This window comes from Flavobacterium hercynium, assembly GCF_002217285.1.
Lineage (GTDB): Bacteria > Bacteroidota > Bacteroidia > Flavobacteriales > Flavobacteriaceae > Flavobacterium > Flavobacterium hercynium.
This window is the reverse complement of sequence record NZ_MUGW01000042.1, coordinates 57,672-115,342: the sequence shown is the minus strand read 5'-3', so window position 1 is coordinate 115,342 and position 57,671 is coordinate 57,672. Positions and strand designations below refer to the sequence as shown.

Annotated in this window: 49 protein-coding genes (2 of these 49 cut by a window edge); 30 read left to right on the top strand and 19 right to left on the bottom strand. The window is 34.3% G+C overall.

Going from position 1 to position 57,671, the window contains the following annotated elements; all coding sequences use genetic code 11:
• Nucleotides 1-1,575, top strand: partial view of a PBP1 and LysM peptidoglycan-binding domain-containing protein gene (locus B0A66_RS18315; RefSeq protein WP_089051302.1) — the 3' portion only. Its footprint begins 618 nt before the window's first position; 1,575 of the gene's 2,193 nt are visible here — the last part of the coding sequence; its start codon lies off the left edge, out of view; it ends in the stop codon at nt 1,573-1,575.
• Nucleotides 1,575-1,976 carry an OsmC family protein gene (locus tag B0A66_RS18310; protein WP_089051301.1) on the top strand — a complete coding sequence of 134 codons (402 nt, stop codon included), beginning with the start codon at nt 1,575-1,577 and terminating at the stop codon, nt 1,974-1,976. The genes B0A66_RS18315 and B0A66_RS18310 overlap by 1 nt, the downstream gene beginning before the upstream one ends.
• A gap of 53 nt (nt 1,977-2,029) precedes the next feature.
• On the opposite strand, the gene B0A66_RS18305 is transcribed toward B0A66_RS18310, so the two are convergent.
• From B0A66_RS18305 to B0A66_RS18290, 4 genes are all read right to left on the bottom strand, one after another.
• Nucleotides 2,030-3,889, bottom strand: a complete 1,860-nt coding sequence (locus tag B0A66_RS18305; protein ID WP_089051300.1) for a beta-galactosidase — start codon at nt 3,887-3,889, stop codon at nt 2,030-2,032.
• Between the two features lie 89 nt (nt 3,890-3,978).
• Complete coding sequence (locus B0A66_RS18300) at nt 3,979-5,334, bottom strand: Gfo/Idh/MocA family protein (protein WP_394335255.1); 1,356 nt, start codon at nt 5,332-5,334, stop codon at nt 3,979-3,981.
• A gap of 85 nt (nt 5,335-5,419) precedes the next feature.
• On the bottom strand, nt 5,420-7,120 hold the full coding sequence (locus tag B0A66_RS18295) for a RagB/SusD family nutrient uptake outer membrane protein (protein WP_089051298.1): 1,701 nt from the start codon (nt 7,118-7,120) through the stop codon (nt 5,420-5,422).
• A 10-nt stretch (nt 7,121-7,130) separates the two neighbouring features.
• Entirely contained in the window at nt 7,131-10,208 is a 3,078-nt protein-coding gene (locus tag B0A66_RS18290) for a SusC/RagA family TonB-linked outer membrane protein (protein ID WP_089051297.1), read from the bottom strand.
• A 511-nt stretch (nt 10,209-10,719) separates the two neighbouring features.
• On the opposite strand from B0A66_RS18290, the gene B0A66_RS18285 reads away from it, so the two are divergent.
• Entirely contained in the window at nt 10,720-11,358 is a 639-nt protein-coding gene (locus tag B0A66_RS18285) for a sugar-binding protein (RefSeq protein ID WP_089051296.1), read from the top strand.
• A gap of 31 nt (nt 11,359-11,389) precedes the next feature.
• Here B0A66_RS18285 and B0A66_RS18280 read toward each other — a convergent pair whose 3' ends face one another.
• On the bottom strand, nt 11,390-12,430 hold the full coding sequence (locus tag B0A66_RS18280) for a LacI family DNA-binding transcriptional regulator (protein ID WP_089051295.1): 1,041 nt from the start codon (nt 12,428-12,430) through the stop codon (nt 11,390-11,392).
• 230 nt (nt 12,431-12,660) lie between these two features.
• Between B0A66_RS18280 and B0A66_RS18275 the strand changes: the two genes are divergently transcribed.
• The 15 genes from B0A66_RS18275 to B0A66_RS18205 all read left to right on the top strand — a co-directional run bounded on the left by B0A66_RS18275 (nt 12,661) and on the right by B0A66_RS18205 (nt 30,645).
• Entirely contained in the window at nt 12,661-13,752 is a 1,092-nt protein-coding gene (locus B0A66_RS18275) for a mevalonate kinase family protein (RefSeq protein ID WP_089051314.1), read from the top strand.
• A gap of 7 nt (nt 13,753-13,759) precedes the next feature.
• On the top strand, nt 13,760-14,635 hold the full coding sequence (locus B0A66_RS18270; protein ID WP_089051294.1) for a sugar phosphate nucleotidyltransferase: 876 nt from the start codon (nt 13,760-13,762) through the stop codon (nt 14,633-14,635).
• A gap of 177 nt (nt 14,636-14,812) precedes the next feature.
• Nucleotides 14,813-16,192, top strand: a complete 1,380-nt coding sequence (locus tag B0A66_RS18265) for a sugar MFS transporter (RefSeq protein WP_165766649.1) — start codon at nt 14,813-14,815, stop codon at nt 16,190-16,192.
• Between the two features lie 29 nt (nt 16,193-16,221).
• Complete coding sequence (gene nagB / locus B0A66_RS18260; RefSeq protein WP_089051313.1) at nt 16,222-18,150, top strand: glucosamine-6-phosphate deaminase; 1,929 nt, start codon at nt 16,222-16,224, stop codon at nt 18,148-18,150.
• Nucleotides 18,151-18,351: 201 nt separating this feature from the next.
• Entirely contained in the window at nt 18,352-18,582 is a 231-nt protein-coding gene (locus B0A66_RS18255; protein ID WP_089051312.1) for a DUF3820 family protein, read from the top strand.
• 105 nt (nt 18,583-18,687) lie between these two features.
• The gene (locus B0A66_RS18250; RefSeq protein ID WP_089051292.1) at nt 18,688-19,080 is read left to right on the top strand and encodes an NfeD family protein; all 393 of its coding nucleotides are present in this window, start codon (nt 18,688-18,690) and stop codon (nt 19,078-19,080) included.
• Nucleotides 19,081-19,142: 62 nt separating this feature from the next.
• Nucleotides 19,143-19,487 (top strand): DUF2752 domain-containing protein, encoded by a 345-nt coding sequence (locus B0A66_RS23270; RefSeq protein ID WP_089051291.1) that lies wholly within the window; start codon nt 19,143-19,145, stop codon nt 19,485-19,487.
• A 183-nt stretch (nt 19,488-19,670) separates the two neighbouring features.
• Complete coding sequence (locus B0A66_RS18240) at nt 19,671-21,290, top strand: CTP synthase (protein WP_089051290.1); 1,620 nt, start codon at nt 19,671-19,673, stop codon at nt 21,288-21,290.
• A gap of 74 nt (nt 21,291-21,364) precedes the next feature.
• Nucleotides 21,365-23,269 (top strand): membrane protein insertase YidC, encoded by a 1,905-nt coding sequence (yidC, locus tag B0A66_RS18235; protein ID WP_089051289.1) that lies wholly within the window; start codon nt 21,365-21,367, stop codon nt 23,267-23,269.
• Between the two features lie 97 nt (nt 23,270-23,366).
• Nucleotides 23,367-24,086 (top strand): toxin-antitoxin system YwqK family antitoxin, encoded by a 720-nt coding sequence (locus B0A66_RS18230; RefSeq protein WP_089051311.1) that lies wholly within the window; start codon nt 23,367-23,369, stop codon nt 24,084-24,086.
• 140 nt (nt 24,087-24,226) lie between these two features.
• A complete protein-coding gene (gene mnmA, locus B0A66_RS18225) occupies nt 24,227-25,414 on the top strand; it encodes a tRNA 2-thiouridine(34) synthase MnmA (RefSeq protein WP_089051288.1) in 1,188 nt (395 codons plus the stop codon).
• Nucleotides 25,415-25,458: 44 nt separating this feature from the next.
• Nucleotides 25,459-27,066, top strand: coding sequence for a S8 family serine peptidase (locus B0A66_RS18220; RefSeq protein WP_089051287.1), 1,608 nt, complete (start codon nt 25,459-25,461; stop codon nt 27,064-27,066).
• 13 nt (nt 27,067-27,079) lie between these two features.
• On the top strand, nt 27,080-28,024 hold the full coding sequence (locus B0A66_RS18215) for an NAD(P)H-dependent flavin oxidoreductase (protein WP_089051286.1): 945 nt from the start codon (nt 27,080-27,082) through the stop codon (nt 28,022-28,024).
• Nucleotides 28,025-28,041: 17 nt separating this feature from the next.
• On the top strand, nt 28,042-28,455 hold the full coding sequence (locus B0A66_RS18210; RefSeq protein WP_089051285.1) for a hypothetical protein: 414 nt from the start codon (nt 28,042-28,044) through the stop codon (nt 28,453-28,455).
• Nucleotides 28,456-28,482: 27 nt separating this feature from the next.
• Entirely contained in the window at nt 28,483-30,645 is a 2,163-nt protein-coding gene (locus B0A66_RS18205) for a T9SS type B sorting domain-containing protein (protein WP_089051284.1), read from the top strand.
• A 66-nt stretch (nt 30,646-30,711) separates the two neighbouring features.
• Here B0A66_RS18205 and B0A66_RS18200 read toward each other — a convergent pair whose 3' ends face one another.
• Nucleotides 30,712-31,146 (bottom strand): DUF4268 domain-containing protein, encoded by a 435-nt coding sequence (locus B0A66_RS18200; protein WP_089051283.1) that lies wholly within the window; start codon nt 31,144-31,146, stop codon nt 30,712-30,714.
• A gap of 93 nt (nt 31,147-31,239) precedes the next feature.
• On the opposite strand from B0A66_RS18200, the gene B0A66_RS18195 reads away from it, so the two are divergent.
• Both B0A66_RS18195 and B0A66_RS18190 read left to right on the top strand, forming a co-directional pair.
• A complete protein-coding gene (locus B0A66_RS18195) occupies nt 31,240-31,890 on the top strand; it encodes an NUDIX hydrolase (protein WP_089051282.1) in 651 nt (216 codons plus the stop codon).
• 125 nt (nt 31,891-32,015) lie between these two features.
• Nucleotides 32,016-32,834: a lysophospholipid acyltransferase family protein gene (locus B0A66_RS18190; protein ID WP_089051281.1), complete on the top strand. Its 819-nt coding sequence runs from the start codon at nt 32,016-32,018 to the stop codon at nt 32,832-32,834.
• Nucleotides 32,835-32,930: 96 nt separating this feature from the next.
• On the opposite strand, the gene B0A66_RS18185 is transcribed toward B0A66_RS18190, so the two are convergent.
• The 3 genes from B0A66_RS18185 to B0A66_RS18175 form a co-directional block, all read right to left on the bottom strand.
• Complete coding sequence (locus B0A66_RS18185; RefSeq protein WP_089051280.1) at nt 32,931-33,563, bottom strand: hypothetical protein; 633 nt, start codon at nt 33,561-33,563, stop codon at nt 32,931-32,933.
• 8 nt (nt 33,564-33,571) lie between these two features.
• On the bottom strand, nt 33,572-34,066 hold the full coding sequence (locus B0A66_RS18180; RefSeq protein ID WP_026982022.1) for an RNA polymerase sigma factor: 495 nt from the start codon (nt 34,064-34,066) through the stop codon (nt 33,572-33,574).
• A gap of 131 nt (nt 34,067-34,197) precedes the next feature.
• Nucleotides 34,198-35,259 (bottom strand): DUF3810 domain-containing protein, encoded by a 1,062-nt coding sequence (locus B0A66_RS18175; protein WP_089051279.1) that lies wholly within the window; start codon nt 35,257-35,259, stop codon nt 34,198-34,200.
• 157 nt (nt 35,260-35,416) lie between these two features.
• On the opposite strand from B0A66_RS18175, the gene B0A66_RS18170 reads away from it, so the two are divergent.
• Complete coding sequence (locus tag B0A66_RS18170; protein ID WP_089051278.1) at nt 35,417-36,877, top strand: aminoacyl-histidine dipeptidase; 1,461 nt, start codon at nt 35,417-35,419, stop codon at nt 36,875-36,877.
• Nucleotides 36,878-37,264: 387 nt separating this feature from the next.
• Here the strand turns inward: B0A66_RS18170 and B0A66_RS18160 are convergent, their stop codons facing one another.
• From B0A66_RS18160 to B0A66_RS18145, 4 genes are all read right to left on the bottom strand, one after another.
• Nucleotides 37,265-37,597, bottom strand: coding sequence for a DHCW motif cupin fold protein (locus B0A66_RS18160; RefSeq protein WP_089051276.1), 333 nt, complete (start codon nt 37,595-37,597; stop codon nt 37,265-37,267).
• 99 nt (nt 37,598-37,696) lie between these two features.
• Nucleotides 37,697-38,470, bottom strand: coding sequence for a carboxypeptidase-like regulatory domain-containing protein (locus B0A66_RS18155; protein WP_089051275.1), 774 nt, complete (start codon nt 38,468-38,470; stop codon nt 37,697-37,699).
• 88 nt (nt 38,471-38,558) lie between these two features.
• Nucleotides 38,559-40,472: a DEAD/DEAH box helicase gene (locus B0A66_RS18150; protein WP_089051274.1), complete on the bottom strand. Its 1,914-nt coding sequence runs from the start codon at nt 40,470-40,472 to the stop codon at nt 38,559-38,561.
• A 204-nt stretch (nt 40,473-40,676) separates the two neighbouring features.
• A complete protein-coding gene (locus B0A66_RS18145) occupies nt 40,677-41,255 on the bottom strand; it encodes a non-canonical purine NTP diphosphatase (protein WP_089051273.1) in 579 nt (192 codons plus the stop codon).
• Nucleotides 41,256-41,340: 85 nt separating this feature from the next.
• On the opposite strand from B0A66_RS18145, the gene B0A66_RS18140 reads away from it, so the two are divergent.
• Entirely contained in the window at nt 41,341-43,119 is a 1,779-nt protein-coding gene (locus B0A66_RS18140) for an ABC transporter ATP-binding protein (protein WP_089051272.1), read from the top strand.
• On the opposite strand, the gene B0A66_RS18135 is transcribed toward B0A66_RS18140, so the two are convergent.
• Nucleotides 43,100-43,423, bottom strand: coding sequence for a ribosomal maturation YjgA family protein (locus B0A66_RS18135; RefSeq protein ID WP_262490224.1), 324 nt, complete (start codon nt 43,421-43,423; stop codon nt 43,100-43,102). The genes B0A66_RS18140 and B0A66_RS18135 overlap by 20 nt on opposite strands.
• A 176-nt stretch (nt 43,424-43,599) precedes the next feature.
• Here B0A66_RS18135 and B0A66_RS18130 point away from each other — a divergent pair, with 176 nt between their 5' ends.
• The gene (locus B0A66_RS18130) at nt 43,600-44,787 is read left to right on the top strand and encodes a glycoside hydrolase family 88 protein (RefSeq protein ID WP_089051270.1); all 1,188 of its coding nucleotides are present in this window, start codon (nt 43,600-43,602) and stop codon (nt 44,785-44,787) included.
• An 11-nt stretch (nt 44,788-44,798) separates the two neighbouring features.
• Nucleotides 44,799-45,203, top strand: coding sequence for a hypothetical protein (locus tag B0A66_RS18125; protein ID WP_089051269.1), 405 nt, complete (start codon nt 44,799-44,801; stop codon nt 45,201-45,203).
• 176 nt (nt 45,204-45,379) lie between these two features.
• Here the strand turns inward: B0A66_RS18125 and B0A66_RS18120 are convergent, their stop codons facing one another.
• Together B0A66_RS18120 and B0A66_RS18115 are read right to left on the bottom strand one after the other, a co-directional pair.
• The gene (locus tag B0A66_RS18120; protein WP_089051268.1) at nt 45,380-46,891 is read right to left on the bottom strand and encodes an FMN-binding glutamate synthase family protein; all 1,512 of its coding nucleotides are present in this window, start codon (nt 46,889-46,891) and stop codon (nt 45,380-45,382) included.
• Between the two features lie 36 nt (nt 46,892-46,927).
• On the bottom strand, nt 46,928-47,707 hold the full coding sequence (locus tag B0A66_RS18115; protein WP_089051267.1) for an NYN domain-containing protein: 780 nt from the start codon (nt 47,705-47,707) through the stop codon (nt 46,928-46,930).
• 200 nt (nt 47,708-47,907) lie between these two features.
• Between B0A66_RS18115 and B0A66_RS18110 the strand changes: the two genes are divergently transcribed.
• The 5 genes from B0A66_RS18110 to B0A66_RS18090 all read left to right on the top strand — a co-directional run bounded on the left by B0A66_RS18110 (nt 47,908) and on the right by B0A66_RS18090 (nt 53,484).
• Nucleotides 47,908-48,366, top strand: coding sequence for an RrF2 family transcriptional regulator (locus B0A66_RS18110; protein ID WP_089051266.1), 459 nt, complete (start codon nt 47,908-47,910; stop codon nt 48,364-48,366).
• A gap of 10 nt (nt 48,367-48,376) precedes the next feature.
• Nucleotides 48,377-48,904: an azurin gene (gene azu, locus B0A66_RS18105; protein ID WP_089051265.1), complete on the top strand. Its 528-nt coding sequence runs from the start codon at nt 48,377-48,379 to the stop codon at nt 48,902-48,904.
• Between the two features lie 88 nt (nt 48,905-48,992).
• On the top strand, nt 48,993-51,227 hold the full coding sequence (locus B0A66_RS18100) for a nitric-oxide reductase large subunit (RefSeq protein WP_089051264.1): 2,235 nt from the start codon (nt 48,993-48,995) through the stop codon (nt 51,225-51,227).
• Nucleotides 51,228-51,248: 21 nt separating this feature from the next.
• On the top strand, nt 51,249-51,980 hold the full coding sequence (gene ric / locus B0A66_RS18095) for an iron-sulfur cluster repair di-iron protein (protein ID WP_089051310.1): 732 nt from the start codon (nt 51,249-51,251) through the stop codon (nt 51,978-51,980).
• Between the two features lie 400 nt (nt 51,981-52,380).
• Complete coding sequence (locus tag B0A66_RS18090; RefSeq protein ID WP_317044371.1) at nt 52,381-53,484, top strand: hypothetical protein; 1,104 nt, start codon at nt 52,381-52,383, stop codon at nt 53,482-53,484.
• Between the two features lie 33 nt (nt 53,485-53,517).
• Here B0A66_RS18090 and B0A66_RS18085 read toward each other — a convergent pair whose 3' ends face one another.
• The 3 genes from B0A66_RS18085 to nirK are packed head-to-tail and all read right to left on the bottom strand — an operon-like array spanning nt 53,518 to nt 56,383.
• Nucleotides 53,518-54,117 carry an SCO family protein gene (locus B0A66_RS18085; protein ID WP_089051309.1) on the bottom strand — a complete coding sequence of 200 codons (600 nt, stop codon included), beginning with the start codon at nt 54,115-54,117 and terminating at the stop codon, nt 53,518-53,520.
• A gap of 11 nt (nt 54,118-54,128) precedes the next feature.
• A complete protein-coding gene (locus B0A66_RS18080) occupies nt 54,129-54,914 on the bottom strand; it encodes a formylglycine-generating enzyme family protein (protein WP_089051262.1) in 786 nt (261 codons plus the stop codon).
• A 14-nt stretch (nt 54,915-54,928) separates the two neighbouring features.
• Nucleotides 54,929-56,383 (bottom strand): copper-containing nitrite reductase, encoded by a 1,455-nt coding sequence (gene nirK / locus B0A66_RS18075; protein WP_165766648.1) that lies wholly within the window; start codon nt 56,381-56,383, stop codon nt 54,929-54,931.
• Between the two features lie 286 nt (nt 56,384-56,669).
• Between nirK and B0A66_RS18070 the strand changes: the two genes are divergently transcribed.
• A protein-coding gene (locus B0A66_RS18070) for an aminotransferase class I/II-fold pyridoxal phosphate-dependent enzyme (protein ID WP_089051260.1) crosses the window boundary here: on the top strand, nt 56,670-57,671 show its 5' portion. It continues 258 nt past the right edge of the window; the window shows 1,002 of its 1,260 coding nt (coding positions 1-1,002); the start codon lies at nt 56,670-56,672; its stop codon lies off the right edge, out of view.

The window sequence follows — 57,671 nt, the reverse complement described above, 5'->3', positions numbered from 1 at the left end:
AAAACAACTATTGAAGATTTAGAGAAACGTAATCCGGATATTGTAAGCAGTTTACCAATTGGTTACCGATTAACAATACAAGGTACAGCTCCAAAAACAGAAAATGCCAGTTTGGTTGTGGGTACTGCTCCGGCAAATACTAAACCTGTTGAAGCTAAAAAAACAGATGAGTCTTCTAAAAAAGGAACGACTTATATGGACTATCAGGTTAAACCAAAAGAAACACTTTATAGTTTGTCAAAAACATTTCAATTGACACAAAGTGAATTGATGGCTTTAAATCCGTCTCTTTCTGAAGGCGTAAAAGAAGGAATGGTATTAAAAGTTCCATCTGGATTTGTTGCGCCCGTTCCAATTATTGGACAACAAACGCAAGTAGCTGAAAAACAAATAGAAAAAACTACAGAAAAACCAGCTGAAACAGGTGGAGGATCTATTAGAGTTTTGGAAAAAGTAAAATCAGAAACCAATTCTGCAAGTTCAGAAGTAGTTGAACTAACAAAGAAAAGCGGACAAAACGAACGTAAAAGAATCGCATTACTTTTGCCTTTTAACTTAGCTAAAATTCAAAGTGATACGGTTGGTGCTGAAAGCAGAATCAAGAATGATAAGTTTTTAAACATGACACTGGATTTTTATTCAGGAGCTTTAATGGCAATTGATTCGGCGAAAGCCTTAAAATTACCAATTGATGTTTCTATTTTTGATTCTCAGGAAACTAAAAATACATCGAGTGTATCCAACTTAATTGCTCAAAATAAATTACAGAACGTAAATGCTGTAGTAGGGCCATTTTACCAAAGTAATGCTGAAGCAACGGCAAATTCATTGCGGTTATATAATATTCCTGTGATTTCACCATTATCAAAAGATAAAGCAAATCCAATTGATAATTTATACCAGTCAATACCAACCAACGATGTTGTTCGTAATGCTGTTTTTGATTATATGCGTTCTAAAAACGGAAATATTATTGCGGTAGTAGATAAGAAAAAAGAGTCTGTAATAAGTTATATCAAACAAAACCAAAAAGGAGTTACGTTTGCAGCCTTGACAGATGCAGGTGTAGATGTAGCCAACTTAAAAGGTTTGATAATACCAGGCAGAATAAATTATGTGGTAATGGAAACGGCTAATACTGCAATGATAAAAAGTACAATAAAAGCTTTAATGGATGCGAAAAAAACGTGTCAGGTACAATTGGTTATTTTAGAGCCAAACAGTACATTAGACACAGACGAAATTAGTTTTGATAATTTAGTGAAATTGAATTTAATGTATCCTTCTGTAGCTCGTGAAAGTGAAGAACAAAATGTTTTGATTTTTGAAAAAGAATACAGATTGAAAAATAAAGTGAATCCAAATACGTATGCAACTCGAGGATTTGATGTTACGTTTGATACTATGATGCGATTGGTACAAGGTAAAACGTATCAGGAAACAGCAGATTTAATGACAACAGAACAAGTTGACAATAAATTTCAATATTACAGAAAAGAAGATGGAGGACATGCAAACAAAGGTGTTTACATTTTATATTACGATTCAGACTTAACTTTAAAAGTAGCAAATTAATGACATCGAAAGTAACCTATTTAGGCGATTTAAGAACAAAATCAATTCATGTGCAATCAGGAAGTGAAATCATTTCGGATGCACCGGTAGATAATAACGGAAAAGGAGAAGCTTTTTCTCCAACTGATACCGTTGCTAATGCTTTAGCAAGCTGTATGATGACGATCATGGGAATAAAAGCCCGTGATATGGAAGTTAATATTAACGACTCAACTGCTGAGGTAACAAAAATAATGAATGCTGAGCCAAGAAGAATTGGCGCTATTGAAATTGTTTTTGAAATGAAAAGCAATGCAGATGAAAAAAGCAGAACAATTCTGGAACGTGCAGCAATGACATGTCCTGTATTTTTAAGTTTAAATCAGGATATAGAGAAGAAAATTTCTTTTAACTGGAAATAATTTTCAGTTAATATATTATAAACAAAGCCATCTGATATCAGATGGCTTTGTTGTTATTGTCCTTTTTCAGGTTTTAAATCTTCTAAAATGGGGGTAAGTATACTTTTTAAATTTGTTTGGAGACGTTCATTTTTTTGTTCAAAAATTACAACAGTATTTTTGCCTTTTTTGAGCCAACATCCCGGTAAGTAAAGTGTTTGTTGAGGACCAACGCTCCAGTATCTTCCAATGTTTATTCCGTTTACAAAAACAATTCCTTTACCCCAATCTCGCATATCCAGAAAGGTGTCTCCAATTTGAGAAAGGTTAAAAGTTCCTTGATAAAAGGCAGGGCGATTTACTTTTCCTGAATTTTTATAGGGTCTCAAATCAGGTTCTGTGGTCATTGGTAATTTATACATTTCCCAATCACCTGTAATCGTTTCTCCATTAATAATAACAGGACTTATGATGCCTTTGTTGTTAGCATTAATTTGAGAACCATAATTAATACGTCCCATGTTTTCTACCAGGATGTCTAAGGTTGCATTAAAAGGAACTTCAATTTCACAATCGTATTTTTTGTAATATCGGTTTAATTCTGCAACTTTTTTACCGTCAACAAAAACAATAGCATAATCGCGTAATCCGTTCAATTCTAATTTCCCATTTATAGGCTGAGTAAATTTTTTACTGTATAAAACATAGCCATCTCCTTGATTCAATTGTTCAAAGGTTTGCGGTTTGTCTTCGATAATGGGAGTTATATTAGATTTTAAATCTTCTAAATCAACCGTTTTTGTTAAATCTATATTTGGTATTGCTATTACAGGTATTTGTTTAGGAACCGCAGGAGTTTTGGCTGTTTTTAATAGTTCTCTTAATGCGTTGTATTTTGGAGTTGCCCAGCCTGCTTCACTAATGGGAGCATCATAATCATAGGATGTCATATCAGGCTGAATATCATGTTCTTTGTTATAATTTGCACCCGATGTAAAACCAAAATTAGTTCCGCCATGAACCATGTAATAATTAAAAGAAATCTGGTTGTCTAAATATTTTTTAGTTTGCCGAACGGTTTGTTCCGGCTTTTGTAGAGGAAAAGGTTCGGCCCAATGATCTAGCCAGCCAGGGTAGAATTCGGCAACCATAAAAGGTCCCTGATCATTATTAAATTGTTTGACCACTGTTTTTAATTTTTCAATATCACTTTCTCCGTTTGCGGTTGGTAGGGCTCCCGGTAAGGCCCCGCCTTCAAATAACCAACTTCCGTCTGAGGTAAAAAAGGGAACTTCAAAACCTACATCTTTCAATTGCTGAAAAACAGCAGCGCTGTACTTTTTATGTTCTTCCAGCGAAATATCTTTGCGTTGTGCGACGTAAGATCCAAATTCATTTTCACCCTGAACCATTATAATTGGGCCTCCTTTGGTAATTTGAAAATTGCCGGTCTCCTTGTATAATGCTGTAAAGTATGCTTTTGTTGCTGCCAAATATTCTTTATTATTACCTCGAATCGTCATATTTGGGACATTTTGCAGAAACCACGGATAACCGCCAAATTCCCATTCAGCACATACATACGGTCCCGGACGGAGAATAACGAATAAACCTTCTTCTTGTGCCGTTTTAATATATTCAGCTACGTTTTTATTTCCGGTTTTAAAATCCCATACTCCCGGAGCTATTTCATGGTAGTTCCAGAAAACATAAGTTGCAACAGCATTTAATCCCATCGCTTTCATCATTTTTAAGCGATGACGCCAGTAAGGCTGTGGAATGCGGGAATAATGCATTTCGCCTGAATGAATTTGAATTGGTTTCCTATTCAATAAAAAAGAACCATTACTTATTGCAAAAGTTTGTTTTTCTTGTGCCTCGGCGGATGATAGCATAAGAAAACTAAAAAGCAGGGCATAGTAAACTTTTTTCATTTTAGTTTTATTAAAGATTTATAAAAAAGTAAGAGAGCACAAATTCATTAATGCTCTCTTATTTCAACTAACTATAAACAATAAATAAATTATTCTGAAAATTCCAGTTTTTGTAATTTGTTCCATCCTCCACGTGTGAAATCAGGAATTTCTACCGGACTGGAATTGTTGTCAAGCGAAAGTTCTGTTAAAGGACCTAAACATGACCATTCTGCTAAATCATACACATCCATATCTAATGGAAGTCCTTTTTGAAGACAGTAAATCAAACGATAATCCATAATAAAATCCATTCCGCCGTGACCGCCTACTTTTTTAGCCTGCTCTTCGATGTTTTTTACCATCGGGTGTTTGTATTTTGTCATTAATGCTTTTTTTACATCTTCTGGTACAAAAGAGTGTGCTGTTAATTTTTCATGGTTAGGTTTTACGTCATCACTTAATTCTTTTCCGTCCAGAGCATAACCTTCTAATGGGTACTTATTAGCATAGCCTTTTGTACCGCTCAATTGATACATTCTGCTGTACGGACGAGGAGAAGTTACATCGTGCTGAATGTGTATTGTTTTTCCGTTTTGAGTTCGGATCATCGTCATAGTATGATCTCCGTTTCTGAAATCTTTAATTTCCTGACCTGATTTTTCTTTTACATAAGCTGGATTTCCAACCGCTTTAGTATCCATAGAAACAAGGAAGTTCATTTTGTCTCCGCGGTGTATGTTTAATGCCTGACAAGCTGGTCCCATTCCGTGTGTTGCATATAGGTCTCCACGATGTTTTATGTTATAATCCATTCTCCAGTTGTTCCAGTATTCGCCCCAAAAAGGCTGTAAACCATGAATATAAGAACCTTCTGCATGTAGAATTTCTCCAAAAACACCTTGTTGTGCCATGTTAAGTGTAGTAAGTTCAAAGAAATCGTATACACAGTTTTCCAACATCATACAATGCTGACGTGTTTTTTCAGAAGTGTCAATAAGTTCCCAAATTTCTTTCATAGTTAATCCTCCGGGAACTTCTATTGCGGCATGTTTTCCTTCTTTCATTGCCTGAATTCCAATGATAGCATGATGTTTCCAATCTGTCGCGATATAAACCAAATCAACATTAGGTAAAGAAGTAACCTTTCGCCATATATTTTCATCTCCAAAGAATTCCTGAGCTTTAGGGAATCCTTGTTTTACCAGTGTTTCATTGGCTGATTTTGTATTTTTTTCAAGCATATCGCAAAGTGCCACAACTTCTACTCCCGGAATATGCGTCATGCGTTCTACCGCTCCGGAACCACGCATTCCTAAACCAATAAAAGCCACACGAACTGTTGGGATTGGTTTTGTTGCCAGGCGCAGTACATCTTGCTGCCCCTTTGCTCGGGCAGGGGCTTTGGTTTTAATGATTTGCGCTGATATTGTTGTCCATCCAGATAAAAGGAAAAGAAAGAACATGAATTTTAAAAGACAAGTTTTCATAATGAGATTAATTTTAGATTGATTGGATAATCTAATAGTCGATTATCCTAAATTGTTTTTATTATGGATTTTGAGTTAAAGTTCCAGCGTATGCATTTATTTCTGATTGAGGAATGTATTGTACTACTCTTAAACTTGTTGCCGGATAATCGATAAGAGGCATGTGAGGTCCTGGATAACGGCGTGTCATAGTCTGTCCGTTTCTATAGACATCAGAACCGCGATGTGCCTCAAAAGCCAATTCCAGCTGACGTTCTTCGTCAATGAGCTGCATAGCATTAGTACTGTTTAATGAAGTATATCCACCGCCAACAATTGCTCTTTCTCTAATTACATTTAAATTGATAAGTGCATTTTGATAATCTTGTTTTTTAGCATAAGCTTCGGCATTATTCAAATACATTTCTGCAAGACGAGAGATGATAGGCGAGTGCAGGTGTGAACTATTATCCTGCAAAGAACATTTCGTAACGTAAAACATAGGATAAACACGATTTAACAGCATCATATAATCTTTTTCTCCTGTATATGTTTTTCCTTCATAATCAATTGAATAACTGTTTTCTGCAGCATTAACAACAGTTAAATTGTATTCAACACTAGCGATTGTAATGTAATAAGAACCATTTGGTCTGCTCATCAAAGGTTGCTGAACATAATTGAAACCAGTTTGTTCCCCCGTCTTACTATCGACAGCATCTGTAATAAAACGGAAAGCTTCTATTTTGTTATTAGCATTATCCAATGCGTATTGCGGATCAATAAAAGCCCATCTGGCATCTTTCTTAAAACCGGATTTACGCAATAAATCAAGATATTTAGCACTTGCATACATTTCTCCCCATCCTTGTCCTTGAATATTGGCATACATTCCGCCAATACCGCCATAATGAGCATCACCGGAATATTCTGAAGCGACGCGTTTTACTGCAAAAACAGTTTCGGTCTGACCACTTGCATCAGGAGCAAAAGTATTATATCTCATAAAATCAGCTCTGCTTAATAAATTGTAACGACCGCTGGTAATTACTTTGTTAGAATATTCAATTGATAAATTGGCGTATTCCTGATTTGGCATTTCATAGGTACCACTCATATACAAATAGACTCTTGAAAGCATTGCCTGTGCCGCTTCTTTAGTAGCATAAGCAGCTGTTCTGTTTTCGTTCATCAAGGCTTCTCCTTTTTTAAGGTCGCTTATTGCTTGTTCGTAAGTCTGTTTTACGGTCGCTCTGTCGGGAAGGCTAATGTTGCCAATATCTTCCGGTAATCCGTTTACGATAGGAACGCCTAAATTTGAATCAGGAGATTGCGCGTAAGGTCTGCCGTACGTTTTGCATAAATAAAAATAGATCATTCCTCTCAAATAATAAGCTTCTCCTAATTGCTGATCTAATTTAGCACTTTCTCCCTCAGGAACCATTTTCATTAAATCGCTTGATTGTGAAATGATTTTATAACTGTTATTCCAAAAAGTTGACAATCTATCGTTTACAGGGCTATGCTGATAAGAAATAAAAGAATAAAAGGAATCTGTCGATGTACCTCTAATCATAATATTGTCTCCCGGATATTCGCCAACTCGGTGCATTACATCTGACCAGTTTTTCAGTTGAGCATAACATCCGTTTAAGAGTACTTCAATTGCAGCCTCCTTATCCTTTTGAATTTTATCCTCGGTAAAAGAATCAAAAGGCTCTCGCTCCAGCTCACAGGAGGATAAAAAACTCAGGGTAATAAATAGTATGAATATTTTTTTCATGATTTTGTTTTTAAAGAGTAAAATTTAAACCTAATGCAAATCTGCGTGTTTGAGGATATACAGAAGTAGCAACTCCTGTTATTGTTCTGACACCGCTTTGATCGGACGGTGGTATCTCCGGATCAACACCTGAGAAATCTGTCAGCGTAAACAAATTTTCACCTGTTACAAAGATTCTAAGATTTGAAATGTTCAAATGTTCAATAGATAAGTTGTAACCTAGTGATATACTTCTGAATTTTAAATAAGAACCATCTTCTAAGAAACGGGTTGAAGCTTTATTAGAATTACTCGAGTTGTTGTAAATCGCTTGTGGGTGTGTAGCAATATCCCCGGGTTTTTCCCATCGGCTCCAGCCGCTTTGCAGGTTCATTTGGTTACGATCTGTATAAGCTCCGTCTGAATCGAATTCGGCACGGGCGTAATTATAAATTTTACCTCCCACAGAATAACTAAATGTAGCAGCAAAATCAAAGTTTTTGTAATTTAAAGTAGTCGTTAATCCTCCAAAATAAGAAGGTGTGTAAGCACCTGCAGCAACTTGATTTTTGGATGCGTCTCCATAACTTGATGTTTTAACACGTTCTCCGGTTGCAGCATCCGTTGTGTACCATTGTGGTTTACCATCATCAGGATTAACACCAGCCCATTCTGTAAGATACCAGGTATCTACATCTAATCCGGGTTTTAAAAGTTTAGAAGCCGAACCTGTCACACCACTGCCATCACTAACAATAATTTCTTGTTTTGCTCCGTAAAGGCTGGTTACTTTATTGGTGTTTAGCCCAATATTAGCATCAACATTCCATTTCCAGTTTTCAGTTTTAACGACATCTACATTTACAGAAGCTTCGAAACCTTTGTTGTTTACCGAACCCACATTTCGCCAGATATTCGTTACTCCAATTACTCCCGGTAAAGGCACTTGATACAATAATCCGGAAGTCTCTTTGTTGTAGTAATCTAAGGTTACATTAACTCGATTAAAAAAGCTCACATCAAGACCAACGCCTGTGGTAAAAGTTTTTTCCCAGCTTAAATCAGGATTTCCAATTTGCGAAATAAGAGCACCAGGGTTTTCATTATATCCGGAGTCGACAGAATATAAAGGTAAGTGTGGATATAAACTTGTTGGTCGGTTTCCTACCGAACCATAACTCGCTCTTAATTTTAAATTATTGATGTAATCTGCTTTAAAGAAGCTCTCTTTGTGAATATTCCATGCTCCGCTAATAGAAAAGAAGTTACCATATCGTGCATTTTCTCCAAAATTTGAAGCTCCGTCGCGACGTAATGAAAATTGTGCCATGTATCGGTCATCGTAACTATAGTTTAGATTAGAAAGCAAAGACTGAACAGCCCATTGCGATCTGTTGCCTCCAACTTTTTCAGGAACAGTAGCGGCATCGCCAACAATAAATCCCGGAGGTAAACCCGTTGCGATTCCCAGATTATTTCTGCCATTATATTCATTCCATTCGTAACCTGCGATCGCACTTATATTATGGGCATCAAAAGATTCGCTAAATTTAAAAAGTTGATTGGTATAGAATCGGTTCGATAAAGAATTCTCATCCTGAATTCTTCCTTTTACAGCCAATCCTTCAGATGATCTCGGATCTTTGTAGATCATCGAATTGTCATTTGAAAAGGTGTAATTATTCGTAGAGGTAAAGGATAGCCAGTGATTGAATTTTATATCAAAGTCGAAATTGCTTCGAACATTGTATTTCTCAGCTTCTGCGTAATTCCATTGTAAATCATACAAATAGTTAGAGCCGGTTGTATTTACCCAAGTCGGATTAGGTTGGTTTCCTACCAAAGTACCATCTTCACGATAAGGATTGTCCCAAGGCATATTAGCATACATCGCACTGATATCATGTTGTTTGTCTTTTGTTTCAATTCGTGTAATGTTTACCTGAGGACGTATTGTAAGCCATTCATTCACTTTATAACTGAATTTCAACAATAAATTGTAACGTGTGAAATCATATCCTTTTATTGCACCTGTTTCATCGTAAACACCTAGCGAAACATAACTTTTAAATACTTCACTACCTCCATTTACAGATAAATTAAAATCTCTTGCAATACCAGTTCTTGTCGCATTTTTCCACCAGTCGTAATTTTTGTTTCTTAATTCGGGATTCCACCACCATGCATTACTAAAATCTTGTTTGTTAGGAAAAGAATCATATAAATCATATAACTCTGTACCATTCATAATATCAAAATTGCCCGTATTTACAGTTGTAGCCGCAGTTTTAATAGAGGCATTGATGGTTGCTTTACCTGTTTTTCCGCTTTTCGTGGTTACAATGATTACACCATTTGCACCCTGAGAACCATAAACAGCAGTAGATGCAGCATCTTTAAGAACGGTCAACGTTTCAATATCAGCAGCATTCATATTGCCGGAGCTATTCCCTACAATTACACCATCGATAACCCAAAGAGGATCAGTACTTCCATTTACAGTAGTTTTTCCCCTAATCACAATTTTACCGGCATCTCCCGGTTTTCCGTTTCCGGAGCTTACATAAACACCCGTTGCTTTTCCGGATAATAAATTTTCTACTGATGGCGTAGTAACATCAATAAGCTTCTTATTGTCTATCGTTTGCAGGGCTCCCGTAAGACTTTCTTTTTTAACCTTGCTGTAACCTACTACGACAACTTCATCCATTTGTTCGCCAGCTTCTTTCATAGTAACTTTTAGCATGCTGTTTCCTGCCGGAACTTCCTGATCTTCCATTCCCATATAGGAAAAAACCAAAACAGTAGTAGCGTTTGGAACTTCTATGGCAAAATTCCCGTCCATATCAGTCTGAACTCCTTTTGAAGTACCTTTAATAATGATGTTCACACCAGGAATCGGATTTCCGCTTTCGTCAACAACAGTTCCTTTTGCCATGTTTTGAAAGAGTAGCAGATTGGTTTTACTTAATGAAACTACTTTTAAAGGCTCGGCAGCTGTCATTTGAAAACTTAATGACAATACTGAAAATAATGTTGCTTTTAAACTTATTTCAAATAAGGAAAGCAACCTTAAATTTCTAATTTTTTCTTTGAATACTTTTATCATATTCTTTTTGGTTTTGGTTAATAAATGAGCTTTTGATAGTTTTTGATTTTTTTAATTTTTCCCTCTTTTATTGCAGTTAAAAAGATTTGGATCAGTTAAAAAAGAATGAAAAAATCACTCTTAATTTTATACTGTCTGACGAAACTATAGATTATATTTTTATTAAACAAGAAAAATGGACAAAAATGTGCTCGAACACATAAAATTTATGTTCTCGAGCACATAAAATTATACAAAACACTTTTTTTGCTATAAATATTTGTTGTTATTACTAAATGTTGTCTGAATAAAATGAAATTAAATTTTGATGTTTTGACGGTAAAATCCTTTTTTAATGAAGTATGTGTTTTATTTTACAATATAAATGATAATTTGTTATTATATGTAATGTATTTTAAATAAAGTAAAAAACCGTTTTTTTAACCAATTTTGACTATGATTAGAGGTAAATTAGGCTTAATTTTATGGTTTTTTAGCCAGTAAAATTGTATAGCAAATTAAAGCCATAATTATGAAGGAGTATCAGGTAGTTTTAATTGATAAAAATATTAAAAGTGATAATAAAATAATAGCTAATTCTGTTTGGGAAAAAGCAAATTGTCTAACCGATTTTTGTTCTCCGTGGAATGATAATTTGTTTTCTAAAATTGAATTCAGAGCACTTTGGGATCTTGATAATTTATATTTTAATTTCAGAATTAAAAAATCAGATGTTTATATTGATAAAACAGATGATAGTTTCGACAGTATCTGCAATTCAGATAGAGTAGAGTTGTTTTTCAGAAGTAATGAATTGCTAAGTCCGTATTATTGTTTAGAAATAGATACCGAGGGTAGAATAATGGATTTTGAAGCGTATCCGGATTGGAATTTTGATTTTAACTGGAAGTGGTCTAAAGAAGATATTGAAGTAAGTACTTCAACATATGATGATGTTTTAGAAGTAGAAGGGCGTATTAGTATTGAATCTCTAAATGAGCTACAGCTAATTAAAAACGACACTATTGAAACAGGTGTATACAGAGCTAAATTTTCTAAAGCAGACAATGATCAGTATGTTCCAACCTGGATTTCATGGGTCAATCCAAATACAGAGAAACCAAATTTTCATATAGCATCTTCTTTTGGAAAGTTTATACTCATGAGATAATCAGAGCATAGAGAACAAAATCATGATTTAATTAAGCAATGTAAAAAGAAGCGTTTTCTGCATTGATGATATCTATAGGAAGCAAGATTGTTTCCGGAATGTCTTTTCGGAATAAAAAATGTTCCACTAAAGTACTGATTCCCAGATAAACTTGTCTTTTTTGATTTTGATGAATTAAAAAATGAACCAATCCTTCATTTAAAAAATTCACATTGTTTTCTACTAAATCATAACCAATAAGCGCAATCTTTCTGTCTTTTAAAGGAGATAGAAGAGATGCAATTTGATAGGCTTTAGATGTGGTAATAAAGATGCCTTTCAAATTTGGATTTTGTTCTAGAAATACTGCAAATTTAGTCTCGACATTGTGCTGTTTTAGCTTTAAAGTAGTTAAAGAAAAAGCGTTATTATTTTTTTCGTCAAAATAGTTTCTGAATCCTTTTTCTTTTTCCTGCATGTGAACAGCATTTTTTACACTTTCATCAATATGAATAATGGCAATTTGTCCATCAGTCAAAATCAGATTCATTAAACTTGCAGCTACACGGCCACTTTTATGTAAATCCTGACCAACAAAACCTTTAGTGATTTCACTTTCGATTTGATTGTTGAAAGTATTCACGACAATATTTGCTTCATTATATTCTTTTACTATTTCTAAAGTCTCTTTATGAAACAATGGTGCCAGTAAAACAGCATCTGGCTGGTCTTCTAAAATGATTGTATTGGACTCTAAAAAAGACTTGGTACTTTCAGGATTAAAGAAATGGGTCTGAATATTAATGTTGTACGCTTTAAACTCATTTACAGCATCGCGAATTCCATTTACGCAAGGTAACCAATATGGGTCAGTTTCCGGATCAGGCAGTAAAACAGCAATACGATAGATTTTAGTATTTTTTAAATTTCGGGCAATTAAGTTAGGTTCATAATTAATGACATTTAAAACCTCATTTATTTTTTCTAAAGCTGTAGGAGAGACTTTACCCCGATTGTGCAAAACCCTGTCTACAGTTCCCTTAGAAACTCCAGCCATTTTTGCAATATCCTTAATTGTGTACTTTTTATCCATTACTAGCAAATATAGAAACTTTACTTTAATAATTTAAAATTCGTACTTTAATCTTATAGTGTGCTCGAGAACACAATATTTATGTGTTCGAGCACATTTTTATTTTTTTTCTTGTTTTATAAAAATATTATCGATAGTTTCGTAATCAATAACCCCAATTTTGAAAGAGATTATTAATCAATTTGTATTGCAATTTATTGTTTTACAATATTTTATATTTTAAAAGTTACGTGAAAAAAATTATTTCATTAGCTCCGGGAAGAACATGTCTTTTTGGAGACCATCAGGATTATTTAGGATTGCCGGTTATTGCCTGTGCAATTGATAGAAATATAACTTTAACTGCAGTAGAAAATGACTCTAAAACGTTTGTGTTGAACATGATCGATATAAACGAAGTTCGTGTAATTGATATTAGTGCTACTTTCGAAACTTTAGAGCCACGAGATTATTTTGCTTCTTCGTTGCGTGTACTTCGCAGATATGGCTGTATACCAACAGAAGGTTATACCATAACAATTACAGGTAATATTCCAATAAATTCAGGAACGTCCAGTTCGTCTGCATTGCTAATGGCCTGGATTCGTTTTCTAATAGAAGCTTTTGGAATCAATCATGAAGTAACACCAGAATTTATCTCGAAATTAGGCTATGAATCTGAAGTGCTTGAACATGGAGAACCGGGCGGAATGATGGATCATTTTAGTATTGGTGTGGGTAATATTGTCCATATTAATACTAAGAAACCTTTTTCATTTACTATTGTTGGATCAGAATTAAAAGGTTTAATAACAGGTGTTTCCGGTGTTCCAAAAGAAACAATTGGATTGCTCGGGAACTTAAAAGGCAATGCTTTAATGGCTATTGATATTGTCAAGCAAAATTATCCGGATTTTGATCTAAATACATCAGAAGTAGAAGATATAGCACGTTATAAAAATTGTCTTCCGGACAGATTGATTCCGTTCTTTGAAGCAGCGCTTAAAAATTATCAGTATACAAAAGACGCTTTACAAGAATTTGAAAAACCAATTTTAAACCTTAAAAAAATTGGTGAATTAATGAATCAGCACCATCAGGTTTTGCGAGATCTTTTAAAAATTACAGTTCCCCGAATCGATGATATGATAAATGCTGCTCTTAAGGCAGGCGCTTACGGAGCTAAAATTGTAGGTTCCGGCGGAGGAGGAAGTATTGTTGTAATAGCGGATCCTGTAAATGAAGATTTAGTAATAGAAGCTATCTTAAAAGCAGGAGCTCAGGAGGCTTATGCAGTACGTGTAGATCCGGGAGTAAGAATTATCAAAAACATCAAAATTTAAAAAATATATGCACAACAATTTAGTTATTCTTGCGGGAGGAGCTTCTTCTCGTATGAAAAAAGAAGCTATTTCAAATAATCTGTCTGCGGAAGAAATTGCTCAGGCAAACCAAAGAAGTAAAGGTTTAATAGGAGTTGGATCAAGTGGAAGACCTCTATTGGATTATCTTTTGTTAAATGCAAAAAAAGCAGGATATAAAAACATCTACATTATTATAGGAGAGCAGGGAGAATTGTTTAAAGAGTTTTACGGAAATCAGGATCGAAATAATGACTTTAATAATCTTACGATTTCATTTGCAACACAATATATTCCGGCAGGAAGAGTAAAACCCTTTGGTACAGCAGACGCTTTGTTTCAGGCAGTAGAACAATTTCCGGAATTGAATCAGCAGGAATACTCCGTTTGTAACAGTGATAATTTATATTCGGCAGAAGCTTTGCTGGCACTTCGAAAAACTGAAAGTCCAAATGCTTTTATCAGTTATGATCGCGATGCTTTAGAATTTCCTTTGGAGCGAATTTCACGTTTTGCGATTGCAAAGCTGGATAAGAACAATCAATTGCAGGATATTTTAGAAAAGCCTTCTGCAGATGTTTTAGAAGATTATAAAGATGTGGAAGGGAAAATAAGAGTAAGTATGAATGCTTTTAAATTCAGTGGAAGCATGTTATATCCGCACCTTAAAAACTGTCCTGTTCATCCGGAAAGAGATGAAAAGGAATTGCCAACGGTACTTTTAAACACAGTAAAAGCTAATCCAAACACAACAATTGGGATTCCGTTTTCAGAGCATGTCCCGGATTTAACGGCGAAAGAAGACATTGCAGATGTCAAAGAATATCTTCGAAAACATTATCCGGTTCTGGACTGGGAAGTATAAAAATAAATTAACAAAAAATTTGTTGTCTAATATAGTGTTTGCTTCTGCAGATTACATTACTTTTGTATTGCAAAAAAAATGCAAAATAACGCATAAAAAATGCAAAAGCAATTTGGAAAGGTTACAGGTATGTTAGATTGAAATTGATAATCAATTAAAAATCAACTATAAAGTATTATGTCATATAATGAAAATGTTTTGCAAATAGAGAAAAGAAGTGCAATCATTCCGATGATTATACTAACGGCTTTGTTCTTTATTCTGGGTTTTGTTACCTGGTTAAACGGACCATTAATTCCTTTTTTTGAATTGGCTTGCGAATTAACTTCTTCTCAGGCTTATTTTGTGACTTTTGCTTTTTATATCGCTTATTTTGTAATGGCGATTCCGTCATCGTGGGTAATAGAAAAAGTGGGATATAAAAACGGAATTTCTTTAGGATTACTGATTATAGCTGCTGGTGCATTTGTATTTTATCCCGCCGCAGAAAGCCGCACCTTTATATTATTTCTGATCGCGCTTTTTGTCATGGGAACAGGTTTGGCAATTTTGCAAACAGCCTCTAATCCGTATGTTGTTGTGATTGGACCAAGAGAAAGTGCAGCAGCGAGAATAAGCGTATTGGGAATTGCAAATAAATTGGCAGGTTTTGTGGCGCCTATTGTATTAACGGCTTTGGTTTTATCAAACATGCAGGAGTTTACAGCCGATAAAATTGCAGTATTGGATGCTGCTTCAAAGTCAAATGCTTTAGATGCTCTTGCATTACAATTACAAAGACCTTATCTTTATATGGGATTGATTATTATGATCCTTGCGCTCTTAGTAAAGTTCTCTCCGCTACCGGAAATTGATTTGGATGAAGACGGCAACGTTAGTGATTTGAGCATTTTCAAGCAGGTAAAAAATGCATTCAAACGTCCACAGTTAGTTTTGGGGGTTATAACCTTAATGCTTTATCTGGCAGCTGAGGTTCTGGCGGGAGATTCTATCGGAGGATTTGGTAAACAGTTAGGAGTTTATGGTGATGATGGTAGTTTTTATTTAAAGTTAACTTCTTTTACCATGTCAGCAATGGTTGTAGGATATGTTTTAGGTATCACATTAATTCCTAAATATGTATCACAAGTTACTGCTTTAAAGATTTCAGGTTTATTGGGAATCATTTTAGTTGTACTTATTGTTGTGATTTCACCAACAATAATGATACAGTTGCCCGGAATTCCAAATTTGCCTTTAGTCATTCTTTTAGTTGCATTACTAGGTTTGGCAAATGCGCTTTGCTGGCCGGCTATTTGGCCTATGGCATTGGAAGATTTGGGTGGTTACACGAAAATTGGAAGTGCAATTCTAATTATGGGAATTATAGGAGGTGCAATTTTTCCATTGTTTTACGGAATGATTACCGAAAATATAAATGAAGCAAATATTCTAAACGGAACACAGGCAATTTCTAAAAGTGGAAATCAGATGGCCTACTTAATAGTATTACCTTCTTATTTGATGATTCTTTTTTATGCCGTAAAAGGGCATAAATACAGGAGTTGGAAAATTTGACAAACAGAACCCAAAAAAAACTATATATCATGTTAAAAAGTAAAATAGACAAAGCAACCGGATTCGAAAAACGTTTCGAAAAAATTAATACCGTTGTTTTTGAAAATTCAAATGATGCTTCTAAAGCTGTAGCGCAGGAAATTGCAGCTTTAATTCAGGCTAAGCAAAAAAGTAATGAACCTTGTATTTTAGGTTTGGCAACCGGATCTTCACCAAAAGGATTATATGCTGAATTGGTTCGCTTACATAAGGAAGAAGGATTGAGTTTTAAAAACGTAATTAGTTTTAATTTGGATGAATATTATCCAATGGAACCTAATTCAATCAACAGTTATGTTCGTTTTATGAAGGAACTTTTGTTTGATCATATTGATATTTTACCTGAAAACTTTCACGTTCCGGACGGTCTTTTAACAAAAGAGCAAATTGCAGATTACTGTGCCGATTATGAAGCTAAAATTGAAGCTTTAGGCGGAATCGATTTGCAAATTTTAGGAATTGGAGGAAACGGACATATTGGTTTTAATGAATCTGGTTCATTACAAAACTCTAAAACACGTTTAGTAGCTTTAGACCACATTACAAGAGTAGCTGCAAGTAAAGATTTCTTTGGTTTAAGCAATACGCCAAGAACAGCGATTACATTAGGAGTTAAAAAAATAATGGAAGCCAAGCAAGTTATCTTATTGGCTTGGGGTGAAGGAAAAGCAAACGTTATTAAAAAATCGGTAGAAGATGAAGTAACGAATCAAATTCCAGCGTCATTTTTACAGGAGCATAACAACGCTGTTTTTGTTATCGATAAAGAAGCGTCTTCAAAACTAACAAGAGTTAACAGACCTTGGTTGGTAGAAAAAGTAATCTGGACAGATAAATTAACTAGAAAAGCGGTTTTAGGATTGGCATTAGATCTTAAAAAACCAATTTTAATGCTTACTGATGCTGATTATATTGAGAATGGAATGAGTGATCTTTTAGCAGATTCTGGTCCGGCTTACGATATCAACATTAAAATTTTCAATAAATTACAACATACGATTACTGGATGGCCAGGCGGAAAACCAAATGCAGATGATTCCAATCGTCCGGAAAGAGCAGAACCGGCTAAGAAACGTGTTTTGATTTTTAGCCCGCATCCGGATGATGATATTATTAGCATGGGGGGAACTTTTATGCGTTTGCAGGAGCAAGGCCATGAAGTGCATGTTGCGTATCAGACTTCTGGAAATATTGCGGTTGCTGATGATGAAGCCTTACGTTTTGCCAGATTTGTGATCGATTATAATGAAAAATTTGGAATCAAAAGTCCTGAGGCAGATACGATTTATCACAAAGCACAGTCTTTTTTAACAAACAAAAAGAATAGCGAAATTGATATTCCGGAAGTACGTTACATAAAAGGAATTATTAGAAAAGGAGAAGCGAGAGCTACTAGTCATTTTGTTGGGTTAAACGATGATCAGATTCATTTTATGGAACTTCCGTTTTATGAAACAGGGACTATTGAGAAAAAACCAATTGGACAAGAAGATATTCAGTTAACGATTGATTTAATTGAAAAAATAAAGCCACATCAAATTTATGCAGCAGGAGATTTAGCAGATCCACACGGAACACATAAAGTATGTCTGGATGCTATTTTTGAAGCAGTAAAAGCTTTAAAACCAAAACCTTTTATGGATGATTGCTGGTTATGGTTGTACCGTGGAGCATGGCAGGAATGGGGAATTGATGAGGTTGAAATGGCTGTGCCAATGAGCCCGGATCAGGTTTTAGCAAAGCGTCATGGAATTTTCAAACATCAGTCACAAAAAGATGGTGTTGTTTTTCAGGGAACAGATGCCAGAGAATTTTGGCAAAGGGCAGAAGATAGAAACCGTGAAACTGCGGCTTTGTATCAACAACTTGGTTTAGCGACTTATGCGGCTGTCGAAGCTTTTGTGAGATGGCATTATTAATGAGGTTCTTAGATTCTTAGTTGCTAAGGTTCTAAGTTTTATGTTCGCCACCAATTCAGGAATTGTATTTAAAATAATTCAAGAATTCGTGGCGAAATCATTTAAATCTTTAGTTAGAAATAAAAAAATAGAATAGTTTTGCATTATAAAGAAGCGAGAAAGATAAAGAGTCTTTTCTTGCTTCTTTTTTTATATAAAGAAATGGAACCAGACAAAAAACTTCTAATAAAATTAGCACACACCAAAATGCCTTTCGGGAAATATGAAGGGCGTTTTTTAATTGATTTACCTGAGTATTATGTAGTTTGGTATCACAATAAAGGATTTCCAAAAGGAGAATTAGGGCAGCAATTGGCATTGGTTTACGAACTCAAATTAAATGGTCTGGAAGAGTTGATTCGTAACATTAAAAAGAAATATCCAAAGCCATAGAAATATAGGAAATCTCTTTTTATAAAATTGTTAATAACTTTGAGTAATTAGTACATGAGCGCATTTGTGTTTTTTTATTTTTGTAAAAAAATACATAAATTTTATATGGAGAATAATTTACAACAGTCAAGTGCAGGTCAAGGAATGGGAATTGCTGCTTTAGTTTTAGGAGTTTTAGCTGCGATTGCGGCATTTATTCCTTGCTTTGGTTTAATTGCAATTTTTTTCGGAGTTCTTGCAATAATTTTTGGAGCTATTGGTTTGTCTCAGGCAAAAAACGGAAACGCTTCAACTACAATGCCTAAAGCAGGTTTAATTTTGGGGATAGTTTCAACCGCATTTGTAATTATTTGGATGTTAGTAGTAGTTGGTAGTTTTGGATCAGCTATTATGTCTCAGAAAGATGAATTAACAAAATCGTTGGATTCTGTGAATGCAGAGTCAGCAAAATCTCTTGACTCTTTAGATGTTGAAGTAGTGACTGATACAGTACAATAAAATATCAATTCTGTTTTGTGAAAACAAGATCTTACGAAATTGATTCTTATAGAAAGATAAACATGATTTTTATTGCAATAATCATGTTTATCTTTTTTTATTGTTTTATAATAAAGTTCTTGAATTTCGGACTGCCTTCCTCTTGTGAGGGGCAACCTTTAATTTATTGTAAAAGCCGAGGTCTTACAAGGTCCTTTTCCGAAATATTACGGTTTAATTTTTCTCAGGCAATTTATTACAATCCTTATAGTATTAAAATATTCTTATTTTTCTTGGTTCAGTTGCTAGCTCGTTTTTTTGTCAACACAATCATTCGTTTGTCAAATTTTAAAATTATACTTAGGTTAGATGTCAGTATCACTATAATTTTTTTCATTTTTTCATTTTATAATTTGATACTTATTTAATAGGGTAAGGATAGAATCTTCAAAGAAAACTCTAATTAAAAGTTAAAATTATCGATAACTCAAACATGTAATGGTTCTAATTGTGAATTTGCAAATTATCTCAATCCGGAATACATAAATTGTCTAATTAAATTTGTACTTTTGCCAAGTTTTTTACACAACTACAATACAAACAACAACAGAATGAATCAAACAAAATATATTTTTGTTACAGGAGGTGTGACTTCTTCTTTAGGAAAAGGAATTATTGCGGCATCTTTAGCAAAATTGTTACAAGGAAGAGGATATCGTACAACTATTCAAAAATTTGATCCGTATATCAATGTGGATCCGGGTACTTTAAATCCGTACGAACATGGAGAATGTTATGTAACAGATGATGGTGCTGAAACAGACTTAGATTTAGGTCACTATGAGCGTTTCTTAAACGTTCCAACTTCTCAGGCAAATAACGTTACTACAGGAAGAGTATATCTTTCGGTTATTGAAAAAGAAAGAAGAGGAGAGTTTTTAGGAAAAACAGTTCAGGTTGTTCCTCATATTACAAATGAAATTAAAGAAAGAATGCAATTGCTGGGTAATTCCGGCGATTACGATATTGTAATTACTGAAATTGGTGGAACAGTTGGTGATATCGAATCACTTCCTTATATAGAATCTGTTCGTCAGTTAGTGTGGGAATTAGGAGAAAACAACGGAATTGTAATTCATTTAACATTAGTGCCATTTTTGGCTGCTGCGGGTGAATTAAAAACAAAACCGACACAACACTCTGTTAAAACATTAATGGAGAGCGGTATCAAAGCTGATATATTGGTTTGTAGAACTGAGCATGAATTATCTCAGGAGCTACGTCAAAAACTGGCTTTGTTTTGCAACGTTAAAAAAGAAGCAGTAATTCAGTCAATTGATGCTTCAACAATATATGAAGTTCCAAATTTAATGCTTGAAGAAGGATTAGATGTGGTTGCTTTAAAGAAATTAGATTTACCTAAAAAAGCAGCTCCGGATTTAAAAACCTGGAATACTTTTTTACGCAGATTAAAAAATCCAAAACAAACCGTAAACATTGGTTTGATTGGAAAATATGTAGAAATGCAGGATTGTTATAAATCTATATTAGAAGCTTTTATTCATGCAGGTGCTGCAAATGAAACGAAAGTTAATGTAATTTCTATTCACTCAGAACACATTAATATTGATAATGTAGAAGAGAAACTAGGAACACTTGATGGTGTTTTAGTTGCTCCTGGTTTTGGTGAAAGAGGTATTGAAGGAAAAATCGAAGCAGTACGTTTTGCACGTGAAAACAATATTCCATTTTTCGGAATTTGTTTAGGAATGCAAATGTCAGTAATCGAATATTCAAGAAATATTTTAGGTTATAAAGAAGCAAATTCTACAGAGATGAATGAGAATACCAAACATCCTGTGGTGAATTTGATGGAAGAACAAAAAACAATTACAGACAAAGGAGGGACAATGCGTCTTGGAGCCTGGAAATGTAATATTAAAGCAAATACGTTAGCGCATAAAATATACGGAGAAAAATCAATTTCTGAGCGTCACCGTCACCGTTATGAGTACAATAACAAATATGCTGAAGAATTAGAAAAAGCAGGATTAATTGCTTCAGGAGTAAATCCGGATACAGGTTTGGTAGAAATTGTAGAATTACAAAATCACCCGTTTTTTATTGGAGTACAATACCATCCTGAATATAAAAGTACAGTTGCAAACCCACATCCGATTTTCGTAAACTTTGTAGCTGCTGCAGTAAATAAGCATAAAAATAATAATTAATATTCTCCGAGATGTAACGTTTGGGATAATCCCGATACTTATAGCCTTTAACGAATAACTTTTTTAAAATTATAATGGAAGAAAAAAAATTAGACTTTAATTCAATCATTGGTTTTGTATTGATATTTGGAATTTTGATTTGGATAATGTTCCAGAATCAACCTTCTGACAAAGAAATTGCTGCTGAAAAAGCCAAGAAAGAATTAGTTGCAAAACAAGAAGCTCAGGCAAAAGCAAAAGACACTAAAACTGCTGCATTACCGGTTGCTGCGGCACCTGGCGATACATTGCAATTAGCGCAATTGCAAAAAACATTAGGTGGTTTTGCTTATTCAGCTACGCTTCCTTCTGCAAAAGAGTCTTTTACTACCATCGAAAATGAAAAGCTTAAATTAAGAATTGCGAACAAAGGTGGATACATCGTTGAAGCGACTCTTAAAGAATTCGAAAAAATTAAAAAAGGTTCTGGGCAATTAGTAGAGTTGATAAAAGACAACAATGCTAGTTTGAACATTCAATTGTTAACGACGGATAACAGAACGTTAAACTCTAAAGATTTATTTTTTGAGCCGACTTTAGCTAAAATTGGTGAAGATCAGATCCTGACAATGCGTTTGAAAGCAGGTGCAAACGAATTTTTAGAATACAAATACATTTTGAAACCAAACGATTATTTAGTTGGTTTTGATATTCGTTCACAAGGTTTAAATAAAGTTATAAGTTCTGCTAAACCATTAGATTTAGTTTGGGATCTTAAGACATTCAGAAACGAAAAAAGTGTAGCGTATGAAAACCGTTATACTCAAATTGATTATCAATATGGAGAAGAGAAGACTAATAATGTAAGTAACCACGGTCAGGGGAAAGAAGAAAAACCTGAAAAACTGAGTTATATTGCTTTTAAACAACATTTCTTTACTACTATTTTATCTACAGATAAGCCATTTGAAACTTCACATTTACAATCAGATGATTTAGTTTTAGATGAAAAAGTTGATACAATTGCAACTAAAAAGTTTAGAGCTACTGTTCCATTGGCATTTTCTAATGGTGAGATCGATTATAAAATGAGCTGGTATTTCGGACCATCAGATTATAAACTATTAAAATCTTACGATAAAAATTTCGAAAAAATCATTCCACTAGGTTGGGGAATTTTCGGATGGATTAACAAATTGATTTTTGTTCCTTTATTCGGATTCTTAGCTTCATTTATTCCTTATGGAATTGCGATTATCGTATTTACTATTTTAATTAAATTGGCTATGTCGCCAATTACCTATAAGTCATTCTTGTCTCAGGCTAAAATGAAAGTTTTGCGTCCTGAAATTACAGAGTTGGGTGAGAAATTCAAAAAAGACCCAATGAAGAAACAACAGGAAACAATGAAATTATACAACAAAGCGGGAGTAAACCCAATGGCAGGATGTATTCCGGCTTTGATTCAGCTTCCTTTTATGTATGCATCGTTTCAGTTTTTCCCTGCAGCTTTTGAGTTAAGACAAAAAAGTTTCCTTTGGGCAGACGATTTATCTTCTTTTGACTCCATTGCAAAATTGCCATTTAATATTCCGTTCTACGGAGATCATATTAGTTTGTTCCCAATTTTGGCAGCAGTTGCGATTTTCTTTTACATGAAAATGACTTCAGGAGATCAGCAAATGGCAGCACCACAACAAGAGGGGATGCCGGATATGGCAAAAATGATGAAAATCATGATTTACGTTTCACCGTTGATGATGTTAATTTTCTTCAACAGTTATGGTGCAGGTTTGAGTTTGTATAACTTTATCTCAAACTTAATTACAATTGGAATTATGTTTGTTATTAAAAACTACATCGTAGATAATGACAAAATTCACGCTCAGATTCAAGAGAATAAATTGAAAGAGCCTAAAAAACAAAGCAAGTTTCAGCAACGTCTTCAGGAAGTAATGGAGCAACAGGAAGCTGCTAAAAAACAAAACAAAAAGAAATAATATAAAGTAAAAGAATCTCGATTTATCGAGATTTTTTTATTTTTACAGATATACTTTTTCGAACACAATTTCGTTTAACATTTAAAATTAAATGTATATGATTCTTAAAAAACTACTATTTGGCTTAGCATTATTGAATGCCTTAATAAGCAATGCTCAAACTGATTCTAATAAGTTAGATGCCAGCGGGAAAAAAGATGGTCTTTGGAAAGGAACTTACGAAGTTTCTAAACGTCCTCGTTATGAAGGAACATTTAGTCATGGAAAAGAAGTGGGACTTTTTAAATTTTTTGATGATACCAAAAAAGGCGATGTAATTGCAACACGCGATTTTAGTGCAAATGACGGAAGTGCGTATACTATTTTTTACGATCAGAAAAAAAATATAGTTAGCGAAGGTAAAGTGGTAAATAAAAATTACGAAGGAGAGTGGAAATACTATCATAAAGCTTCTAAAGTATTAATGAGCGTAGAAAACTATAAAAATGGTAAGTTAGAAGGTGCAAAAACTATTTACTATCCAAACGCTAAAGTAGCAGAAGAAATGACGTATAAGGATGGTAAGAAAGAAGGCCCTTATAAAAAAACCGGTCAAAACGGAATTGTTCTGGAAGAAACTACTTTTGGAAATGACGAATACAATGGCGATGCTGTTTTTTACGATTCAGATGGTGTTGTGGCTTCTAAGGGTAAATTTTCTAAAGGTAAAAAAGTGGGAATATGGCAATTTTATCTAAGAGGAAAATTGACTAAAGAAGTAAATATGAGTGATCCTAAAAGTAATTATCAGTCAGATGCAAAGCCTAAAATGAAATAAAGAATTTTTTAAATTAAAACATAATTTTAGAAGGAATAGTTTTTATCTAACACGCTATTGCATAAACCAATCAAAACTACTGTAATTATCTGGAATTTTGAGTTATCTTTGCACCCTTGTAAAAATATAAAAGATTTAGAATGAAACGTGTAGTTGTTGGACTTTCCGGTGGAGTAGATTCGAGTGTTGCTGCTTATTTGCTGCAAAAACAAGGATACGAAGTTATTGGCCTTTTTATGAAAAACTGGCATGATGATTCTGTTACCATTTCTAACGAATGTCCTTGGTTAGAGGATAGTAACGATGCTTTGCTGGTAGCGGAAAAACTAGGAATACCGTTTCAGACTGTCGATCTGAGCGAACAATACAAAGAAAAGATTGTGGATTACATGTTCAACGAATACGAAAAAGGGAGAACTCCAAATCCTGACGTGCTTTGTAACCGTGAAATCAAATTTGATGTTTTCATGAAAATAGCTTTAAGTCTTGGTGCAGATTATGTAGCAACAGGACATTATTGTCAAAAAAGTGAAATCGAAGTAGATGGAAAACCAATGTACCAGTTAATTGCAGGTGCAGATACGAATAAAGATCAATCTTATTTTTTATGTCAGTTGTCGCAAGAACAGTTGGCAAAATCTCTTTTTCCTATTGGAGCTTTAACAAAACCGGAAGTGCGTGAAATCGCTGCTGAAATGGATTTGGTTACTGCAGAAAAGAAAGATTCTCAAGGCTTGTGTTTTATCGGGAAAGTACGTTTACCGGAATTTTTGCAACAAAAATTGCAGCCCAAAGATGGTAAAATTGTACAAATTGATAAAAATGATCCAATTTACAATATTGAAAAATCAAACAGTTTAGTCTCAGAAGAAGAACTTAAAATTGAGGCTAAAAAAAGAGATTACCTTCCCACAATGGGAAAAGTGGTGGGTAAACATCAGGGAGCTCATTATTTTACGGTAGGACAACGAAAAGGATTAAATGTAGGCGGAACGACAGATCCGTTATTTATTATCGCTACAGACGTTGAAACAAATACTATTTATACTGGTCTGACAAGTATGCATCCCGGTTTGTTTAAAAAAGCATTGTTTATAGAGCAATCAGAAGTACACTGGATTCGTACTGATAAAACATTAAAAGTTGGTGAAACAATGGACGTAATGGCGAGAATTCGTTACCGTCAGCCCTTGCAAAAAGCAACTTTACATCAGTTTGAGCATGGAATGTATGTTAGTTTTGAAGAGCCGCAGTCTGCTATTACAGAAGGTCAGTTTACAGCTTGGTATTTTGATAATGAATTAGTTGGTTCGGGAGTAATTTCTTAGCTTTATACTTTTTTACAAAGGTCTAACCTTAAAAAAGTAATTCTATGAAACACACTTTATGTTTTTTTTCATTGTTTTTTTCTTTGGCAATGTTTTCCCAGCAAGAAGATGCGTGGGTATATTTTAAAGACAAGCCAAACGCTCAGGTATTTTTAAACAATCCATTGCAGGTGCTTACGCAGCGTGCATTGGATCGGAGAGCCAATCAGAATATTGCTTTAAATACCACCGATGCTCCTTTAGAGACTTCTTATGTCGATCAGGTAAAGACAAGCGCAGGAATTACCATTATGGCAAAATCGAAGTGGATGAATGCGCTTCATATCAGAGGAACTCAATCTTCAATTGCGGCGCTGACCGCAAATAGTTTTGTAGATAAGGTGGTTTATGCCAACCGAAATTTAAATGCGTCTTCTACAAAATTTACTGTTTCTCCCGTCGAAAAAAAGAATGTAACAGCAAAGGTAAAAATAGACTATCCGTACGGAAATGGTGCAAATCAAATTCAGATGCTTAACGGACAAGTTTTACATCAGCAGAATTTTACCGGAGATGGTAAGGTGATTGCTGTTCTTGATGCGGGTTTTCCAGGCGTAAATACAGCACAGCCTTTTCAGAATTTAATCAATAATAACCGAATTTTAGGAGGTTATGATTTTGTTGCCCGAAGTGATAATTTCTACACAGGAAATAATCACGGAACTTTGGTGCTTTCAACAATGGGAGGGTACAAAGAAAATGCCTTAATTGGTACAGCACCTAATGCTTCTTACTATTTGTTTATTACAGAAGATGTGGTAAACGAAAATCCGGTAGAAGAATCGTACTGGGTTGAAGCGGCAGAGAAAGCAGACAGTTTAGGAGTTGACATCATTACAAGTTCATTAGGCTATTTTTCTTTTGATAATCCGAATTATAGTCATATTTACGGTGACATGAATGGCTCAACTAATTTTATTTCCAGAGGAGCAGAAATTGCTTTTAGTAAAGGAATTATTGTAGTAGCTTCTGCAGGAAATGAAGGAAATTCATCAGAACCACATATTGGAGCACCAGCAGATGCTGTTTCGGTAATTACAGTTGGAGCCGTTTCCGCTTCAAAAGTTAAAGCAGGTTTTAGTTCCATAGGACCAACTTCTGACAATCGTATAAAACCCGATGTCATGGCACAAGGAGCTCCATCAGCTGTTTCTAATACAGCAGGAACTATTACGACCTCAAACGGAACTTCATTTTCTTGTCCAATAATGGCCGGAATGATCGCTTGTTTGTGGCAAGCGCATCCCTCCAAAACAAATCAGGAAATTAGACAAATGATCTTGCAGTCTTCAGATCGATATACTAATCCGGATAATAATTACGGATATGGAATTCCAAATTTTGGAAATGCTCTTGGCGTTCAAAGTTTTGAAAATACAGCGACATTTACAGTACATCCAAATCCTGCGAAAACCAGTATTTCCTTTTCGTTTTCGGATTTAAATAGCCCTGCGTCAGTAATTATTTACTCTGTTTTGGGACAAAAAGTATTAGAGCAGCAAGTAACACTTGAAAATCAGGATGTGTCTATACAAGCCCTAAAAAGCGGACTTTACTTTTATAGTTTTGATGCTGATGGTTTACACAAAACAGGAAAGATTATCAAACAATAACAGTATTTTGTAAATGAATAGAATTACACAGCTTTTTGATGTAAAATATCCTATAATTCAAGGTGGAATGATCTGGAATAGCGGTTACAAACTAGCTTCAGCAGTTAGTAATGCCGATGGATTAGGACTTATTGGTGCAGGTTCAATGTATCCGGAAGTTTTAAGAGAACATATTCAGAAATGTAAAAAAGCAACAACAAAACCTTTTGGCGTAAATATTCCGATGTTATATCCTAACATAGAGGAAATTATGAATATCGTGGTTGAAGAAGGAGTTAAAATTGTTTTTACTTCGGCAGGAAATCCTAAAACGTGGACTTCATTTTTAAAGGAAAAAAGCATTACAGTTGTACATGTTGTAAGCAGCAGCGTTTTTGCATTAAAAGCACAAGAAGCTGGTGTTGATGCCGTTGTAGCAGAAGGTTTTGAAGCCGGAGGACACAATGGTCGTGAAGAAACCACAACACTCACGTTGATTCCGATGGTTAAAGAAAAAATTCAAATTCCAATTATAGCTGCAGGAGGTATTGCAACCGGAAGAGGTATGCTGGCAGCTATGATTTTGGGTGCAGACGGTGTGCAGGTTGGAAGCCGTTTTGCAGCCTCAGAAGAATCTTCTGCACACGATAATTTTAAAGCAAGTATAGTAGCGCTTAAAGAAGGTGGTACGCAATTAACATTGAAAGAATTAGCACCGGTACGATTGATTAAAAATAAATTTTTTGAGGACGTTCAGGCTTTATATCAAAAAGGTCCGTCAAAAGATGATTTGGTGCAACTTTTAGGCAGGGCAAGGGCAAAAAAAGGAATGTTTGAAGGTGATCTCGAAGAAGGAGAACTCGAAATTGGTCAGATAGCAGGATTAATTCATGAAATTTTGCCCGCCGAAAAAATTATTCAGGATATGATAGCTGAATTTGAAATTGCCATCAAAGAAAAAGCTACATTTGAATTCTAATTTTCTCCAAAGCATTTATGAATTTATTACGCATCTATATTGTACTCTTATTTTTAGGATTGAGTTTTCAGCAGGCTTATAGTCAGTCGTATAGATTCAAAGCATCTGGTTTTAGTGTTCTTGAAAAAAAACAAAGAGGCAATTGGGGGGAGTGGTCAAACCTTGCATTGGTCGATCTTTCAGTAGTCTTAGATACAGATAAACATAGAATTGTAGTGTATTCGCAGGAAATTCAACTTTATAATATTCTTGATTATATCGAAAGAGAAGAGAATGACACTGATATAGTATATTCTTTTTTATGTAAAGACAATAGCGGAACCGATTGTAAACTTTCTATAATCACCCGCAAGAATCAAGATCATCGAAAGCAACTTTATATTAATTATGACAATCAGATTATTGTTTATAATATGAATACTGTTCATTAAATTATTATAAGCATAGTAAAATTTATTATGAAATTAAAAAAAACAGCTACACTATTTTTATTTTTAAGTGTGTTGATGTTGTATTCTCAACAATGGAAGCAAAATTTTAAGATCGTCGAACCAATTAGAGATTTTAATAATAGTTTTGCTTCTTCTATGTCTGCTTATGACGGATATGTTGCATTTGGATCTTCGCAGCAAATAAGTGGCTTTCAAAATGCCGGTAAAGTTTATATTGCTAAAGAGGATTGTGATGGATGGTCAATTTATCAGGAATTAACGCTTTTGCCAGCTCAAAATTATTGCAATTTCGGTTCTGTTATCTTCATGGAAGGTAAAACACTAGCCATTTTAGGTTGTGATCCATCTAATCCAAGTAAAGGAAATGCTATTTACATGTATGAGAGAAATGCTAATGGCTTTTATATTTTTACTCAAAAAATCGTAAAATCTGAAAATGTTTCGGGAGATAATTTTGGTTATAAAATTGCGATATCTAATAATTATATGGTTGTTGGAGCAGATTACAATAGCACAGATAATTCTTTAGGAAATTATCTAGAAAATGCAGGAGCAGCTTACATTTATTTTAAAGATACTAATGGTGTCTGGTCACCTGTTCAAAAAATTGTAGCAAGTGATAGAAAGAGACGTGTTACTTTTGGTAATTCTGTTGCTATCTATGAAAATACTATTGTAGTTGGAGCTGTAGAAGAAGGTTCTAATTTGGCTGGAGCCGCATATGTTTTTGAAAAGAATAATTTAAATGTATGGAACGAAACAAAAAAGCTAGTTGCTTATGATTATAGATCATTACAAGATCGATTCGGTTACATTGTCAAAATAAATGAAAATGGAATATTTATAGCAGCTTCAAGAGATGATGATTATGATTCGATATTAAGTGGAGATGGAGCAGGGCCTTTAACTTCTTTAGGTTCTGTTTATATTTTTAAGAAAAATTCTGTTGGTGAATGGATTGGGCATCAAAAACTTAGAGCATCTGATGGTTCTGCTAATATTTTTGGATTTGGTGATAGAATGGAAATTTTTAAAGATCAAATTGCTATAAGTGGAACTGAATATGAGTATGATAGTGGTGGTAATTTGTCAAAGGTTTTTGGTCGGGTGTATATGTTTCAAAAAGAAATAAATGATATTTGGAAAGAGTATCAAATAGTTAGACCAAAAAATGTAGAACATAGTGATGATTATTTTTCTAATTCGATTTCATTATATGGTAAAAATTTATTTGTTGGTGCTATGTGGGACAAATTAGATGCTAATGATCAAAGTTATATTTCTTATGCTGGAGCTGCCTATGTTTTTAATACGTATGAATTTAAGCCTCAAAAACCAATATTAAATATACTACCTGCTTTAACATCTTGTGCTGATTTAGGAAATGGGTTTTCTTCTGGTTTTGACACCTCTCTTTTAGAAAATGATTTGGTTTTGAATTCAGATAATTTTATTTTTTCTTACAAAGATCAATTAGGTAATGTTCTTCCATCGCCATTACCAGCTAATTATTTAAATAAGTTTCCTTATAATGAAATAATTAATGTACGTGTTGAGAATAAAAATAATTCTGCTTGTTATGAAGATGTCCAAGTTGAGTTACAAACTATTTCACCATTTGCTTTAAATGTAGTTCCAGAGCTAAAAAAATGTGATTTAAATGGTACAGGTTATGCAGTATTTGATTTGTCAAAAATCAGTAACCTTTTAGTTCAAAATCCGGCATCGTATACTTTTTCATATTTTGATAGAGATGAAAATGATATTACTGCATCTGTAAATAGCACTTATATCAATTCTAATAAAAATTATGAAGAAATAACAGTTCGCGTTACGGATATAAATACAGCATGTATTGAAAAGACAAAAATATATTTAAGTGTTTCTGATTTTGGGCAAGATTGTAATATAGAGAAATACACGATACCTAATTTTTTTACACCTAATGGTGATGGTTTTAATGATTTATGGGAAGTTACAGGATTTGGTAGTGAGGATTACAGTGTATATATTTATGACAGATCTGGTAAACTTTTAAAAACTTTAGAGCGTGATAGTGCATGGGATGGTAATTTTAATGGAACTCCTTTGCCTTCTTCAGATTATTGGTATCAAATAATGTTTGAAAATGGTAATCAGAAACGAGGACATTTTTCTTTAAAAAGATAATTTTTCTAAAATAACAAACCCGACACTACTAAGTAATGTCGGGTTTGTTATTTGAAGGCTTTTTTGTTATTCAATATCCTTGATAAATTCGTCATACTCCAGATAAAACATTTCGAGAGCATGCATTTTTTCAAAAAAGAAATCAAAAATAGCATCCCAATTGTTTCGGTTACTAAAACCAACACCTTGTTTTTCTACCCAAATTCGACTAATGGTTTTTCCGCTTTCCAGTGTATGATTTTTTTCGAAAACAAGATCTTTGATAAATTCTTCTTCGAGAATATTTTTTAAAGCTTCAATTTTTTCGAAATACGCATTTCTTTTGTCGTCACTACGTTGTTCAATATCAATTAGAACCTGTGCCTTTTTATTGTCAATAAAAAATTTAAAAGAGAAATCTTTAATCTTTGTGTCATAAAGCACCCATTTGCGAGGATATTTTTCGGCGAAAGCCACCCAAAATTCCCTTTTTAATTTTTGTGATTCTTCTCTGCTGTACATTTTTTTATGGCTTTAGATTTAGAAAACTTGTAGAACCGCGTTTTCTGGGCTATATTTATAATTTATATGAAAGTACAAAAATAAACTTTGATTATGGATTTTCAAGATTTTTTACAATATGTTCCTAATTTAATTCCGGTTGAACTTCCAGCTGAGGCTGCACACATAAAAATGGCTCCCAAAGAGCGAGCTCTGGCTTTAAAGAATCTTGATCTTAATGGGGTGAATCCCAGAATAGCAGCTGTTATGATGTTGTGTTATCCTAAAAACGAAAAAACACATTTGGTCTTGATAGTTCGAAACGAGTACAAAGGAGTTCATTCTTCGCAAATTGCTTTTCCCGGAGGAAAGTATGAAACTTTTGATAGCAGTTATCAGGAAACAGCATTACGTGAAACCCATGAAGAAGTTGGTATTCTGCCTGAAAAAATTACGATTATTAAGCAGTTTACACCCATGTATATCCCGCCTAGTAATTTTTTAGTACATCCGTTTTTGGGTTTTTCCTCAGAGGAGCTTTCTTTTTATCCTGATGTTAGAGAAGTCGCATCGGTAATAGAATTGCCTCTTTCTGTTTTTTTAGATGATAAAATTATTGTCGATACCACATTGTCAACTTCTTATGGAGATAATATCGTAGTGCCGGCATTTCAAATTGAAAATCATATGGTTTGGGGGGCAACTGCAATGATATTAAGTGAACTGAGAGAAGTAATGAAAATTACTTTTGAAGAAAATTTGTAAAAATTAAAATTTAATAATTTGATATTCATTATAATAGCAAAATATTTCCGAAATTGCTTAAAATTATCGCTAAAAGAATAATTTTTGTATGTTTGCGACTTAACTAAAAAACACACCACAGAGCTATGGGATTGTTTAAACGAAATCCTTTTGGACATATATTATTTATAAAAAAATGGTTAATCCGTGTTTTAGGCGCGCTTACGCACCGAAGATACAGGGGGTTTAATGATTTGCAGATTGAAGGATCTGAAATTATAAAAACATTACCGGATACAAATGTATTATTTATTTCCAATCATCAAACCTATTTTGCTGATGTAGTGGCTATGTTTCATGTGTTTAACGCAAGTTTAAGCGGACGTGAAGATAACATTAAGAACATTGGATATTTGTGGCAGCCTAAAATGAATGTGTACTATGTTGCTGCAAAAGAAACAATGCAGGCTGGTTTATTGCCAAGAATTTTATCGTATGTTGGTGCTATTACAGTCGAAAGAACCTGGCGTGCAAAAGGAGTTGATGTCACAGAGAAACGTGATGTAAATCCTAATGATACTGAAAATATCAGAATTGCGCTCGAAGATGGCTGGGTAATAACATTTCCGCAAGGAACTACAAAATCGTTTAAACCAGTTCGTAAAGGAACTGCACATATCATTAAACAGCATAAACCAATCGTAATTCCAATTGTAATTGACGGTTTTCGTCGTTCGTTTGATAAAAAAGGATTACGCATGAAGAAGAAAAATATTCTCCAGTCTTTTATCATCAAAGAACCTCTCGATATTGATTATGAAAACGATACTATCGAGGAAATTGTTGAGAAAGTAGAATTTGCTATCGAACAACATCCATCATTCTTAAAAGTTATTCCAGCCGAAGAAATTAAGGCACACGAAGAACTTAATGAAATGAGAAGATATGGATATAAGGAGCATTAAATTTTAGATTGCTGATTTTAGATTTTAGATTGTTTCTAGGTTCGGTTTCAAAAGAAAACCTCAGAACCTTTGTCCCTCAGAACCTTAGAGCCTCAATTAAAAATCTATTTTCTTTAATTCTTTATAGTTAGCAAATAATCTACGTAGTAACGTTCCGTACAGCAATCTGTAAAAACACCAGAACAATCCTAAAAATACCAATGTTACCAATATAAAGATTCCAACAGTCATAAACATTGCCTGACCATTTGCGGCTAGTTTATCTCTAAAAAACTCCATGTCGGGATTGTAAATAAATGCAATGAAAAAGCTAATGATGGCACTGATAACGGCCATTGCCAGATTATACCAAACATAATACTGAACTGTTTTTCTGGTTTTTAGAATACTGCTCATTAATAATTTAGTAGATTCAGTAGTTGATATTGTTTTGTAATTTTTATAGAAAAAGTAAACAAAAATCAGAACGATAACATAATTAAAAGACGTCATTATTTCAAGATAAAATATCATCTCGGGATGTTTGATCTTAATTAGCATTTCATCTGTGCTGAAAAAGAAGTTTGAAACAGTCCAAAATAAAATCTCCAAAATACTAATAATCAAAATCCACTTCACGATTGAAGACGATTTTTTGTGAATCATTTTGTAGATCTCTGTTTCAGATATTTGTTCAAAAGAATTAGCATTCTTTTTCCAGTCTTTTTTTAATAAATCCAGTTCTTTCATAATTCGTATTAAGGATTTAATATTTTTTTAAGTTTCCCTTTAATTCTATTCATTTTCACACGCGCATTCACTTCGCTAATCCCTAAGGTTTCAGCTATTTCTTGATAATCTTTGTCTTCTAAATACATAAAAACCAACGCTTTTTCGATGTCATTAAGCTGATAAACGGCTTTGTACATCAGTTTAATTTGTTCTTCCTCTTCATAATTGTAGTCAACATCCTTTACAAAATGCTGATGACTTTCGTATTCTACTGTCGATATGGTTCTTTTGGTTTTTCGGTATAGCGTAATGGCAGTATTCAACGCGACACGATAGGTCCAGGTTGAAAATTTACTGTCGCCTCTAAATTTAGGATATGCTTTCCAGAGCTGAATTGTGATTTCCTGAAATAAGTCTTTATGAGCATCTTCGCCAGCAGTATATAATCTACAAATCTTGTGGATTATATTCTGATTAGCCTTCAATTGCGCAACAAATGACTGTTCTAGGTTTTCGCTCATAATGTGTTAGTAGTACTGAAAACGTTTTTGTTACAATTACTTTTAATTTTGTTTGAAGAAATACTGTTTTTCTTCAAACAAAAAAGAAATTACATCAGATGATTAAAATGTATTTTCAGGTTATCATCAACTTATAAATCTTTTGTTTTGTAATAGTTAACCATCAAATCAACAAATTTACTGTAACTTTCCATACCGTCTTTTTGTTGGTTAATTTTTAAAAAGTTGTCATAGAATATTCTAAATCCGTTTTCAATTGGCGTTTCATATTTTTGCCAGAAATCATGACTTTCTTTATAATTTTTAAAGATTCCGGTATGCACTGTTTTTTTTAAGGCATCAAAAACCTTCTCGTCTTTGGCTCTCCATATTCCAAGACAGTAGCTTAGCGTAAAGCTATAACCGGAATATTGATAATATAAATTTTCATTTTTTACAGTTGCTAAAACACCAATAAAATTACATTCGCTTTCGTTGGCAAAACCCATTTGATGTGCCATTTCGTGGCAGGTGGTAGCGGGAAAGCTATGCATTGGGAGTAAGCCGTTTACTTGTGCCTCATTGGTAAAGGGGTTTAGATAACCACCAAATCCCATATAAGTTAACGGAAGACTGAAAAGCGATTTTTTTACACTTAAAGTTTCGTATTTAAAGTAAGGATGTTCCTTTGCAAGATTTTTGTAACCATTTAAATTCATTTTAAAGACTTCTTTCTGAGAATATGGAAAACTAACTTTAATAGTATCGTTTTTGGTAATTTGATACTGAATAGCGTTTGTCTTAATGATAAGCTTTTTAGTAAAATCCAGTAATTCAGCATCAGTGTATTCTTTTTTGATATTCATCTTCTCAAAAAGAGGAACTCTATAATAATTGAATGCCCAAAGAAAATGAAAGAAAAAATAAAAGACAGAAATACAGCTCAAAGCTTTTAAAAGATGATCTTTCCAATGCAGTTTCCAGGTTTTTCTGTTTTTCCAAAGCCATCGGATTAAAAGAATAATCAAAATAGTATAAATGCAGTCTCCAACAGAAAAGGGAATGCTACCCAAAATCGTTCTCGAAATAGGAGCGATTTTCGAATACAATCCGTTGCTGTAGACGTTTTCTATAAATTCCGGAAAATAGGGAAGGATCTTTAAAAGAATGATCTGTAAAAGAAGAAATAAAGGTAAAATGTATTTTGATTTCAAAGCATAAATTTTTGATACGTAAATATAAATACAATATCAATTAGTAGCTAATAAGAATGAGGTAAAGACACAAAAATATTAAATGCGTTTCTCGACAAAAAGAATTTAAACTTGTAACTTTGGAGCTCTTAATTGTTAAACTTCAAACAAAATATAAATGAGTCAGGAAATAAGAAATCTGGAACCAAAAGCATTATGGAATAAGTTTGCTGATTTAAACGAAGTTCCACGTCCGTCTAAAAAAGAAGAGCGTGTGATTGAGTTTATGAAAAACTTTGGAAACAGCTTAGGTTTAGAAACTTTTGAAGACGAAATTCGAAATGTAATTATTCGTAAACCGGCAACTCCGGGAATGGAAAGCCGTAAAGCAATTGTACTGCAAGGACACCTTGATATGGTACACCAAAAAAATGCTGATACTGTTTTTGATTTTGATACCCAAGGAATCGATATGTATGTAGATGGTGACTGGGTTCGCGCACGCGGAACAACACTAGGAGCAGATAACGGATTGGGAGTAGCTACGATCATGGCTATTTTAGAAAGCAAAGACATTCCGCATCCTGCAATCGAAGCTTTGTTTACTATTGATGAGGAAACGGGGATGACAGGAGCTTTAAATCTTAAAGGAGGAATCTTGCAAGGTCAGATTCTTTTGAACTTAGATACTGAAGAAGATGATGAAATTGATATTGGTTGTGCAGGTGGAATTGATGTAACGGCTACAAGGACTTATAATGAAGAAGAAGTTCCTGAAGGTTCAGTTGGACATATTATTACCGTAAAAGGATTAAATGGTGGCCATTCTGGTATGGATATTCACAAAGGACTTGGGAATGCTAACAAAATCATGAACCGTTTGTTATTTGATGCCTTTGAAAACTTTGGTTTGCAAGTGGCGGAAATTAACGGAGGTAGTTTAAGAAATGCTATTCCGAGAGAAAGTGTAGCTAAAGTTATTATATCTGAAATGTTTGATGAAGCATATGTTTTTGATATGCAGGAAATTATCAATGACATTAAAGCAGAATACAAAACTACAGAGCCTAATTTGTCGATTGAAATCGTAAAATGCGATTTACCTGAGAAAGTAATGGATTTAGGTGTTCAGGAAGGAATTATTCGTGCGATTTATGCAGCTCACAATGGCGTTTACAGAATGAGTGCCGATATGGCTGACTTAGTGGAGACTTCAAACAATATTGCCAGAGTTATTGTAAAAGATGGTGAAATATCTGTTGGATGTTTGACACGTTCTTCTGTAGAAACTTCAAAATTTGACTTAGCAAATTCATTACGTTCTGCTTTTGAATTAGTAGGTTGTGAGGTTGAGCTTTCAGGTTCTTATCCAGGTTGGACACCAAACGTGAATTCTGAGATATTAGATACTTTGGTAAGTATTTATGAGAAACAAAATAATGAAAAACCAAAAGTAGTGGCTTGTCACGCTGGTTTAGAATGTGGAATTCTGGGAACAAACTATCCTGATATGGATATGATTTCTTTTGGACCAACCATTCACGGAGCACATTCGCCAGATGAGAGAGCTAGTATTTCTTCAGCTCAAAAATATTGGAAATTTGTTTTAGAGATTCTTTCTAATATTCCGGTGAAGTAGTATTCAGTGTTCAGCTTTTTTAGTATTCAGTAAAGCTGTACTATACTTTTTAGTGTTCAGTATTTAGGTTTTTAGTAGGTAATATGATTTACTAAAAACCTGAATACTGAACATTTTTTTTAAATATAAAGAAAAACTGATCACTGACCACTTAATATAGGTTCAAACAAAACTGACCACTAAAAACCTGATCACTGACCACTAATTATTAGTCTCTCTTAGGATTGTTTTTCTTGTCTCTTTTCTCTTCTTTTTTTTCCTTAGCTGTTTTTAACGGTTCTTTTTTTACCGTTTTCTTAGCGTCTTGACTCTTTGCCATAATATTTGAATTTAATTTTTTTTAGATGTAAGTAAATGTATATATAATATTTTGATTTGCCCTGAATATTATTTTAAAAACGAACCATCGATAATCAAGAGTTCAACACCATTTTGGGTTACCGAGCGATGCGAGCTTGCATTGTCAGAGACTACGTATGTCATTCCTTTTGTTAGTTTAAAGTGTTCTCCATTTTCTAATTCACTTGTAAATTCACCTTTAAGACAATGTACAATATGTCCTTTGTGGCACCAATGATCAGCAATGTAATTTTTAGAATAAGTTACTTTTCTAATACGCAAATCTCCTAATTCGAGAGTTTGCCAATATGCCGTTCCTGTTTCTCCAGGGTGTTCGGTCTTAGTAATCTGGCTCCAATCAATGCTTTGAAAAGGTATCATAGATTTTACTTTTTTTTTGCCTTATTAGTAAAGATGGTTTTTAAATAAAAAATCCTCAATTACTGTATGTAAATGAGGATTGTATTTAAAAAAAACTAATTAATTTCGTTTTAATACTTTGTATTGTTCGTAACAGGCGCTAATGGCGTCCATGATCTGTAGATCGTTTGCTGTCTGGATAAAAGCATCTGAATAACTGCAACGTTGTAAGATTTCTGGAATTTCGTCTTTGCTTACTCCTAAAAGTACAGAAACAGTTTCTCTGTCGTATTTAGATTCTAATAGGTTTCGTACCGTATCATCTTGTCGCATTTGCTTTAGCTTCTTGAGTTCTTTTCCGTTTTTTCCAAAGAAATTATAAAGCATGTCTGCAGGGTTGAAAATCGATCCTAATACTTTACCAAAAGCGTTTGGAGAATATTCACCAGCCTCATAACCTTGTGTAAGACCTGAAATACTATATCGGTAATTTTCTTTTGTTGGAATTAATTTAGAATCTACTTCAAGATAACCGGTTAAGTGGAAAGGAGCAATAACAACTTCTTCCAGTGCGATTGCTTTTTCAGTAAGCTGAATTCTTGTTACTTTATTTTTTAGCCAGTCATTGGTAACTCTGATTCTTAAAGACTGAAATCCTAAGATGGTAAAGTGAATAGTATCATTGGGCTGAACATCGATTTCAAAATATCCTTTTGAATCAGATTTTGCACCACGTACTTTATTTGTGTTAATGATGTTTACATTAGAAAGTGGCTGTTTGCTGTTATCATTAATAACGTAGCCGGATACTCTTTGCGGTGCCGTAGATTCTGCGTCTTGTGCAAAACCGCTCATTGATAGTAGAAAAAAAAAGAAAACTGCGAAATATTTCATATCCTGATTTAAAGCACTAAAAGTAGTAAATCAGGATTAAATATTTTGCAGTCTTCGAATATAATTATCAGAAAATTAACAAAGAGAATTAATCTCTTCTTGGTCTTCTTGGTCTTGGTGCATCACCAAAATTTTCAGAACGTCTTGGAGCTCTTTCTGAGCTTCCTTCGGTTCTTGGAGCAGAGCTTCTAAAACCACCTTCTCTTTTTGGAGCAGATGAATTTCTGTCGCTTCTAAACCCGCCTTCTCTTGAACCAGAGTTTCTGTCGCTTCTAAATCCGCCACCAGAACCTTCACGTCTTGGAGCAAAGCTTCCTTCACGTCTTGGTCCTGAACTACGTCCACCACCACTACGTCCGTTGTGGTCACGTCTTCCGCCACCATCATTTTTAGAAATTTCAACATTAATACGACGACCTTCTAATTGTACGTTGTTTAATACTTCCATTACTTTTTCAGTGTGCTCAGGATCAGTGTTAAAGAAAGAGAAACCTTCTTTTACATCAACTTTGAAAACGTCATCACGACCTAAGTCTAATGTTTCTTTCAAGTAATCTTTAAGCGACATCCAATCGAAATTATCTCTTGAACCGATATTTACGAAATAACGAACTGCTCCGTTATTGTTGAATTCTCTTGGCTCAGAATCTCCTCTTTCACGTCTTTCAGAACCTGAAGATTGAGTAGAGATATCTCTGTTCTTTTTATAGTAAGCAATAAAACGGTTAAATTCTACTGAAACCATTTTCTTGATCAACTCCTCTTTAGATAAACCTTCAAGAACGTTGTTGATTGCTGGTAAGTAGTTGTCAATTTCGTGATCAACCTCAGTATCTTTAATTTTGTTTGCTAAGTGTAATAATTGAATTTCGCAGATTTCAATTCCAGACGGGATCGATTTTTCTTCAAACTTTTGTTTGATGATTCTTTCGATAGAAGAAATTTTACGCATCTCACTTTTTGTAACAATTACAATAGAGGTACCTAATTTTCCAGCTCTACCAGTACGTCCTGAACGGTGGTTGTACGTTTCAATTTCGTCAGGAAGCTGATAGTTTACTACGTGTGTAATATTATCAACGTCAATTCCACGTGCAGCTACATCAGTTGCAACAAGCATTTGGATTTGTCTTCCACGGAAAGATTTCATTACACCATCACGTTGCGCCTGAGATAAATCTCCGTGTAATGCAGCAGCGCTGTATCCATCTTCGATTAATTTTTCAGCAATCGCTTGTGTGTCTCTTTTTGTACGACAGAAAACCACAGAGAAAATGTCTGGATTAGCATCTGCCAAACGTTTAAGAGCTTCGTAACGGTCACGTGCATTTACTAAGTAAAACTCGTGAGAAACAGTTGCAGAACCTGAATTTTTAGTTCCTACAGTAATTTCAAGTGGGTCGCTCATGAATTGTTTTGCAATTCTTGCAACCTCTTGTGGCATAGTTGCAGAGAACAACCATGTATTTTTTTGATCTGGAGTATCTGATAAGATAGATACGATGTCTTCATAAAATCCCATGTTCAGCATTTCATCAGCCTCATCAAGAATACAGTAATCTATATTTTTAATGTTAACCAATCCTCTGTTGATCATGTCTTGCATTCTTCCCGGAGTTGCCACAATAATTTGTGCCCCTCTTTTGATTTCTCTGGCTTGCTCTGTAATACTAGCCCCGCCGTAAACTGCTACCACATTAATACCTTTTTCGTATTTTGAGTAGTTTTTAAGTTCGTTGGTAATCTGTAAACAAAGTTCTCGTGTTGGCGATAAAACTAATGCTTGTGTATTTCTGTTGTCAGCATCAATTTTTTGAATTAGCGGAAAACCGAAAGCTGCCGTTTTCCCTGTCCCTGTCTGAGCCAACGCAACCATATCTGTGTCTTTTTCCAATAATAGGGGAATCGCCTTTTCCTGTACCTCTGACGGATTTTCAAATCCTAGATCTAAAATCGCCTTCAGTAACGATTCATTCAATCCTAATTGTTCAAATTTATTCATATGTATTTTTAAAATAGGGTGCAAAATTACTGTTAATAATCGATATAAACTAATGCAAATTTAAGATTTGTGTATTTGTTATGATTTGATTATCAAAAAGTTATGTTTGCACTAGAATCATTTTGTCCTGACGACGAATAAAATTCTTCCAAAATACGTCGTGAAATCTAAAGTTTGGGCTCTAAAATGTTGTATTTTAAACAATTATTTTTCGGAGTTCAGGAAATCAATAAGTTGCTGAGTAGCTTTGGCACGATGGCTTATCGTATTTTTTATTTCTGAGGCTAATTCAGCAAAGGTTTCAGAATAATTTTCCGGCTGAAAAATTGGGTCATAACCAAAACCGTGATCTCCTGCTTTTTTCTTTGTAATGGTTCCTTTGGCAATTCCTGTAAATAAGTTTTGTTCTCCTTTTAGATTTAGGGCTATAACTGTTTTAAAGTGAGCACTTCGATCTTCTTTACCTTGCAAAGCATCAAGAAGTTTATTCATATTATCATTTGCATCACGTTGTTCTCCAGCATATCGTGCCGAATAAACACCCGGCTCACCATTTAATTCGTTAACTTCTAAACCGGTATCATCTGCAAAACAATCATAACCATACTTTTCAGTAACATAATTTGCTTTTAAAATTGCATTACCTTCTATTGTAGCTGCTGTTTCCGGAATTTCTTCATGACAACCTATATCAGAAAGACTTAATAATTGAATAGATCCATTTAAGATACTTTGAATTTCTTTTATTTTATTAAGATTGTTGGAAGCGAAAACAAGTTGCATGTCTGTAATTTTAAAATGATGATAATAATGGAATACAAATTTAGAATTCTTAAATTTGATAAGTTACCTAAAATGTAAAAAATAAATGCAGATATCCGTTTTATATAAAAAAATCACGCCTTTTGTTAAGCCATACAAAAAAATGGTTATCGCTACTTTATTACTAACCTTTTTAGGTTCATTTGCTGCGCAGGTAAATGCATTGATCTTAAAATATACTGTCGATTCTATCAGTAATTTAATGGTAGCCCGTGAATCACTGTCAAAAGGATTTCATTTACTGGAGATCATCAGTATTGTTTTGCTGTCTAAAGAATTGATTTATTCAGTAGTACAATTTGGTCAAAAATTTTATGGAGAAAAATTGCGAATTTTTATAACCCGGGATATTTCTCAGGCAATAGTAGAAAAAATTCTTAGCTACCGAATGGAATTTTATACTTCTAATGAAAATGAAAGCGGAAAACTTCAAACCAGGATCGATCTCGGTATTAGTAGTTTGACAAGATTGGTTCAAAATTTCTTTATTGATATTCTCCCTTTGTTTACGAATGCCTTCGTAGCATTGGTTTTAATGTTTTATGCAAACGTTTATGTAGGATTAGTAAGTTTATGCATTATCCCGATTTATTTTTATATCAGTCAGCGTCAGGCACATAAGCTGAGTGGTTTTAGAAGACGAATGAGAACGTATCGGGAAACAAAGAATAATGGAATCATTAGCTTGATAGAATCCATAACGGTCATTAAATCCTTTGTTCGTGAACCGATGGAAGCCGATCGTCATCAGAAAATTCAGTTTGAAATGACAGAAAATCAGCTCGAGACTAGAAAAACAAGTTTTATATTCGAAAGTATAAAAGGATTTGTTGAGCAAATAGGTGTCGTAATCATCATTATTCTAACGGCTTATTTTGTTTTGAATAATACAATGACCATTGGAGCAATTATGTTTCATATTATGTTGTTTAATAATGTTTCGGCACCAATCAGACAATTGCATCGTATTTATGATGAAGTAAACGATGCTCTGATTTATTCTGAAGGCTTTTTTGATATTTTAGAATCAGAAAAAGAAAAAGAAACCAGCGGAAATTATATTCCTGAAAAAATTACAGGACTCATAGAAGTTAAAAATGTTGATTTTGCCTATCCAAACGGAACAAAAGCACTTTCAGATATCAATTTCACCATAAAACCAAATGAAACTACTGCATTAGTTGGTTTAAGCGGAGCCGGAAAAAGTACTATCATCAATTTACTGGATAAATTTTACCTGCCTGCTTCGGGGAAAATTTATTTAGATGGAGTAGACCTGAATGACTATAATACTGACTTCCTGCGAAAGAATATTGGATTGGTATTGCAGAAGAACCACATATTTAAAGGCACAATTGCTGAAAACATTTTATATGGTAATCCAAATGCATCACAATCAGAAATTACTGAAGCAGCTAAACAAGCTTATATTCACGAACAAATCATGCAGTTGCCAAAAGGCTATGATTCTGATGCGCATTTACTTTCCGGCGGACAGCAACAACGAATTGCGATAGCACGATTGTTTTTAAAAAATCCTCCTATTATCTTTTTAGATGAACCCACAGCAAGTTTAGATGCCATTGCAACTGAACAGATAAAAAAATCATTAGATGCTATAAAAAAAGACAGAACAGTTATTATTATATCGCACAGTATTTCTCAGATTATCGATGCGTCAAACATAATCGTTTTAGAACAGGGGAAATGCGTTGAAATAGGTACTCATGATGAGCTGTATGACAATAAAGCGGCTTACTATCAAATTTTTATGGCAATGGCAAACAGCTTGAATATTGAAAAAATCACACAAACTTTTGATTAGTTTTTACCAATATTATTTTATCAATCATAAAAACAATCAATGCTCCGGCTGTATATGCGAGGATATCAGTCCATAAAAATTGTTGTCCCAGAACATATCGCCCAAAAAGAGTTTTCCGAAGTTCAATAATCCATTCAGCTTGGTAAAGTTGTAGAAATTCGATTCCGTAACAAATCAATATACTTAAAAGAAGTAGGAGTAAAGCCTTTTTTTTGATTAGTAAAATTCTTAACAGAAAATAAATCATAACCGCATAAAGCAAGTCGCCAATGAATAGCGGTATTAATGAAAATTTTCTTGACATTATTCCCAGAAAAATGGTCAATATAAATAAGCAGAAATAAAGAATTCTCGATTTACTCACATTTAATTTTAGTGTCATTGATCGTTTTTTGCAGTGCAAAAATATAAACATTCTAAGTTCCTGTTGTATATTTATAATATTATTATTTGTTTACTATCTAACTAACCGTTAACCGCATGAATATAAAAAACAATGCCTTAATTATTGCTTTACAAGTTTCATTACTCTTAGCATGTAGAGCGTATGCTCAGGAAAGCAACTCTTTTAATGTAAAGAAAAATCTCGAATATTGTGTAGCACAAGCTTCTAAAACATTACAAGTAATACCTTCTGACGGAACTTTGCCAAGAACTGTTCCTAATGGAAGTAATGAATGGAAATTCGTATCATATAAAGATTGGACAAGCGGATTCTGGCCCGGAGAATTGTGGTATTTGTATGAATTAAGAGAAGATAGAAAGTGGCAGGAACAAGCAGATAAATTCAGTCGGTTTTTGATACCGCTGTCTACAAGTAAAGCAAACGACCATGATTTAGGTTTTCAGATCTTTAATAGTTTTGGAAATGGTTACCGCTTAACAAAAAATAAAGAATATAAGGAAATTATTCTGAGAACGGCTGATACACTGGCAACACTTTTTAATGCAAAAGTAGGTACTATTTTGTCTTGGCCACACAATAAGTATGGTGGACACAATACCATTATCGACAATATGATGAATTTAGAAATGCTTTTTTGGGCTTCTAAAAATGGCGGAAATAAAAAGCTGTATGATATTGCAGTAAAACATGCCACCACAACAATGAACAACCATTTCAGACCTGATTATAGTGCTTATCATGTTGTGATCTATGATTATGAAACAGGTAAAAAAATAAAAGGGATTACCGCTCAGGGATATAGCGATGATAGTATGTGGGCGCGAGGTCAGGCTTGGGCTATTTACGGATTTACGATGGTATACAGAGAAACTAAAGATGTTAAGTTCTTAAATTTTGCTCATAAAGTAGCGCGTGTTTATTTAGATAAATTGACTACCGAGGATTTAATTCCATATTGGGATTTTAATGCGCCTAATATTCCTGACGAACCAAGAGATGCTTCGGCAGCAGCGATAGTTTCTTCGGCGCTATTAGAATTAAGTTCGTACACAAAAGAGGAAGCGTTAAAAAACGAATATCTTTCAAAATCTAAAAAGATGATTGCATCGCTTTCAGATAATTATCAAAGCCGCGATGTTAATTCAGCATTTTTACTGCATTCTACAGGGCACAAACCTGCAGGAAGCGAAATAGATTGTTCGATTAATTATGCCGATTATTATTATCTTGAGGCACTATTACGACTTCAAAAATTGAAATAAATATATTGATTATGATAAAAAATGTAACCAAAATTTCGTTTGCGATTATAGTGGCAGTATTGTTAATCAGCTGTAAAAACGCCAAACAAAAAATGCAAGAATATGTTGTAGAGTACAACAAAACGGCAGCCAGCTTTAAAGCAGATAATGTAACGCTTACAACAGCAAGAGGATACATCAATAATGACAAAGTCGAATTGCGTTTTGAAACTGATCTGGAACAAAATGCCGTTAATAAAAAAGCAGCAGCAACATCATTTCGAACATTGCTAAAAGATATGATCAATAAGAATCAGATTCCAAAAGAATTGGTAGAGAATAAAATACAATTCGATACGTATTTTTTAGCAGAAGATAATACCGTGCTTTCAAAAGAAATTATAAACACAGAAACGCTTAGTGAAATAGTTAAGTAGTAGTGTTCAGTGTTCAGTTTTTTAGTATTCAGCTTTTAAAAAGTGATGAGTGTTCAGATTTTAAAAAAGTGATCAGTGTTGAGTTTCTGAGTAATCAGCATTACTGAACACTAAAAAACTGAACACTGATTACTAAAGAAGCATTACTGAACACTAAAAAACTGACCACTGAATACTTAATATTGTGTTACATTTTTTAAATTATCAGGGAAGTAAAGATCAGACAAATGGGCAAATTCATCGCCACGCATGAAAATATTAATATCAACATCGGCAAAGTTTTTCTTTCCGGCTGCCGCTAAAAGTTCGTTTGCAGCGTGAAGCGTATTTTTATGAAAATGATAGACACGCTCTGATTTATCTGTTACAACAAGACCTTTCATCAGCATTTTATTTTGCGTTGCAACTCCCGTTGGACATTCATTATTATGGCAACGAAGTGCCTGAATACATCCTAGTGAAAACATAAAGCCACGCGCACTGTTGCACATATCTGCACCTAATGCAATAGCATGCAAAATAGAATATCCGGAAATAATTTTTCCGCTGCCAATAATTCGCATTTTATCACGAATTTTTAAACTGACTAAAGTTTTATTGACAAAAATTAAGGCAGGTTCAAAAGGCATTCCAACACCATCAGCAAATTCTAAAGGAGCTGCTCCTGTACCACCTTCGGCACCATCAATAGTGATGAAATCCGGATAAGTATCCTGAGCAATCATTTCATGGCAAATAGCTTCGAATTCCGCCGTATTACCAATACATAACTTAAATCCGATTGGTTTTCCATTAGATAAATTTCGTAGTTGAGCAACAAACTGAATCAAACCTTTAGGATCAGAAAAAGCACTGTGACTAGGAGGAGAGAGAATTAAAGTATGAGGTTCAACGCCCCTAATTTTAGCAATCTGAACCGTATTTTTAGCAGCAGGTAAGACACCGCCATGACCCGGTTTTGCTCCTTGCGAAAGCTTAATCTCGATCATTTTTACATTTGGAATAGTCGCTTTTTCAGAAAACTTTTCAGGACTAAAATTACCATCTTTATCACGGCAACCAAAATATCCTGTACCAATCTGCCAGGTAATATCGCCGCCACCTTCAAGATGATAATCGGTTAAACCTCCTTCTCCGGTATTTTGATAAAATTGCCCTTTTTTTGCTCCAATGTTTAAGGCACGGACAGCATGCTCGCTTAGTGAACCAAAACTCATGGCAGAAATATTTAATAAAGAAGCATTGTAAGGTTGTTTGCAATCCTTTCCGCCAACGATTACACGAGGCAGTTCTTTATTTACAACGGCAGGAAAAATAGAATGTTTTATTCCTTCGTAGCTGCTGTGATTTAAGTTTAATTGTGTTCCAAAAGGAGAATTTGAATCAATATTTTTTGCTCTCTGATAAACAAGCGAGCGCTGATTTCTCGAAAAAGGCTTTCCATCTGTAGATCTTTCGATAAAATATTGCTGAATTTCAGGCGCAATCATTTCAAATAAATACCTGAAATAACCCAAAACAGGAAAGTTTCTTAAAATGGCATGTTTCTTTTGAATGATATTATAAAGACCAACGACAAGTAAAATAGGTAAAATAATGACCAACAGAAAACCGCGTTCTGTTTTATAGTAAATTGTCGCAACAAGGGCTAAAAATAAAATTCCGAAAATAAAAAAGTTTTTTCTCATGTTTTAAAAGAAAATTAAAGGGAAATAAAGTAATAATTAATTGAATCGTAAACGGACATAAACATGTTTAATGCCTTTTTTGTCTGACTCTCTCTCATCGATTTCAAGAATATCCGTTAATGATTTTAGCATAGGTGTAAGTTTAGAATATCCATAATTTCTAGGATCAAACTCTGGTTTTTTCTTAACGATTAAGTTTCCTACATCTCCTAAAAATGCCCATCCATCATCATCTTCAATATCTTCAATGGTAGCTTCGATAAGTTCAATGGTTTGTTTGTCGATTTTATGTAATGCTTTTTCAGCAGGCTTTTCAACAGGTTTTCTAGTATCAGCAGCAACCGTTTTTGGTTTTTTCTTCTGAATAGCGCCATCCAAAACTTCAATATAAATAAATCGGTCGCAGGCTACAATAAAGGCGCTCGGAGTTTTCTTCTCTCCAATACCAATTACCTTCATTCCTGATTCACGAAGACGAATAGCCAATCGTGTAAAATCGCTGTCGCTGGAAACAATGCAAAAACCATCCAGTTTTCCGGAATAAAGTAAATCCATTGCGTCAATAATTAAGGCAGAATCAGATGAGTTTTTGCCTACAGTATAACTATATTGTTGTATGGGAGTAATAGCGTGTTCCAGTAAAACAGATTTCCATCCGTTTGAATTTGGTTTGGTCCAATCGGCATAAATACGTTTTGTGGTTGGAGTTCCAAACTTAGTTATCTCTTCCATCATACCTTTTACGTTGCTGTACGGCACATTATCGGCATCAATCAGAACAGCAAGTTTTAAATCTTTTGAGTTGGTCAACGGCATAATTAGATGTTAAAAAAATTAAATACTCTCAAAGTTAAAATTAAAATTTGTTTTTATATGAATTTGATAGTGAATTAGTAAATCACGCTGTAAATTATTTTGGTTATAAATAAGATTTAGTAAGGATTAAAATAATTAAAGATAATTTTGTCTTTTATTGAAAAGTTCTATACATTTGTATCAAATTAATAAAGAAATTTATGTTTTCAAAAGCGTGTGAATACGGTATCAGGGCTTCAATATTTATTGCAACCAAATCCAGTAAAGGGATTAGAGTTGGAATAAAAGATGTTGCCAAAGAAATTGATTCACCAGAGCCTTTTACAGCCAAGATCATGCAGATTTTAACCAAAAACGGAATCATTCACTCGGCTAAAGGAGTAGGCGGAGGTTTTGAAGTTTCCAAGGAGGCTTTAAAATCAATCAAATTAATTCAAATAGTTGATGCAATCGACGGAGATAAAATCTACAGAGGATGTGGCATTGGATTAAAAGAATGCTCAGAACAACATCCGTGTCCCGTACACAATGAATTTAAAAAAATTAGAGGCCTTCTGCTGGACATGCTTACTAAAACCACTTTAGAACAGCTGGCTTTAGGAGTAAAATCAGGAGACTTTTTTCTAAAAGCAATAGAATTAAACAAAAACAATCAATAAATATCACAAAATGAATACTACAAACAAATTTTCACTATTAATCTTAATGGGATTTTTAACAATAACTTCTTGTGGAAAAAAAGATCCTGCAACAGGCGGAGAACCGGCAGATCCAATTGAAACGACTACAGAAGGAGAAGGAGTAGCTGCTCCGGTAGCGGTAGAAAATGTATTGGTTATAGAAGGAAATGACCAAATGCAGTTTAATACAAAAGAATTAAGAGCTGTTGCAGGAAAACCAATTACGCTTACGCTAAAGCATGTTGGTAAAATTCCTAAAGAAGCAATGGGACACAACTTGGTTATTCTTCAGGAAGGAACAGACGAAAGTGCTTTTGCTGTAAAAGCAAATGAAGCAAAAGCGACCGATTATATTCCGGAGTCTGAAAAAGCTTCTATTATCGCGCACACTAAATTATTGGGTGGAGGAGAAGAAGATACTATAGAATTTACAATTGATAAAAAAGGTACATACAACTTTATTTGCTCTTTTCCTGGTCACGTTGCCATTATGAAAGGTGTTTTGATCGTTGAGTAATTAATTTAAGCTCTAAATCCTGACGGGTTTGGAGTTTTTTTAAACAATAATAAAAGACAAAAATATCTTTTATTGAATAGAAAATATAATGAAAAGAGAAAAAAAATTATGGATCATTTTTGCATTGGTCATGAGTATCTCATTTGCAGTGCTGGGTTATTATGGTTACGAAATATATCAGCAGGCGCCGCCGGTTCCTAAACAGATCGTTTCAGACTCCGGAAAAGTTATTTTTTCTGAAGCAGAGATTAAAGACGGACAAAATATCTGGCAGAGTATAGGTGGTCAGGAAGTTGGATCTATCTGGGGGCACGGAGCTTATGTTGCGCCAGACTGGACAGCTGATTGGCTGCATAGAGAAGCTATTTTTATATTGAATAAATACGCTCAGGCAGATTTTAATAAAAATTTTGAGGCTTTAGACGAAGAAAAACAATCGGCTTTGAAAGTGCGTTTGCAAAAAGATTTGCGAATCAATCGTTATGATGCAGCTTCGGGAATATTGACAATCTCTGAAAATCGCGTAGCAGCCATTCAAAGTTTAAGCGAATATTATAAAGGTCTTTTTACGAACGATCCTAAGTTCGACAAACTCAGAGAAGAATATGCTATTCCTAAAAATGCTATTAAAGATACAGACAGAATGCATAAAATGAATGCATTTTTCTTCTGGGCAACCTGGGCAACGGTTACCAATCGGCCTGATGCTGCTATTTCCTATACGCACAACTGGCCTTCAGATGAATTGGTTGGCAATGTTGCCACAACAGAGCTTTTGGCATGGTCTGGAGTAAGTATAATTTTACTGATTCTGAGTATCGGAATTTTGGTTTTCTATCACGCAAAATCAGGAGAAGACGAAGAATTTCCGCTTCCAAGTGAAGACCCGATTTTGAAACAGGGCAAAACGCCATCCATGAAACTAATTACCAAATATTTCTGGATTGTAAGTTTACTGATGATTCTGCAAATGGCTTTCGGAATTATAACAGCACATTATGGAGTAGAAGGAAATGGATTGTACGGAATTCCAATCGATCAAATTTTACCCTACGCAGTAACACGTACATGGCATACACAATTGGCTATTTTCTGGATTGCAACCGCTTGGCTGGCAACAGGCTTGTATATCGCTCCGGCAGTTTCAGGTAAAGATCCTAAATTTCAGTGTTTTGGTGTCAACTTCCTGTTTGTTGCTTTACTAATTATTGTTCTGGGTTCAATGGCGGGACAATGGTTTGGTGTAATGCAAAAACTGAATTTGGTAGAAAACTTTTGGTTTGGTCACCAAGGATATGAATATGTTGATTTAGGCCGGTTCTGGCAGATTTTCTTATTAGTCGGATTGTTTTTATGGCTTGCCTTAATGGTGCGTCCGCTGATTCCGGTTCTGAAAAAAAGAACAGAAGAAAAAAATCTAATCCTATTATTTCTGGTTTCATGTTCCGCTATCGCTATGTTTTACGGAGCAGGATTAATGTGGGGCAGACAAACGAATTTAGCAATTGCAGAATATTGGAGATGGTGGGTGGTGCATCTTTGGGTCGAAGGTTTCTTCGAAGTATTCGCCACTGTTGTTATTGCCTTTTTATTTGTTAGACTGGGATTATTAAAAACAAAAACAGCAACATTAAATGTATTGCTTGCCACCATTATTTTTATGGCAGGTGGAATTTTAGGAACCTTTCATCACTTGTATTTCTCCGGAACACCAACGGCGATTATGGCATTGGGCGCTACTTTTAGTGCTTTAGAAGTTGTTCCGCTGACTTTGATAGGATTTGAAGCCTATCAAAACTATAAAATTTCAAAATCAACAAAATGGATTGCGGATTACAAATGGCCTATTTATTTTATGATTTCCGTGGCATTTTGGAATTTCCTTGGTGCGGGAATCTTTGGATTTATCATAAATCCACCTATTGCACTTTATTATGTGCAAGGTCTGAATACAACACCTTTGCATGCGCACACCGCTTTATTTGGCGTGTATGGAATGCTCGGAATTGGTTTGATATTATTTGTACTGAGAAGTTTGTACAGAGATGTAAAATGGAATACCAAATTACTTAAGATAACATTCTGGTCGCTAAATATTGGTTTGTTCCTGATGGCGGTATTGAGTCTGCTTCCCATTGGAGTATGGCAAGCAATAGAAAGTATCAATCACGGAATGTGGTATGCACGCTCTTCAGAATTAATGCAGCAACCAGCTATGATTACGTTAAAATGGCTTCGTGCTATTGGAGATTCAATCTTTGGAATCGGGTTCATTACAATGGCCTGGTTTGTATTTGAACTTACATTAAAAAATAAAAAATAATAGAATTAAAAAATGATTATCATGGAAAATTTAAAAGAAAAAACAATAGGATCATTTGTGGCAGAGGATTTTAGAACTGCCGCAGTATTTTCTAAATTTAAAATTGATTTTTGCTGTAAAGGAAACAGAACCGTTACAGAAGTTTGTGAAAAACAAAATATAGATGCCGATACTTTACTGCAAAATGTTTACGATGTTTTAGAATCTGATACTAGCGGAAACATCGATTTTAATTCCTGGCCTTTAGATTTACTGGCAGATTACATCGAGAAAACGCACCATCGTTATGTCGAAGAAAAATCACAGGTTTTATTGGCTTTTTTAGATAAATTATGCAAAGTACACGGAGCCAACCACCCGGAATTATTCAGAATCAATGAATTGTTTATTGGCTGTGCAGGAGAATTGTCGCAACACATGAAAAAAGAAGAATTGATGTTGTTTCCGTTTGTAAAAAGAATGGTAAAAACAAAAGAATCAGATGGTATTTTAACTCAGCCTTCTTTTGGAACTGTTTCCAATCCTATTGCCATGATGATGCACGAACACGATGGCGAAGGAGAGCGTTTTAGAGAAATTGCAGAATTGACTAATAATTACAATCCACCGGCAGATGCTTGTACAACGTATAAAGTAACTTTTGCAATGCTAAAAGAGTTTGAAGAAGATTTGCACAAACACATTCACCTTGAGAATAATATCTTATTTCCAAAAGCAGTTCTTTTAGAACAGGAATTTGTAGAAGTAAATTAAAAATAAATTTTGATAGTGCGGAAAGCACCGGTAATATATCCATAAAAGATAGTTATCGGTGTTTTTTATTTAATAGAAATACCGTCTGAATTTACTATTTTTAAATTATGGAGTTTTGGAAAACTAAAAGAGAGCCAGAGGCTCGGAGATATTGTAGAGCCGGATTTTAATCCGGTTTTTAAGAATGAAACAGAGCAAAAAGATCCATAGGATCGACCGATATAATTAATGCTTTAGTTTTAAGATTTTTAAAAGAATATTTAATTCCTAAAAATACACTATGAATTCCCATAAAAGCTGGATACTTTGTTGTTTTTTTAATTTTTTGATAGCCTGTTTGTTTGGGTTATTAATGCGGTTTATGTATCTGTTTCCAATAGATTTTTTAAACTACAGTTTTTTGCTTCATGCACATTCCCATGTCGCTATGTTGGGCTGGGTTTATCTGATTATTTATTTTTTGGTTGTTCACTTTTTTATTCCCAAAGAAAAAAGCCAAAAGCCCATCTATAATCGTTTGTTTTGGCTGACTCAGTTTTCAGTTATCGGAATGATGATCGCGTTTCCTATTCAGGGCTATGCATTATTTTCGATTCTATTCTCGACTTTACACATTATATTGAGTTATGTTTTCTGTCGTTTGGTCTGGAAAGATTGTGCATCTGAAAAATCTCCATCACAAAGGCTTTTACTCGTTGCTGTTTTGTTTATGATGTTATCAACTTTGGGTGTTTGGTGTCTGGGACCGGCAGTAAGTACGTTAGGAAAACAGAGTGCTTTTTATCAGATTGCGATTCAGTTTTTCCTTCATTTTCAATTTAACGGATGGTTTATACTTGCAGTTTTAGCATTATTCTTAAAACAATTTCAGAATAAAATTGATGAGGTAAAGTTTAAGAAGTTTTATTATGCTGTTATAATTTCGGTAATGCTAACGCTTGCTTTTCCAGTACGTTGGTTCGTAGAAAATAATATTCTTAACGTCATCAATGCATTAGGCGTTTTAATTCAATTGGGGGCGTTTATTTACTTTTATAAAATGCTTAAACCGGAACTAAGTCATTTTAAAAATACTTTAGACAAAACAGCTAAAATAGTGTACGGTTTGGCGCTATGTTCTTTATTTTTAAAAGTGGGTATTCAGTTACTGACTATTATTCCAAACCTAGCCGAAGTATCGCATCAGATTCGGAATTTCGTGATAGGATTTATTCACCTGACCATGTTGGGAATTATTACAGGCTTTCTATTTGGAATATTACTTCAGAATAAGTTCCTTTCTGAAAGATCATCTGTTTTAAGAGTAGGTTTGGTAAGCTTTGTTTTTGGTTACATCACGACAGAAATTGTATTATTTCTTCAGGGTATTTATTTTTATTTAGGATACGGATTGATTCCGCTTTATCACCAAATAATTTTTGGATTGAGTCTTTTTCTGGTTTTTGGTTTATTTATGATTATAATCTCTTTATTAAAAACAAAAAAACAAGAGTTGATGACTTAAAATCTCCTCTTGTTTTCTGACTAATCAACCTATCTAAATTTTTCTTGCCTGCTGGTTTATCACTTCTATAGCTTTATCATTATTTACCCCAAGTCCTTCTTGTTGGTAGGTCAGTTCGCCTTCCGCATTAAAGACGCTTATGATATTAGAATGTGAAAAATCTATTGGCGATATTTTTTTATAGTTAACAGCTAAAACGGCTGCAAATTCTCGTGTGTTTTCTTCTGATGATCTAAGGAAAACCCAGGGAGCATGATTCATTTGATTATCAATAGCAAATGTTTTTAATCTTTCCGGAGTATCCGTTTTGGGATCTATGCTTACCAAAATAAGTTTTACATTTCTTTTGGTACTGGCATCAAGTTTTTTCTCAATATTTCGCATATCCGCCACCAATCTGGGGCAAGCAGCTTTACAACTGGTGTAAATCATAACCATCACGAGAACATTTCCTCTAAGACTTTTCAGTTCAATATCCTTTCCGTCTTGGGTTGTCCATTTAGAAGGTAAATTGTAAATAGAAAGATCACTAATTTCCTTTTTTGTCGCTGCGGCATCATTCTTTTTATCAGATTCTTTGCAGCTGCTGAAAGAAACCGCAAGAAAAAGAACCGCAATTATTATTTTTTTCATTTTAAAATACATTAAAAATTAACGTTTTGGACTTTGGCATCACTGGCACATCTAAAACCGAGATTACGTGTTGAATATTGAGCTTTTAGACTTCCTCTAAAAGCATAGCGCATAAAAGCGGCATAATCCATCAGATCACTTGCGTTTACAGAAGCACCACCGCAAAATAAGTTTTTATCATCTCCTTTATCTTTTCGGGACTCTCCTGATAAAAAAATACTATTAAAATCAGCTGTCCATTCCCAAACTAAGCCGTGCATATCATAAACGCCCCAATAATTCTTAAAGGTTTGTCCTATTTCCTTTTCATACATCCTTGATTTTTCATACCAGGATAAAATGTATGCATTAAATTCTTTTTTGGTTCTGGCATCAATCTTTTTCTCATCGGCCATCGCAACGTATTCCCATTCGTCCATCGTTGGCAATCGTTTGCCTTGACATTCGCAGTATTTTTTGGCAGCAAACCAGGAAACGCTGGTTACAGGCGATTTAGGATTTACTTTTCCAAAATCAAAATCACTTGCCCAATACGTCAGATAACTTTTATCAGCAAAAATTCCCTTTATTTTTGATTTACTGTACGAAGGATTTTTCTTGATGAAATCCAGAAATTCAGCATTCGTAATAGGATAAATATCCATGTCGAACGATTTTACTAGTAAAGGCTTTTGAGAAGTGGCTCCATAAAGAGGGATGAACGAACCCTCTTTAATGGAAACCATTCCAGATTCCTGTGCTTTTGATGAGCTTAGAAGCAACAGGAAAAAAGTAATAATGAAAAAGTTTGTTTTCATACCGAATGTTGCTGTTATCTTAAAGCTTTTATCATTTCCGGAGTAACTTCTGTTTTGTTGTTGCCCCAGCTGTTGTATATATACGTTAGGACATTCGCGATTTCATCATCAGATAAGTTTTGAGAAGGCATCACGCTGTTGTATTTCTTGCCATTTACCGTTACTTCGCCGCTTAAACCATGTAAAATAGTATTGATGGCACGTTTGGAATCGGCATTCAGATAATCTGATTTTGCTAAGGGAGGAAAAGCGTTAGGAATTCCTTGTCCTTCAGATTGGTGACAGGCAAAACAAGTTGTGCTAAAAATAGCTTTACCAATTTTTATTTTTTCTTCTACAGTACGTTTCGGTGTAGGTGTTTTTGCAGCAGTACTTCCTGGCATTTTCTGGATTGTTCCTCCTTCCGGCAGGTAAATACCTTCTTGAATAGTCCCGGAGTAAACGCTGGTGTTTTCTTTTCCTTCTACCTTAAGCATTCCCAGTGCACCTTTGTTAAACGCTCTAAAAATGGAGTGATCTACAAGAATGAAAGTTCCCGGAGTTTCTACCTTAAAATCAACAATAGCAGCACCGCCCGCAGGAATCAAAGTAGTTTGTACATTTTTATTAATGGTGCTGCCACCTTCAACGTGCACGCTGTCAAATATTTCACCAATAACATGAAAAGAAGAAACCAGATTTGGTCCACCATTTCCAACAAATAAACGAACCGTTTCACCTACTTTTGCCGTCAATTCACCTCCGTTGGTTAATGAACCTACTTTTCCGTTAAATACAACATAATCCGGAGTTTCTTTTACCGCTTTATTCATATCAAAAGCCTGTAACCCTTTAGCGCCATACTCTCCCTGCGTATAAAAATCACCCTGCATAACATAGTATTCTTTGTCAACAGGAGGAAGTCCGCCTTCCGGTTCAACCAATATCAATCCGTACATTCCGTTCGCAATGTGCATTCCAACAGGTGCAGTAGCACAGTGATACACATACAATCCGGGATTGATTACTTTAAAATTGAATGTTTTTTCATGTCCCGGGGCTACCAGAGAAGAAGAAGCACCACCTCCCGGGCCTGTAACAGCATGTAAATCGATATTGTGAGGAAGTTTGTTATCCGGATGGTTCTTTAAGTGAAATTCAACTTCATCGCCCACACGAGTTCTTATAAAACTTCCTGGTACAGAGCCGCCAAATGTCCAATAGGTATATTTTACACCATCTGTCATTGTGCCTTCCTGTTCTTTTATTTCCATGTTTACTTTTAGTTTCATGGCTTTTCTTCCGTAAACAGGTTTGGGTACCAAAGGAGGAGCGGTCAGCTCAGCATCCATCTGTCCTTCTGTTACGATATCAGCATAAGAAGTTTCAATTGCTGGTTCTGTTTTTTTGCAGGATTCAAAAAGGAAAATGCTCAAAAGTAAACATAGCAGTACCCTTGATTTTCCGGAGAAAGTACATTTAGTTTTCATAATAAAGTAGTTTAATTTGGGTTTTAAGATGATGTAAAATTAAAAGAGTGTTTTGTCTTTTATTATGATAAAAATCATGGATTAGTTACAATGATATTTTTTACTTAGGGTTTCATTTTTTGCTCATATTTTTAATCTATGAGAAATTTTGTTTCAAAAAGTTTTTTGTCTATCAAGTTAAGATTTTGATTATTTTATAATAAAAGTAAATGGCTGACACAATTTTAGAATAATTATGATTAATTTTGCTCGCTGATTAAAGTTAAAATTATTACTACACTATATTATGGTAAAAGATTTATTCGAAAGAATTCAGGACAATAAAGGCCCGCTTGGAAAATGGGCTTCTCAGGCAGAAGGTTATTACGTTTTTCCAAAGTTAGAAGGTGAGTTGGGTCCAAGAATGAAATTTCACGGGAAAGATATTCTAAACTGGAGTCTGAATGATTACTTAGGTTTAGCGAATCATCCTGAAGTTCGCCAGGCAGATACAGATGCAGCAATTCAATTTGGTGCTGCTTATCCAATGGGAGCTCGTATGATGTCTGGTCATACAAAATATCACGAACAATTAGAAAATGAACTGGCTGCTTTTGTAATGAAAGAATCAGCTTATTTATTAAACTTTGGTTATCAGGGAATGGTATCTATTATTGATGCTTTGGTAACTAAAAATGATATTATTGTTTATGATGTAGATTCACATGCTTGTATTATTGATGGTGTTCGTTTGCACATGGGTAAACGTTTTACTTACAAACACAATGATCTTGAAAGCATGGAGAAAAACCTGCAGCGTGCTACTAAAATGGCAGAAGAAACAGGCGGAGGTATTTTATTTATTACTGAAGGTGTTTTTGGAATGCGCGGGCAACAAGGAAAATTAAAAGAAATTGTTGCATTAAAACAAAAATACACTTTCAGATTATTGGTAGACGATGCACACGGTTTTGGTACACTAGGTAAAACAGGTGCCGGAGCAGGTGAGGAGCAAGGTGTTCAGGATGATATCGATGTGTACTTTTCTACTTTTGCAAAATCTATGGCTAATATTGGTGCTTTTGTAGCAGCTGATAAAAGTGTAATTGATTATTTGAAATACAATTTACGTTCGCAAATGTTTGCAAAAGCATTGCCAATGATCCAGACTTTAGGATCTTTAAAACGTTTAGAATTATTACGTAATTCTTCGTCTATTAAAGATAAACTTTGGGAGAATGTAAATGCATTACAAAGCGGATTAAAAGAAAAAGGATTTAATATTGGAGATACAAATACTTGTATTACA

Coding starts and splice junctions, on each gene's coding strand:
- B0A66_RS18310 (WP_089051301.1), top strand. CDS start 1,575: ATGACATCGAAAGTAACCTATTTAGGCGATTTAAGAACAAAATCAATT.
- B0A66_RS18305 (WP_089051300.1), bottom strand. CDS start 3,889: ATGAAAAAAGTTTACTATGCCCTGCTTTTTAGTTTTCTTATGCTATCA.
- B0A66_RS18300 (WP_394335255.1), bottom strand. CDS start 5,334: ATGTTCTTTCTTTTCCTTTTATCTGGATGGACAACAATATCAGCGCAA.
- B0A66_RS18295 (WP_089051298.1), bottom strand. CDS start 7,120: ATGAAAAAAATATTCATACTATTTATTACCCTGAGTTTTTTATCCTCC.
- B0A66_RS18290 (WP_089051297.1), bottom strand. CDS start 10,208: ATGATAAAAGTATTCAAAGAAAAAATTAGAAATTTAAGGTTGCTTTCC.
- B0A66_RS18285 (WP_089051296.1), top strand. CDS start 10,720: ATGAAGGAGTATCAGGTAGTTTTAATTGATAAAAATATTAAAAGTGAT.
- B0A66_RS18280 (WP_089051295.1), bottom strand. CDS start 12,430: ATGGATAAAAAGTACACAATTAAGGATATTGCAAAAATGGCTGGAGTT.
- B0A66_RS18270 (WP_089051294.1), top strand. CDS start 13,760: ATGCACAACAATTTAGTTATTCTTGCGGGAGGAGCTTCTTCTCGTATG.
- B0A66_RS18265 (WP_165766649.1), top strand. CDS start 14,813: ATGTCATATAATGAAAATGTTTTGCAAATAGAGAAAAGAAGTGCAATC.
- nagB (WP_089051313.1), top strand. CDS start 16,222: ATGTTAAAAAGTAAAATAGACAAAGCAACCGGATTCGAAAAACGTTTC.
- B0A66_RS18255 (WP_089051312.1), top strand. CDS start 18,352: ATGGAACCAGACAAAAAACTTCTAATAAAATTAGCACACACCAAAATG.
- B0A66_RS18250 (WP_089051292.1), top strand. CDS start 18,688: ATGGAGAATAATTTACAACAGTCAAGTGCAGGTCAAGGAATGGGAATT.
- B0A66_RS23270 (WP_089051291.1), top strand. CDS start 19,143: ATGATTTTTATTGCAATAATCATGTTTATCTTTTTTTATTGTTTTATA.
- B0A66_RS18240 (WP_089051290.1), top strand. CDS start 19,671: ATGAATCAAACAAAATATATTTTTGTTACAGGAGGTGTGACTTCTTCT.
- yidC (WP_089051289.1), top strand. CDS start 21,365: ATGGAAGAAAAAAAATTAGACTTTAATTCAATCATTGGTTTTGTATTG.
- B0A66_RS18230 (WP_089051311.1), top strand. CDS start 23,367: ATGATTCTTAAAAAACTACTATTTGGCTTAGCATTATTGAATGCCTTA.
- mnmA (WP_089051288.1), top strand. CDS start 24,227: ATGAAACGTGTAGTTGTTGGACTTTCCGGTGGAGTAGATTCGAGTGTT.
- B0A66_RS18220 (WP_089051287.1), top strand. CDS start 25,459: ATGAAACACACTTTATGTTTTTTTTCATTGTTTTTTTCTTTGGCAATG.
- B0A66_RS18215 (WP_089051286.1), top strand. CDS start 27,080: ATGAATAGAATTACACAGCTTTTTGATGTAAAATATCCTATAATTCAA.
- B0A66_RS18210 (WP_089051285.1), top strand. CDS start 28,042: ATGAATTTATTACGCATCTATATTGTACTCTTATTTTTAGGATTGAGT.
- B0A66_RS18205 (WP_089051284.1), top strand. CDS start 28,483: ATGAAATTAAAAAAAACAGCTACACTATTTTTATTTTTAAGTGTGTTG.
- B0A66_RS18200 (WP_089051283.1), bottom strand. CDS start 31,146: ATGTACAGCAGAGAAGAATCACAAAAATTAAAAAGGGAATTTTGGGTG.
- B0A66_RS18195 (WP_089051282.1), top strand. CDS start 31,240: ATGGATTTTCAAGATTTTTTACAATATGTTCCTAATTTAATTCCGGTT.
- B0A66_RS18190 (WP_089051281.1), top strand. CDS start 32,016: ATGGGATTGTTTAAACGAAATCCTTTTGGACATATATTATTTATAAAA.
- B0A66_RS18185 (WP_089051280.1), bottom strand. CDS start 33,563: ATGAAAGAACTGGATTTATTAAAAAAAGACTGGAAAAAGAATGCTAAT.
- B0A66_RS18180 (WP_026982022.1), bottom strand. CDS start 34,066: ATGAGCGAAAACCTAGAACAGTCATTTGTTGCGCAATTGAAGGCTAAT.
- B0A66_RS18170 (WP_089051278.1), top strand. CDS start 35,417: ATGAGTCAGGAAATAAGAAATCTGGAACCAAAAGCATTATGGAATAAG.
- B0A66_RS18160 (WP_089051276.1), bottom strand. CDS start 37,597: ATGATACCTTTTCAAAGCATTGATTGGAGCCAGATTACTAAGACCGAA.
- B0A66_RS18155 (WP_089051275.1), bottom strand. CDS start 38,470: ATGAAATATTTCGCAGTTTTCTTTTTTTTTCTACTATCAATGAGCGGT.
- B0A66_RS18150 (WP_089051274.1), bottom strand. CDS start 40,472: ATGAATAAATTTGAACAATTAGGATTGAATGAATCGTTACTGAAGGCG.
- B0A66_RS18145 (WP_089051273.1), bottom strand. CDS start 41,255: ATGCAACTTGTTTTCGCTTCCAACAATCTTAATAAAATAAAAGAAATT.
- B0A66_RS18140 (WP_089051272.1), top strand. CDS start 41,341: ATGCAGATATCCGTTTTATATAAAAAAATCACGCCTTTTGTTAAGCCA.
- B0A66_RS18135 (WP_262490224.1), bottom strand. CDS start 43,423: ATGTCAAGAAAATTTTCATTAATACCGCTATTCATTGGCGACTTGCTT.
- B0A66_RS18130 (WP_089051270.1), top strand. CDS start 43,600: ATGAATATAAAAAACAATGCCTTAATTATTGCTTTACAAGTTTCATTA.
- B0A66_RS18125 (WP_089051269.1), top strand. CDS start 44,799: ATGATAAAAAATGTAACCAAAATTTCGTTTGCGATTATAGTGGCAGTA.
- B0A66_RS18120 (WP_089051268.1), bottom strand. CDS start 46,891: ATGAGAAAAAACTTTTTTATTTTCGGAATTTTATTTTTAGCCCTTGTT.
- B0A66_RS18115 (WP_089051267.1), bottom strand. CDS start 47,707: ATGCCGTTGACCAACTCAAAAGATTTAAAACTTGCTGTTCTGATTGAT.
- B0A66_RS18110 (WP_089051266.1), top strand. CDS start 47,908: ATGTTTTCAAAAGCGTGTGAATACGGTATCAGGGCTTCAATATTTATT.
- azu (WP_089051265.1), top strand. CDS start 48,377: ATGAATACTACAAACAAATTTTCACTATTAATCTTAATGGGATTTTTA.
- B0A66_RS18100 (WP_089051264.1), top strand. CDS start 48,993: ATGAAAAGAGAAAAAAAATTATGGATCATTTTTGCATTGGTCATGAGT.
- ric (WP_089051310.1), top strand. CDS start 51,249: ATGGAAAATTTAAAAGAAAAAACAATAGGATCATTTGTGGCAGAGGAT.
- B0A66_RS18085 (WP_089051309.1), bottom strand. CDS start 54,117: ATGAAAAAAATAATAATTGCGGTTCTTTTTCTTGCGGTTTCTTTCAGC.
- B0A66_RS18080 (WP_089051262.1), bottom strand. CDS start 54,914: ATGAAAACAAACTTTTTCATTATTACTTTTTTCCTGTTGCTTCTAAGC.
- nirK (WP_165766648.1), bottom strand. CDS start 56,383: ATGAAAACTAAATGTACTTTCTCCGGAAAATCAAGGGTACTGCTATGT.